Annotated in this window: 54 protein-coding genes and 1 tRNA gene (1 of these 55 only partly in view); 34 read left to right on the top strand and 21 right to left on the bottom strand. The window is 73.0% G+C overall.

All coding sequences use genetic code 11. From position 1 onward, the window contains the following. Positions 1-1,857: the 5' portion of a penicillin-binding protein gene (locus tag ABD268_RS04285; protein ID WP_344148121.1), read on the bottom strand. It extends 540 nt beyond the left edge of the window; the window shows 1,857 of its 2,397 coding nt (coding positions 1-1,857); the start codon lies at positions 1,855-1,857; the stop codon falls past the left edge of the window. Between the two features lie 195 nt (positions 1,858-2,052). On the opposite strand from ABD268_RS04285, the gene ABD268_RS04280 reads away from it, so the two are divergent. Then, positions 2,053-2,349, top strand: a complete 297-nt coding sequence (locus ABD268_RS04280) for a WhiB family transcriptional regulator (RefSeq protein WP_344148118.1) — start codon at positions 2,053-2,055, stop codon at positions 2,347-2,349. A gap of 15 nt (positions 2,350-2,364) precedes the next feature. Here ABD268_RS04280 and bagB read toward each other — a convergent pair whose 3' ends face one another. Beyond that, positions 2,365-3,555 carry an ArsA family ATPase gene (gene bagB, locus ABD268_RS04275; RefSeq protein WP_344148115.1) on the bottom strand — a complete coding sequence of 397 codons (1,191 nt, stop codon included), beginning with the start codon at positions 3,553-3,555 and terminating at the stop codon, positions 2,365-2,367. After that, a complete protein-coding gene (gene bagA / locus ABD268_RS04270) occupies positions 3,552-4,562 on the bottom strand; it encodes an ATPase BagA (RefSeq protein WP_344148112.1) in 1,011 nt (336 codons plus the stop codon). The genes bagB and bagA overlap by 4 nt, the downstream gene beginning before the upstream one ends. A gap of 189 nt (positions 4,563-4,751) precedes the next feature. On the opposite strand from bagA, the gene ABD268_RS04265 reads away from it, so the two are divergent. The 10 genes from ABD268_RS04265 (at position 4,752) to ABD268_RS04220 (ending at position 13,582) form a co-directional block, all read left to right on the top strand. Continuing rightward, positions 4,752-5,531 carry a CoA transferase subunit A gene (locus ABD268_RS04265; protein ID WP_344148110.1) on the top strand — a complete coding sequence of 260 codons (780 nt, stop codon included), beginning with the start codon at positions 4,752-4,754 and terminating at the stop codon, positions 5,529-5,531. Position 5,532: 1 nt separating this feature from the next. After that, the gene (locus ABD268_RS04260; protein ID WP_344148107.1) at positions 5,533-6,165 is read left to right on the top strand and encodes a CoA transferase subunit B; all 633 of its coding nucleotides are present in this window, start codon (positions 5,533-5,535) and stop codon (positions 6,163-6,165) included. 188 nt (positions 6,166-6,353) lie between these two features. Beyond that, a complete protein-coding gene (locus ABD268_RS04255) occupies positions 6,354-8,042 on the top strand; it encodes a BCCT family transporter (protein ID WP_344148104.1) in 1,689 nt (562 codons plus the stop codon). A 127-nt stretch (positions 8,043-8,169) separates the two neighbouring features. Next, the gene (locus ABD268_RS04250; protein ID WP_344148101.1) at positions 8,170-8,775 is read left to right on the top strand and encodes a dihydrofolate reductase family protein; all 606 of its coding nucleotides are present in this window, start codon (positions 8,170-8,172) and stop codon (positions 8,773-8,775) included. 76 nt (positions 8,776-8,851) lie between these two features. Beyond that, on the top strand, positions 8,852-10,147 hold the full coding sequence (locus ABD268_RS04245) for an Nramp family divalent metal transporter (protein ID WP_344148098.1): 1,296 nt from the start codon (positions 8,852-8,854) through the stop codon (positions 10,145-10,147). 27 nt (positions 10,148-10,174) lie between these two features. Next, positions 10,175-10,333 carry a Sp36 family protein gene (sp36, locus tag ABD268_RS04240; RefSeq protein WP_180935256.1) on the top strand — a complete coding sequence of 53 codons (159 nt, stop codon included), beginning with the start codon at positions 10,175-10,177 and terminating at the stop codon, positions 10,331-10,333. 1 nt (position 10,334) lies between these two features. Beyond that, the gene (locus ABD268_RS04235; RefSeq protein WP_344148091.1) at positions 10,335-10,793 is read left to right on the top strand and encodes a RidA family protein; all 459 of its coding nucleotides are present in this window, start codon (positions 10,335-10,337) and stop codon (positions 10,791-10,793) included. A 5-nt stretch (positions 10,794-10,798) separates the two neighbouring features. Beyond that, the gene (locus ABD268_RS04230; protein ID WP_344148088.1) at positions 10,799-11,680 is read left to right on the top strand and encodes an NUDIX hydrolase; all 882 of its coding nucleotides are present in this window, start codon (positions 10,799-10,801) and stop codon (positions 11,678-11,680) included. After that, on the top strand, positions 11,677-12,513 hold the full coding sequence (locus tag ABD268_RS04225; RefSeq protein ID WP_344148085.1) for an MBL fold metallo-hydrolase: 837 nt from the start codon (positions 11,677-11,679) through the stop codon (positions 12,511-12,513). The genes ABD268_RS04230 and ABD268_RS04225 overlap by 4 nt, the downstream gene beginning before the upstream one ends. Before the next feature lie 166 nt (positions 12,514-12,679). Beyond that, entirely contained in the window at positions 12,680-13,582 is a 903-nt protein-coding gene (locus ABD268_RS04220) for a DUF559 domain-containing protein (RefSeq protein WP_344148083.1), read from the top strand. Between the two features lie 96 nt (positions 13,583-13,678). On the opposite strand, the gene ABD268_RS04215 is transcribed toward ABD268_RS04220, so the two are convergent. The 3 genes from ABD268_RS04215 to ABD268_RS04205 all read right to left on the bottom strand — a co-directional run bounded on the left by ABD268_RS04215 (position 13,679) and on the right by ABD268_RS04205 (position 16,238). Then, positions 13,679-15,001: a hypothetical protein gene (locus tag ABD268_RS04215; protein WP_344148080.1), complete on the bottom strand. Its 1,323-nt coding sequence runs from the start codon at positions 14,999-15,001 to the stop codon at positions 13,679-13,681. Continuing rightward, the gene (locus tag ABD268_RS04210; RefSeq protein WP_344148077.1) at positions 14,998-15,492 is read right to left on the bottom strand and encodes a SigE family RNA polymerase sigma factor; all 495 of its coding nucleotides are present in this window, start codon (positions 15,490-15,492) and stop codon (positions 14,998-15,000) included. The genes ABD268_RS04215 and ABD268_RS04210 overlap by 4 nt, the downstream gene beginning before the upstream one ends. Before the next feature lie 68 nt (positions 15,493-15,560). Next, positions 15,561-16,238 carry a Crp/Fnr family transcriptional regulator gene (locus ABD268_RS04205; RefSeq protein WP_344148074.1) on the bottom strand — a complete coding sequence of 226 codons (678 nt, stop codon included), beginning with the start codon at positions 16,236-16,238 and terminating at the stop codon, positions 15,561-15,563. 136 nt (positions 16,239-16,374) lie between these two features. On the opposite strand from ABD268_RS04205, the gene nth reads away from it, so the two are divergent. The 4 genes from nth to ABD268_RS04185 are packed head-to-tail and all read left to right on the top strand — an operon-like array spanning position 16,375 to position 19,560. Next, positions 16,375-17,079, top strand: coding sequence for an endonuclease III (nth, locus tag ABD268_RS04200; RefSeq protein WP_344148071.1), 705 nt, complete (start codon positions 16,375-16,377; stop codon positions 17,077-17,079). Next, positions 17,076-17,681 carry a TlpA family protein disulfide reductase gene (locus tag ABD268_RS04195; RefSeq protein ID WP_344148068.1) on the top strand — a complete coding sequence of 202 codons (606 nt, stop codon included), beginning with the start codon at positions 17,076-17,078 and terminating at the stop codon, positions 17,679-17,681. Before nth ends, ABD268_RS04195 begins: the two co-directional genes overlap by 4 nt. Further along, complete coding sequence (locus ABD268_RS04190) at positions 17,678-18,388, top strand: NUDIX hydrolase (RefSeq protein WP_344148065.1); 711 nt, start codon at positions 17,678-17,680, stop codon at positions 18,386-18,388. Before ABD268_RS04195 ends, ABD268_RS04190 begins: the two co-directional genes overlap by 4 nt. Positions 18,389-18,390: 2 nt before the next feature. Beyond that, entirely contained in the window at positions 18,391-19,560 is a 1,170-nt protein-coding gene (locus tag ABD268_RS04185) for a MarP family serine protease (protein ID WP_344149178.1), read from the top strand. Positions 19,561-19,705: 145 nt separating this feature from the next. Here ABD268_RS04185 and ABD268_RS04180 read toward each other — a convergent pair whose 3' ends face one another. The 4 genes from ABD268_RS04180 to ABD268_RS04165 form a co-directional block, all read right to left on the bottom strand. Beyond that, the gene (locus ABD268_RS04180; protein ID WP_344148062.1) at positions 19,706-20,125 is read right to left on the bottom strand and encodes a phage holin family protein; all 420 of its coding nucleotides are present in this window, start codon (positions 20,123-20,125) and stop codon (positions 19,706-19,708) included. Between the two features lie 80 nt (positions 20,126-20,205). After that, positions 20,206-21,540: a Na+/H+ antiporter NhaA gene (gene nhaA, locus ABD268_RS04175; RefSeq protein WP_344148059.1), complete on the bottom strand. Its 1,335-nt coding sequence runs from the start codon at positions 21,538-21,540 to the stop codon at positions 20,206-20,208. A gap of 167 nt (positions 21,541-21,707) precedes the next feature. Beyond that, positions 21,708-23,702 (bottom strand): acetate--CoA ligase, encoded by a 1,995-nt coding sequence (acs, locus tag ABD268_RS04170; protein WP_344148056.1) that lies wholly within the window; start codon positions 23,700-23,702, stop codon positions 21,708-21,710. 154 nt (positions 23,703-23,856) lie between these two features. Further along, positions 23,857-24,744 carry a class I SAM-dependent methyltransferase gene (locus ABD268_RS04165; RefSeq protein WP_344148053.1) on the bottom strand — a complete coding sequence of 296 codons (888 nt, stop codon included), beginning with the start codon at positions 24,742-24,744 and terminating at the stop codon, positions 23,857-23,859. 69 nt (positions 24,745-24,813) lie between these two features. Between ABD268_RS04165 and ABD268_RS04160 the strand changes: the two genes are divergently transcribed. Then, positions 24,814-25,542, top strand: coding sequence for a Fic family protein (locus ABD268_RS04160; RefSeq protein ID WP_344148050.1), 729 nt, complete (start codon positions 24,814-24,816; stop codon positions 25,540-25,542). 266 nt (positions 25,543-25,808) lie between these two features. Here the strand turns inward: ABD268_RS04160 and ABD268_RS04155 are convergent, their stop codons facing one another. Then, a complete protein-coding gene (locus ABD268_RS04155) occupies positions 25,809-26,609 on the bottom strand; it encodes an HAD family hydrolase (RefSeq protein WP_344148047.1) in 801 nt (266 codons plus the stop codon). A gap of 140 nt (positions 26,610-26,749) precedes the next feature. Here ABD268_RS04155 and ssd point away from each other — a divergent pair, with 140 nt between their 5' ends. From ssd to ABD268_RS04120, 7 genes are all read left to right on the top strand, one after another. Then, positions 26,750-27,796, top strand: coding sequence for a septum site-determining protein Ssd (gene ssd / locus ABD268_RS04150; protein WP_344148045.1), 1,047 nt, complete (start codon positions 26,750-26,752; stop codon positions 27,794-27,796). After that, complete coding sequence (locus ABD268_RS04145; RefSeq protein WP_344148042.1) at positions 27,793-28,977, top strand: TadA family conjugal transfer-associated ATPase; 1,185 nt, start codon at positions 27,793-27,795, stop codon at positions 28,975-28,977. The genes ssd and ABD268_RS04145 overlap by 4 nt, the downstream gene beginning before the upstream one ends. Then, entirely contained in the window at positions 28,974-29,768 is a 795-nt protein-coding gene (locus tag ABD268_RS04140) for a type II secretion system F family protein (RefSeq protein WP_344148038.1), read from the top strand. Before ABD268_RS04145 ends, ABD268_RS04140 begins: the two co-directional genes overlap by 4 nt. Further along, positions 29,765-30,478 (top strand): type II secretion system F family protein, encoded by a 714-nt coding sequence (locus ABD268_RS04135; protein ID WP_344148034.1) that lies wholly within the window; start codon positions 29,765-29,767, stop codon positions 30,476-30,478. Before ABD268_RS04140 ends, ABD268_RS04135 begins: the two co-directional genes overlap by 4 nt. Before the next feature lie 148 nt (positions 30,479-30,626). Further along, entirely contained in the window at positions 30,627-30,839 is a 213-nt protein-coding gene (locus ABD268_RS04130) for a DUF4244 domain-containing protein (protein ID WP_344148031.1), read from the top strand. Next, complete coding sequence (locus ABD268_RS04125) at positions 30,836-31,198, top strand: TadE family type IV pilus minor pilin (protein WP_344148028.1); 363 nt, start codon at positions 30,836-30,838, stop codon at positions 31,196-31,198. Before ABD268_RS04130 ends, ABD268_RS04125 begins: the two co-directional genes overlap by 4 nt. Next, positions 31,195-31,536 (top strand): Rv3654c family TadE-like protein, encoded by a 342-nt coding sequence (locus tag ABD268_RS04120; protein ID WP_344148025.1) that lies wholly within the window; start codon positions 31,195-31,197, stop codon positions 31,534-31,536. Before ABD268_RS04125 ends, ABD268_RS04120 begins: the two co-directional genes overlap by 4 nt. Positions 31,537-31,557: 21 nt before the next feature. Here the strand turns inward: ABD268_RS04120 and ABD268_RS04115 are convergent, their stop codons facing one another. Next, positions 31,558-33,891 (bottom strand): DEAD/DEAH box helicase, encoded by a 2,334-nt coding sequence (locus ABD268_RS04115; protein ID WP_425573675.1) that lies wholly within the window; start codon positions 33,889-33,891, stop codon positions 31,558-31,560. Between the two features lie 168 nt (positions 33,892-34,059). Here ABD268_RS04115 and ABD268_RS04110 point away from each other — a divergent pair, with 168 nt between their 5' ends. The 3 genes from ABD268_RS04110 to ABD268_RS04100 all read left to right on the top strand — a co-directional run bounded on the left by ABD268_RS04110 (position 34,060) and on the right by ABD268_RS04100 (position 38,731). After that, complete coding sequence (locus ABD268_RS04110; protein WP_344148022.1) at positions 34,060-34,398, top strand: anti-sigma factor antagonist; 339 nt, start codon at positions 34,060-34,062, stop codon at positions 34,396-34,398. Between the two features lie 280 nt (positions 34,399-34,678). After that, positions 34,679-37,093, top strand: a complete 2,415-nt coding sequence (locus ABD268_RS04105; RefSeq protein ID WP_344148019.1) for a sodium-translocating pyrophosphatase — start codon at positions 34,679-34,681, stop codon at positions 37,091-37,093. Positions 37,094-37,255: 162 nt separating this feature from the next. After that, the gene (locus tag ABD268_RS04100) at positions 37,256-38,731 is read left to right on the top strand and encodes a DUF7059 domain-containing protein (RefSeq protein ID WP_344148016.1); all 1,476 of its coding nucleotides are present in this window, start codon (positions 37,256-37,258) and stop codon (positions 38,729-38,731) included. 6 nt (positions 38,732-38,737) lie between these two features. On the opposite strand, the gene ABD268_RS04095 is transcribed toward ABD268_RS04100, so the two are convergent. After that, on the bottom strand, positions 38,738-39,529 hold the full coding sequence (locus ABD268_RS04095; protein WP_344148013.1) for a hypothetical protein: 792 nt from the start codon (positions 39,527-39,529) through the stop codon (positions 38,738-38,740). A 192-nt stretch (positions 39,530-39,721) separates the two neighbouring features. On the opposite strand from ABD268_RS04095, the gene topA reads away from it, so the two are divergent. The 4 genes from topA to ABD268_RS04075 all read left to right on the top strand — a co-directional run bounded on the left by topA (position 39,722) and on the right by ABD268_RS04075 (position 46,035). Next, complete coding sequence (gene topA / locus ABD268_RS04090; RefSeq protein ID WP_344148010.1) at positions 39,722-42,448, top strand: type I DNA topoisomerase; 2,727 nt, start codon at positions 39,722-39,724, stop codon at positions 42,446-42,448. Positions 42,449-42,671: 223 nt separating this feature from the next. Beyond that, the gene (tmk, locus tag ABD268_RS04085) at positions 42,672-43,337 is read left to right on the top strand and encodes a dTMP kinase (RefSeq protein WP_344148007.1); all 666 of its coding nucleotides are present in this window, start codon (positions 42,672-42,674) and stop codon (positions 43,335-43,337) included. After that, the gene (locus tag ABD268_RS04080; RefSeq protein WP_344148004.1) at positions 43,334-44,482 is read left to right on the top strand and encodes a DNA polymerase III subunit delta'; all 1,149 of its coding nucleotides are present in this window, start codon (positions 43,334-43,336) and stop codon (positions 44,480-44,482) included. The genes tmk and ABD268_RS04080 overlap by 4 nt, the downstream gene beginning before the upstream one ends. Then, complete coding sequence (locus ABD268_RS04075; RefSeq protein WP_344148001.1) at positions 44,479-46,035, top strand: alpha/beta hydrolase; 1,557 nt, start codon at positions 44,479-44,481, stop codon at positions 46,033-46,035. Before ABD268_RS04080 ends, ABD268_RS04075 begins: the two co-directional genes overlap by 4 nt. On the opposite strand, the gene ABD268_RS04070 is transcribed toward ABD268_RS04075, so the two are convergent. Next, complete coding sequence (locus ABD268_RS04070) at positions 46,036-46,962, bottom strand: LysR family transcriptional regulator (RefSeq protein ID WP_344147999.1); 927 nt, start codon at positions 46,960-46,962, stop codon at positions 46,036-46,038. It lies immediately after the preceding gene. A gap of 106 nt (positions 46,963-47,068) precedes the next feature. Here ABD268_RS04070 and ABD268_RS04065 point away from each other — a divergent pair, with 106 nt between their 5' ends. Further along, positions 47,069-47,251 carry a hypothetical protein gene (locus ABD268_RS04065; RefSeq protein ID WP_344147997.1) on the top strand — a complete coding sequence of 61 codons (183 nt, stop codon included), beginning with the start codon at positions 47,069-47,071 and terminating at the stop codon, positions 47,249-47,251. Positions 47,252-47,357: 106 nt separating this feature from the next. Continuing rightward, positions 47,358-47,433, top strand: a tRNA-Thr gene (locus tag ABD268_RS04060). A gap of 387 nt (positions 47,434-47,820) precedes the next feature. On the opposite strand, the gene ABD268_RS04055 is transcribed toward ABD268_RS04060, so the two are convergent. The 4 genes from ABD268_RS04055 to ABD268_RS04040 form a co-directional block, all read right to left on the bottom strand. Next, positions 47,821-48,525 (bottom strand): hypothetical protein, encoded by a 705-nt coding sequence (locus ABD268_RS04055; protein WP_344147994.1) that lies wholly within the window; start codon positions 48,523-48,525, stop codon positions 47,821-47,823. A gap of 75 nt (positions 48,526-48,600) precedes the next feature. After that, positions 48,601-48,804 (bottom strand): three-helix bundle dimerization domain-containing protein, encoded by a 204-nt coding sequence (locus tag ABD268_RS04050; RefSeq protein ID WP_344147991.1) that lies wholly within the window; start codon positions 48,802-48,804, stop codon positions 48,601-48,603. Between the two features lie 68 nt (positions 48,805-48,872). Continuing rightward, a complete protein-coding gene (locus ABD268_RS04045) occupies positions 48,873-49,535 on the bottom strand; it encodes a hypothetical protein (RefSeq protein WP_344147988.1) in 663 nt (220 codons plus the stop codon). 69 nt (positions 49,536-49,604) lie between these two features. After that, positions 49,605-50,303, bottom strand: a complete 699-nt coding sequence (locus ABD268_RS04040; protein ID WP_344147985.1) for a hypothetical protein — start codon at positions 50,301-50,303, stop codon at positions 49,605-49,607. Positions 50,304-50,434: 131 nt separating this feature from the next. Here ABD268_RS04040 and ABD268_RS04035 point away from each other — a divergent pair, with 131 nt between their 5' ends. Then, a complete protein-coding gene (locus tag ABD268_RS04035; RefSeq protein ID WP_344147982.1) occupies positions 50,435-51,475 on the top strand; it encodes an acyltransferase family protein in 1,041 nt (346 codons plus the stop codon). On the opposite strand, the gene ABD268_RS04030 is transcribed toward ABD268_RS04035, so the two are convergent. The 3 genes from ABD268_RS04030 to ABD268_RS04020 all read right to left on the bottom strand — a co-directional run bounded on the left by ABD268_RS04030 (position 51,443) and on the right by ABD268_RS04020 (position 55,609). Beyond that, positions 51,443-52,708, bottom strand: a complete 1,266-nt coding sequence (locus ABD268_RS04030) for an MFS transporter (RefSeq protein WP_344147979.1) — start codon at positions 52,706-52,708, stop codon at positions 51,443-51,445. The two genes, ABD268_RS04035 and ABD268_RS04030, sit on opposite strands and share 33 nt — an antisense overlap. A 97-nt stretch (positions 52,709-52,805) precedes the next feature. Further along, positions 52,806-53,336: a DUF421 domain-containing protein gene (locus ABD268_RS04025; RefSeq protein ID WP_344147976.1), complete on the bottom strand. Its 531-nt coding sequence runs from the start codon at positions 53,334-53,336 to the stop codon at positions 52,806-52,808. 17 nt (positions 53,337-53,353) lie between these two features. Next, entirely contained in the window at positions 53,354-55,609 is a 2,256-nt protein-coding gene (locus tag ABD268_RS04020) for a SpoIIE family protein phosphatase (RefSeq protein ID WP_344147973.1), read from the bottom strand. A gap of 124 nt (positions 55,610-55,733) precedes the next feature. On the opposite strand from ABD268_RS04020, the gene ABD268_RS04015 reads away from it, so the two are divergent. Continuing rightward, positions 55,734-56,078, top strand: coding sequence for an STAS domain-containing protein (locus ABD268_RS04015; protein WP_344147970.1), 345 nt, complete (start codon positions 55,734-55,736; stop codon positions 56,076-56,078). Positions 56,079-56,277 lie beyond the last annotated feature (199 nt).

The following is a 56,277-nucleotide window of genomic DNA, read 5'->3' as shown; positions in this document are numbered from 1 at the left end:
CACCGCCATGTTGTTGTCGATGGTGCCGGTCTTGCCCGCCGAGGGCTGTGCGAGGGAGATGCCGGCGTCGTAGCCGAAGCCGCCGGGCTCCTGCACGCCCCTCAGGACGTCGTTGACGGCGTCGGCGACGGGGCCGGGCAGCACCTGCTGGCACTGGGAGGGGTACTCCTTGAGCGTGTTGCCGTTGGCGTCCTCGACCGCGGCCACCGGGCGGGCGTCGCAGTGCAGGCCGCGGCCGGCGAAGGTGGCGTACGCCTCGGCCATCTCCAGCGGGCTGGTGCTCGGCACGCCGAGGGTGAAGGACGGCACCCGCTCGTGGTCCGGGTCGTCGAGCTCGACCCCCATCTCCTTGGCCAGCCGGTAGGGCTCGCACAGGCCGGTGCGCTGCTCGAGCTGGGCGAAGAAGGTGTTCACCGAGAGCTGCGTGCCGGTGTAGAGGTTGAAGGTGCCGTCGTCGGTGGAGTTCTGCGGAGCCCACACCTGGGTGCTCGGGTAGTGCCCGTCGCAGTCGGGGAACGTGCTCATGTTCAGGAAGACCTGGTGCGGGGCGTTGATCTGGGTGCTCAGCGGGATGTTCTGCTTGATCGCGGCGGCCAGGACGAACGCCTTGAACGTCGAGCCTGCCTGGAAGCCGTTGGAGTGGCCGAGCTCCTGGGGGACGACGTAGTTCAGGTAGGTCTGGCCGCGGGCCTTGTCGGTGCCCATCGGCCGCGACTGGGCCAGCGCCTTCACGTCGCCGGTCCGCGGCTCGACCATGGCGAGCGCGCCGATCGCCTGGTCGGTGGGGTCGACGTGCGCGGCCACCGACTTGTCCGCGGCGGCCTGGTCACGCAGGTCGAGGGTGGTCCGGATGGTCAGGCCTCCGGAGTAGAGGAGCTTCCTGCGCGCCTCCGGCGTCTTGCCCAGTGCCGGGTCCCGCATCAGCGTGGCGATCGCGTAGTCGCAGAAGAAGGGTGCCCGCGAGTCCACGCAGCCGTTGCTCGACGCCACCGGGTGCAGGTGCAGCGGCTCCTTCTTGAGCTTGTCCGCCCGCGCGGGGTTGATGACGTTCAGCTCGGCCATCCGGTCCAGCACGGTGTCCCGGCGCTCGCGGGACCGATCCGGGAAGTTGGTGGGGTCGTAGCCGGTGGGGTTCTTCACCAGCCCGGCCAGCGTCGCCGACTCGAGCAGGTCGAGGTCCTTGGCGTTCTTGTTGAAGTAGTGCCGGGCGGCCGACTGGATGCCGTACGCGCCGTCGCCGAAGTAGGCGATGTTGAGGTAGCGCTCGAGGATCCAGTCCTTGGAGTAGTTCTGCTCGAAGGCGATGGCGTACCGCAGCTCGCGGAGCTTGCGGGCGTAGGTGTCGTCGGTCGCGGCCTCGCGCTCGGCCTTGGTGCGGGCCTGGCTCAGCAGGGTCAGCTTGACCATCTGCTGGGTGATCGACGAGCCACCCTGGGTGACGCCGCCGTTGGCCTGGTTGGTGACCAGGGCGCGCAGCGTGCCCTTCAGGTCCAGGGCGCCGTGCTGGTAGAAGCGGTAGTCCTCGATCGCGACGATGGCCTTGACCATGGTGCGCGAGATCTGGCTCAGCGGGACGGTGACCCGGTTCTCGTCGTACAGCGTCGCGACGGTGTCGCCGCGGCTGTCCACGATGGTGGTCTTCTGCGGCAGCGCCTCGGTCTTGAGCTCCTCCGGGAGGCTGTCCATCGTCCGGGCGACGTCGCGTGCGCCCAGGCCGACGACGCCCGCGAACGGGATCGCGAGACCGGCGACGACGACTCCCATGACGGCGGCGACGGCCACCATCACGCCGAGGTGCGACGCGATGCGGCGGGCCGTGAGCGGCTCGTCGGGCGGGGTGGGCCGAGGGCTGGGCATGCGCCCAATGTACGGGAGGGAGCGATCCCCAACCCATTCATGACCCAAATTGACTAGTCACTTCGGACTAGGACATTTGGGTAAAAGAGATCTGCCGCAGCGCGGCCGATGGCCTTAACTTTTCTACCCTGAGGGGACTTCCCGGGTAGGCGTCATGGGGACGCCGCCTATCTCGGACGATGTGGGGACATCACTATGTGGGTTGAGGACTGGACGTCTGCGGCAGCTTGTCGGCAGGCACAACCGGACCAGCTGTTCGTGCGCGGTGCGGAGCAGAACAAGGCCAAGCAGCTCTGCTCGGGCTGCCCGGTGCGGACCGAGTGCCTCGCCGAGGCCCTCGACAACCAGATCGAGTGGGGCGTCTGGGGCGGCATGACCGAGCGCGAGCGCCGGGCACTGCTGCGCCGCAAGCCGACCGCCTCGTGGCGGGCGGTCCTCGAGGCGGCCCGCGACCAGGGTGGCAACCCGGTGAAGGTCACCGCGACCGCCTGAGACGCGGCGCCGGCGTCACTCGACGGCGAGCAGCTCGCCCACCCGGCGCAGGCCGTCGAGGTCGTGCACGTCGCCGGCGAGCGCCGGGACCACCGCGGTCGGCACCTCCGGGTGCGCCGCGGCGAAGCGCTCACGCAGCCGCGCCTCCCGCTCGACCATCCGTGACTGGTCGGCGTGCAGCCGCAGCAGGCCCGCGGTGAGCGACTCCGGGTCCAGCTTGCGCAGGCGGGTCGCCGCGGCCATCGCCTCGTCGGCCGACAGCGTGCCCAGCGGCGCCGGGCTGGCCCGGTTGACGATCAGGCCGGCGAGGGGCATGTCGTCCTCGCTGAGCCGCTCCACGAAGTACGCCGCCTCGCGCAGCGCGTCCGGCTCCGGCGCGGCGACGACGAGGAACGCCGTACCGTCGGCCTGGAGCAGCTCGAAGGTCTTCTGGGCGCGCTGGCGGAATCCGCCGAACAGCGTGTCGAAGGCCGCCACGAAGGTCTGCATGTCGCGCAGCACCTGGGCCCCCAGGATCTTGGTCAGTGCGTTGGTGATCAGCCCGAACCCGGCCGACATCATCCGGGCCGGTCCCTTGGCCGGCGCGAGCAGCAGGCGGATGAACCGTCCGTCGAGGAAGCTGGAGAGCCGCTCGGGGGCGTCGAGGAAGTCCAGCGCCGACCGCGACGGCGGGGTGTCGACCACGATCAGGTCGTAGCCGCCGTCTCGCTGCGCGTCGTGGTGGATCTGGCCCAGCTTCTCCATCGCCATGTACTCCTGGGTGCCGGCGAAGGAGCTCGACAGGGCCACGTAGAACGGGTTCTCCAGGATCTGGCGGGCCTTCTCGGGGGTGGCCTGGCTCTCCACCACCTCGTCGAAGGTGCGCTTCATGTCCAGCATCATCGCGTCGAGCGAGCCGCCGGCGGCGGGGTCGACCCCGACGACCGGGCGCGGGGTGTTGTCGAGCGCCTCGATGCCCATCGACTGGGCCAGCCGGCGGGCCGGGTCGATGGTCAGCACCACCACGGTGCGTCCGCGCTCGGCGGCGCGCAGCGCGAGCGCGGCCGAGGTCGTGGTCTTGCCGACGCCCCCCGAGCCGCAGCACACGATGATCCCGGTGTGCGGGTCGTCCAGCAGCGCGTCGACGTCGAGGGCGGGCGCGGGGGCCTCGGCCAGCGGGCCCACCCGGGACCGGCTGCGTGCGTGAGTGCTCGCGGTGCTGCTCATGCCATCCCCTGTTCCCTGAGCACGGCGGCGAGCTCGTAGAGCCCGCCGAGGTCGACGCCGCCTGCCAGGCGGGGCAGCTCGTACGTCGGCACGTCCAGCTCGCCGACCAGCGCCCGCTGGTCGTCCTCGAGGGCGCGCCGCTCCGCGTGGTCGCGGGCCTCCTCGACCAGCCCGTCGACCAGGCCGTTGCCGTCCTCGACCCGGGCCTCCTTGAGGTCCGAGCGGATCGCCGCGCGGTCCAGCTCGTCCGCCCGCGCGGCCTCGAGGTCCGCAGCGTCGAGGTCGCGGGGCCGGACGAGGTTCACGACCACGCCGCCCACGGGAAGGTTGGCGCGGTGCAGCTCGGCGATGCCGTCGGCGGTCTCCTGGACCGGCATCTCCTCCAGCACCGTCGTCAGGTGCACCGCGGTGCGCGGCGAGCGGAACAGGGTCATCACCGTGTCGGCCTGGCTCTTGATGGGGCCCATCCGCGCCAGCCCGGCGAGCTCGTTGTTGACGTTGAGGAACTGGGCGATCCGGCCGGTGGGCGGGGCGTCGAGGACCACGGCGTCGTAGCGGATCGCCAACTTGTTGCGGCTGTTGCGCTGCACGGCCTCGAAGACCTTGCCGGTGAGCAGCACGTCGCGGACGCCCGGGGCGATCGTGGTCGCGAACTCGACCACGCCGAAGCGGTCCAGGGCCCGGCCGGCGCGGCCGAGCTTGTAGTACATCGAGAGGTACTCCAGCAGGGCCGACTCCGGGTCGATGTGGAGTGCGTGGACGTGCCCGGGGGACCCGTCGGGCCCGGGCAGCCCGGTGGCGATCCGGCGTTCCTCGTAGGGGAGCGGGTCGACGTCGAACATGCGGGCGATCCCCTGGCGCCCCTCGACCTCGCAGAGCAGGACGTTCCTGCCGTGGGAGGCCAGCGCGAGCGCCAGGGCCGCGGCGACGGTCGACTTGCCGGTGCCGCCCTTGCCGGTGACGACGTGGAGCCGGACCCGTGGCCAGTCGTGCTTCTGCTCGGACACGTAGTGCAGCGTATGACGTGCCTCCTGACGCGGCCCGGGCATGTCCGGCCCGGCCACCCGGCGCGGGGCATCGTGTGCCGCACGGCCATACGGCTGTGACGGCCGTCATGACTAGGATCGCCGGCAGGCGAGGCCGGCTCTTTCCGGTCCGGACCAGAGCGCCCGGGGACGGGCAAGGGAGGACGAGGCGTGGACAAGGTCGTGGCGAGTGCTGCCGAGGCCGTGGCGGACATCCCCAGCGGAGCGACGCTGGCGGTGGGCGGCTTCGGGTTGTGCGGGATCCCGTCGGTGCTGATCGAGGCGGTCCTGGAGGCCGGGGTCGAGGAGCTCGAGGCGGTGTCGAACAACTGCGGGGTCGACGACTGGGGCCTGGGCCGGCTGCTGATGGCCAAGCGGCTGCGGCGGATGATCTCCTCCTACGTCGGGGAGAACAAGGAGTTCGCGCGGCAGTACCTGCACGGTGAGCTCGAGGTCGAGCTGACCCCGCAGGGCACGCTCGCGGAGCGGATGCGCGCCGGCGGGTCCGGCATCCCGGCGTTCTTCACCGCGACCGGTGTCGGCACCCAGGTGGCCGAGGGTGGCCTGCCGTGGAAGTACGACGCCGAGGGCAACGTGGTGGTGTCCTCGCCCCCGAAGCAGACCCAGCGGTTCGAGACCGCCGAGGGCGAGAAGGAGTTCGTGCTCGAGCACGCGATCGTGGCGGACTTCGGCCTGGTCCGGGCCTGGAAGGGCGACCGGCACGGCAACCTCGTCTACCGCGACTCCGCGCGCAACTTCAACCCGCTCGCCGCGATGTGCGGCCGGGTCACCGTCGCCGAGGTCGAGGAGCTGGTCGAGCCCGGCGAGCTGGACCCCAACGACGTGCACACCCCGGGGGTGTTCGTGCAGCGCGTGGTCGCGCTGACCCCGGAGCAGGCAGCCGACAAGCGCATCGAGAAGCGGACCGTGCGTCCGAAGGAGGGCAACTGACATGGGGTGGACGCGTGAGGAGATGGCGGCCCGGGCCGCCTCGGAGCTGCACGACGGCTCCTACGTCAACCTCGGGATCGGGCTGCCGACGCTCGTGCCCAACTACGTCGACGACGACGTGGAGCTGGTGCTGCAGTCGGAGAACGGCATCCTCGGCGTCGGGGCCTACCCCGTCGAGGGTGAGGAGGACGCCGACCTGATCAACGCCGGCAAGGAGACCGTCACGCTGCGCCGCGGGGCGTCGTTCTTCGACTCCGCCACCTCGTTCGGGATGATCCGTGGCGGCAAGATCGACGCCGCGATCCTGGGCGCGATGCAGGTCTCGGCCACCGGTGACATCGCCAACTGGATGATCCCCGGGAAGATGGTCAAGGGCATGGGCGGCGCGATGGACCTGGTCCACGGCGCCAAGCGCGTGATCGTGCTGATGGAGCACGTCGCCAAGGACGGCTCCTACAAGATCGTCGAGGAGTGCTCGCTGCCCTACACCGGCAAGGGCGTGGTCCAGCGGATCATCACCGATCTGTGCGTCATCGACGTGACCCCCGACGGGCTGAGGCTCGTCGAGCTGGCGCCCGGGATCACCGAGGACGAGGTCCGGGAGAAGACGGAGCCGGAGATCCACGTGGCCTGAGTGGAGGCGGTGTGACCGGAAGTCGTGCCGAGTGGGAAGGCTGCTGGTTTGCGCGATGTGCGTCATCGCGCCGGGATCGATAACGTGGATGGCCGTTTCGGGACCCGGTTCAGCGCCGGTCGGTCCCGCGCGATCCTGACCCGACAGGTCAGTCCGATCACCACGAGTGACCCGACCGAAAGGCACGAATGTCACAGAGTCCGCCGCTCGATCGCCCAGCCAGTCCTGACGGCCCGTCCGACGCGGGTGGCCACCCGGCCGGCGACCCCGGAGGAGCAGCGACTCCGCCCTCGGGGCACAAGCTGATCGCCGCGCCCCGGGTCTTCCTCCCGTCGGCCGGGCTGCTCGTCCTGTTCGTGGCGATCGCCGCCATCTGGCCGTCCCAGCTCGGCGACGTGCTGGCCAAGGCGAACACCACCGTCGTCCAGGACATCGGCTGGTGGTACGTCGCCATCGTCACCGGCTTCGTCGCGTTCTCCGTCTGGGTCGCCGTCTCGCCGATGGGCGACATCGTCCTCGGCAAGGACGACGAGGAGCCGGAGTTCGGCCTCAAGTCCTGGTTCTCGATGCTCTTCGCCGCCGGCATGGGCATCGGCCTCGTCTTCTGGGGCGTGGCCGAGCCGCTCAACCACATGGCCTCGCCGCCCCCGGGCACCGACACCTCGGGCGGCGCCGGGGATGTGGCCCGCTCCGCCATGGACACCACCTTCCTCCACTGGGGCCTGCACGCGTGGGCCATCTACGTCGTGGTCGGCCTGGCCATCGCCTACGCCGTGCACCGCAAGGGCCGGCCGATCTCGCTGCGCTGGGCACTCGAGCCGCTGCTGGGCGACCGGGTCCTCGGCTTCTGGGGCGACCTCATCGACGTCGTCGCGATCGTCGGCACCCTGTTCGGCGTCGCCACCTCGCTCGGCTTCGGCGTGACCCAGGTCGGCGCGGGGCTGGAGTACCTCGGCGTCGTGGGCGAAGCGACGAACACGCTGCTGGTCCTGCTGATCGCCGGGATCACCGCGATCGCGCTGACCTCGGTCGTCAGCGGGGTCGACAAGGGCATCAAGCTCCTGTCCAACATCAACATGGTCGTGGCTGCCGGGCTCCTGGCGCTCGTCCTGGTGCTCGGCCCCACCGTGTTCCTGCTCAGCGACTTCGTCACGCAGATCGGGTCGTACCTCGAGAACTTCCTGAAGATGTCGTTCAACGTGCGGCCCTTCCAGGAGGGCGGCGCGTCGTGGCTGTCCGGCTGGACGACCTACTACTGGGGCTGGTGGATGAGCTGGGCGCCGTTCGTGGGCGTCTTCATCGCCCGCATCTCGAAGGGCCGCACGGTCCGGCAGTTCGTGGCGGGAGTGCTGCTCGTGCCGACGCTCGTGACGTTCCTGTGGTTCTCGGTCCTCGGCGGCTCCGCGCTCTACCGTGAGGTCTTCGGCAACGGCGGCCTGATCGCGAAGGACGGCTCCGTCTCGACCAACACGGCGCTGTTCCAGCTGCTCGACGGGCTCCCGATGTCGACCGTGCTCAGCGTGATCGCCCTGGTGCTCATCGTGGTCTTCTTCGTGACCAGCTCGGACTCGGGCTCGTTCGTGGTCGACATGCTGGCGGAGGGCGGCAACCTGAACCCGCCCGTCTGGAGCCGGGTCTTCTGGGCCTCCATGGAGGGCATCGTCGCAGCGGTGCTGCTGGTCGCCGGTGGCCTGGCCGCGCTGCAGACGACGGCGATCCTGGTCGCGGCGCCGTTCAGCATCGTGATGGTGCTGATGGTCGTGGCCACGGCCAAGGCCCTGATGCAGGAGAACCGGATCATCCAGCGTCGCCGTCGCACCTGGCTGGCCCGGGAGATCGCCGAAGAGGTCCAGGCCGGCAGCCCGCCGAAGTCCTGAGATCCATCCGCACCGCCACGAGAGCCCCCGGCACCGCCGGGGGCTCTCCGCGTCTGCGCCGATGAGTGTCGGCTCCGGTCCCGGTCTGCATGTTCGACACCGGAGCGCGGCGAGCGCAGGAGGAGCCATGGGCACGGTCATCGCGAGCATCACCACCTCGGTCGACGGCTACGTCACCGGGCCGCAGGACGGGCCGGAGCGCGGTCTGGGCATCGGGGGTGAGCGCCTCCACTACTGGGTCATGGGCGGACCATGGACATATGCGGACGACGGCCGGGACGCCGGGGGGATGCACGGGCCCGACAAGGAGTTCTTCGACGAGCTCACCGAGGGCATGGGATCCGGGATCGTCGGCCGGAACATGTACGACGCGGCCGGCGCCTGGGGCGGGTCCAACCCGTTCCCGGGCCCCCTGGTCGTGCTCACCCACCGCACCGAGGACCAGCCCGGCCCCGATGCCGGCTTCCACTTCGTCGACGGGTTCGACGCCGCGCTCCTCCGGGCGCGCGAGCTCGCCGGGGACGGCGTCGTGGCGCTGGGCGGGGGTGCCGACCTGATCCGGCAGGGGCTGGCCGCCGGCGTCGTCGACGAGCTGGCGATCTCGACCGCGCCCGTAGTCCTCGGCGGCGGCAAGCGGCTGTTCGACGGCTTCGACCAGGACGTCGACCTGGAGATCCGGTCGGTCCACCACTCGCCGTACGCCACGCACGTGAGGTACGCCGTCGTCCGCTGACCGGGCCCCGCGGGCTGCGCTCCCGGTGCCCGGGGGCCATGATGGGCCGACGACTCATCTCATCTCGGGAGGCTCGATGACACTGGACGCGCGTCAGGAAACCCAGTCGACCCCACGTTGGCAGGTGGTCGGGCCCGGGCTGGTGGTCGCGGCGACCGGTGTCGGGGCCGCGGACCTGGTGGCCACGCTGGTGGCGGGTTCGAAGTTCGGCTACACCTTGCTGTGGGTGGCGGTGCTGGGTGCCGTCATCAAGGTCGTGCTGGTCGAGGGGGCGGGGCGCTACTCGCTGGCGTCGGGGCGCACGATCTTCGAGGGCTGGCGCAGCCTGGGCCGCTGGACCACGTGGTACTTCGCGCCGTACATCGCCATCTGGGGCCTGGTGTACGGCGCCACCGCGATGTCGTCGTCGGCCCTGCCCCTGATCGCGCTGTTCCCGGACCTGTCGCTGAGGTGGACGGCGGTCGTGTCCGGGCTCGTCGGCCTGGCGCTGGTCTGGCTCGGCTCCTACGGGCTCTTCGAGAAGGTCATCACGGTCTTCGTCGGGCTCATGTTCGTCGCGGTGGTCGGTGCGGCGATCCTGACGTTGCCCAACCTCGGCGAGGTGCTGCTGGGGCTGCGTCCGATCTTCCCCGGCGGCTCGGTCATCAACGTGCTGGCGATCGCCGGCGGTGTCGGGGGCACGATCACGCTGGCCGCCTACGGCTACTGGCTGCGGGAGAAGGGCTGGTCGACCCCGCGCTTCATGCGGGTGATGCGCATCGACAACGGCGTGGCGTACGCGGTGACCGGGGTCTTCGTGGTGTCCATGCTGATCGTGGGCGCCGAGCTGCTCTACTCCGCCAACATCGCGATCGACACCGGCGACCAGGGCCTGGTCCAGCTCTCCGACGTGCTCCAGGACCGGTACGGCGAGGGGTTCGGCCTGGTCTTCCTCATCGGGTTCTGGGCCTCGTCGTTCTCCTCGCTGATCGGCGTCTGGAGCGGCGTGAGCCTGATGTTCGCCGACTTCTGGGGGAACCTGCGGCGCCTCGAGCCCGGCCACCCCGACACCCGCACGGGCGGCCGCTACTTCAGGGCGTACATGCTCTGGCTGACGTTCCCGCCGATGCTGCTCCTGCTGCTCGACAAGCCGGTGGGGCTGATCCTCGCCTACGGCACCCTGGGCGCGCTGTTCATGCCGTTCCTCGCGATCACGCTGCTGCTCCTGCTGAACCGGCGCCGCGCCGCGCACCCGGACAGTGCGGACGTGCCGGAGCGGTGGCGCAACGGCTGGCTGTCGAACTCGCTGATGGGGCTGTGCGCCCTGCTGTTCTTGGTGCTGGCCGCCAACGAGCTGCGCGAGGTGCTCTCGCCGTACGTCTCGTTCCTGTGACCGGAGGCGGTGAGTAGGGTGCCGACCATGACCAAGTGGGAGTACCTGACCGCGCCGATCCTGACGCACGCCGCCAAGCAGATCCTCGACAACTTCGGGGCCGACGGATGGGAGCTGGTGCAGATCGCGCCGGGGATGAACCCCGAGAACCTCGTCGGCTACTTCAAGCGCCCCCTGGAGGGCTGAGATGAGCACTCCCGAGGAGCGACTGGCCGAGCTCGGCCTCTCCGTGCCCGAGGTGGCCAAGCCGGTGGCGGTGTACATCCCGGCCGTGCGCAGCGGCAACCACGTCTTCACCTCCGGCCAGCTGCCCATGCGCTCGGGCGAGCTGATGCTCACCGGCAAGGTCGGTGGCGAGGTCAGCCAGGAGGAGGCCGTGGAGTGCGCCCAGCAGTGCGCGCTCAACGCGATCGCGGCGGTCAAGGCGGAGATCGGCGACCTCTCGCTGGTCAAGCGGATCGTCAAGGTCGTCGCGTTCGTGGCGTCCACCCCCGACTTCACCGGCCAGCCGCTGGTCGCCAACGGCGCCTCCGAGCTGTTCGGCAAGGCCTTCGGCGACGCCGGAGTCCACGCCCGCTCGGCCGTCGGCGTGCCCGTGCTGCCGCTGGACTCGCCGGTCGAGGTCGAGCTCATCGTCGAGGTCTGAGCCCGGTGCTCCGGATCCCGCTGCCGCCGCAGCTGGTCGAGCAGGCCCGCGAGTACGCCGCGGGCAGGCTCACGCCGGCCGAGCCGCGCAACGCCGCGACGGTCGTGCTGCTGCGTCCCTCGGCACAGGGCTCGTCGGCCGGCGGACCCTCGGTCTACCTGCTGCGCCGGCAGACGTCCATGGCGTTCGCGGGGGGCATGTGCGTCTTCCCCGGCGGCGGCGTGGACCCACGGGACTTCGAGGCGCACGTGGACTGGGAGGGACCGACGCCGGCGGAGTGGGCGGTGCGGCTCGGCACCGACGAGGAGACCGCGCTGGCGCTGGTGTGCGCCGCGGTCCGCGAGACCTTCGAGGAGTCCGGCGTGCTGCTGGCGGGCACGTCGCCGCACACCGTGGTCGCCGACACCACCGGCGAGGACTGGGAGGTCGACCGGGTCGCCCTGGAGAAGCGGGACCTGGCGTTCACCGAGTTCCTGGCCCGGCGCGGCCTGGTGCTGCGCGCGGACCTGCTCGGCGTGTGGTCGGGCTGGCTGACGCCGGTCTTCGAGCCGCGTCGCTACCGCACCTGGTTCTTCGTCGCCGAGATGCCCGAGGGGCAGCGCACCCGCGACGTGTCGAGCGAGTCGTCGTCGGTGGCCTGGCTGCCGGCGAGGTCCGCCGTCGAGGCGGTCGACGCCGCCGAGATGCTCATGCTCCCACCGACCTACCTGACCTGCCTCGAGATCGCGCAGCACGACACTCCCGAGCACGTCCTCGCCGCCGCCGAGGGGCGCCGGGTGGAGATGTTCACCCCGCAGGTCGTGGGCGAGGGTGAGGACGCCACGCTGTCCATGCCGGAGTCGCTGCGGGCGCTGGTGGAGGCTCGTCTCGGGGGCGCGGACGGATGAGCTGGTCCGGGGGAGCGTTCGGGGAGCGGGGGCGCTGCGTGCTGGCCCCGAACGCGAACATCATGACCCTCGACGGCACCAACACCTGGGTGCTGCGCGAGCCCGGTGCCCGGCGCTCGGTGGTCATCGACCCCGGGCCGTCGATCCTGGCGCACCTCGATGCCGTGGCAGCTGAGGCCGGCGAGGTGGCCGCCGTGCTGCTGACCCACCACCACGCCGACCACTCCGAGGCGGCCCGCGAGTTCGCCGGGCGGGTGGGGTGCGGCGTACGCGCGCTGGACCCGGCGTACCGGCTGGGGGCCGAGGGGCTCGGCGACGGCGACGTGGTCTCGGTCGACGGTCTCGAGATCCGGGTGGTCGGCACGCCCGGCCACACCTCGGACTCGCTGTCCTTCCTACTGCCCGCGGAGGGGGCGGTCCTGACCGGCGACACGGTGCTGGGCCGCGGCACCACGGTGGTGGCGCACCCCGACGGCCAGCTGGGGGCCTACCTCGGCTCGCTGGACCGGCTGCACGCCCTCGCCGCCGAGCACGAGCTGCGCGCGATCTGGCCGGGCCACGGCCCGGTCATCGACGACGCCCTGGGCGCCCTCGACTTCTACATCGCGCACCGGCGCGAGCGGCTGGCGCAGGTCGAGGATGCCGTCCTCACGCTGTCGGGGGAGCTCACCCTCGCCCGGGCGCTGCCGCACGTCGACCTGGAGGCCGGGACCGGCTCCTCGCTGACCCCGCGCGCCGTGGTCGAGCACGTGTACGCCGACGTCGACCCGGTGCTGTGGGGTGCCGCCGAGCTCTCGGTCCGGGCGCAGCTGGCCTACCTTTCCACACGTTGAGTTGGGCCGGATTCGGCCGCGACTTGGGCGTGATTCGGCCCGTCTCCATCCGGACCTCCGGGGCTGACCGGCCGCGGACCGTCCACAGGGGGTCGTCCCTGCCGCCTTCTGCACAGGTGCGGCGTCCGGCCGCCTCGACTCGTCCGAGCCATCGCACCGTGGCCGCATGCTGGTATCGACCGAGTTCCCCTCGACACCGTTCACCTGGGCGCAGGTGGCCAAGCTCGGCGTACGACGCTGGAAGCTCGACGCCGCCGTGCGGCAGCGAGTGCTGATCCGGCTCTTCACCAGTGTCTACGTCCGGGCAGACGTCGAGCTCACGCCCCTGCTGCGGGCGCAGGCGGCCCTGCTGGTCATCAGCACGCACTCGGTGCTCTGCGACCGCAGCGCGGCCTGGTTGCACGGCATCGACGTGCACCCCTTCCGCGAACGTGACGTCGTGCCGAGGCTCGAGTCCTACGTCCTGCGCGGTCATGACCCCACGGATCGCCCGGAGTGCGCGGGCGGCACCCGGGACCTGGTGGCGACCGACTGGATGACCCTCGGTGGCGTCCGCGTGACGACGCCCTTGCGCACCGCCATGGACCTCGGCTGCAAGCTCTCTCGACGCGAGGCGCTCGCGGCCATGGATGCGCTCGTGCGGGTCCACGGGTTCACGCTGGCCGACATGTTGAAGCTTCTGCCGCGTTACTTCCGTCGGCGCGGCGTGATCCAGCTGCGCGAGCTGATTCCCCTCGTGGACGGCGCCTCCGAGTCACCGGGTGAGTCGTGGACCCGGTTGGAGATCCTCGATCGGGGTCTGCCGCCGCCCAAGCTCCAGCACTGGGTCTACGTCGACGGCGTGCCGACGTACCGACTCGACCTGGCCTACCCACACGCTCGGGTGGCCATCGAGTACGACGGCGAGGAGTTCCACAGCAGCTCGGCGGACCGGGAGGCAGACCGACTCCGGCGGAAGTGGCTCCGAGATCATGGCTGGACGGTGATCGTGGTGACCAAGCACGACTTCACCGCCGCGGCGACGGATCGGTGGATCCGCGAGATCCGTGAGGCCCTCGGCCTGCGGTGAGCAGGGAAGCTGCGGCTGCCGATGGACGCCAGGCCGCAACTGATCACGCCCAACCCAACCGAATCAGGCCCAACTCGACGTCGAATCCGGCCCAACTCAACGGGGCATGAGACGCCGTCGCAGGAGCAGGCGGGCGGCCACGAGCAGGGCCAGCGCCCCGGCCACGCCGAGCCCGATGGTCAGCGCGAGCCGCTCGTCGGACCACGGCCAGTCCGGTTCGGGGCGACTGACGGTGGGGTGCTGCGCCGTGACCAGGTCGCTCGCCACGGCCAACGTCCAGGGCACGGAGGCATCCAGGTGCCCGACGACCCGAGGGGCGTGGCCAGGTCCGACCAGCTCCAGCGTGCCGTCCTCCGGTCCCACGGATGACCCCTCGAGGGGGGCGACCGCCACGAGCACGTCCGGACCCACCCAGGCAAGCGCGGTGGTGAACGCCTCGGCGGCCGTGGACGGGTAGGCCCGGGCCCCGCCGGCGACCGGGTCCACCTCGACCGCGGCGGTCCCCGGACCCGGTTGTGCCACGGGTCCGTTCCCGCCGACGCCGGTGGCGAGCAGGCCCGAGGCCGGGTCGAGGACGACCGGTCCGGCCACCCGGCCCGCTGCGACAGGGGTGCGCGAGACGTGCCGACCCCCGAGGGTGGTCAGGTGTCCCTGGTCCAGCACCTGCACCCGACCCCGGTCGTCCGCCCCGATGACGGTGGGGTCCGGCCAGCGGCCCCCGGCTCGCAGCACCTCGGGCACATCGGTGCCGATGTCGAGCCTGCCGACGGCAATCCGGTCGGCCCGGCTGCCGTGCTCGTCCCAGTACGTCAGGACCGCGCCCGACCAGCCCAGCCAGCGGCCGCCGGGGGCGAATGCCAGCTGGAGCACCGACACGCCCTCGCCCTCGTCGAGGGCCGCGGTCGTCAGCCGGCCGGTGCGCAGGTCGAGGACCCGGATGCCCGTCTGCCGGGCGCTCTCGTCGCCGAAGGCCCACGCAAGGTGGTAGCCGTCCGGCGACAGTGCCAGCGCGGGCTCGTCGAGGATCGGGACCTCGTTCATCCCCGGCAGGTCCACCACGTGGTAGGCGCCGTCGACGGCCCCCACCAGGACCGCCCGGCGGTGGAGGGGGTCGATCCAGGCCGCGACGGTCCGACCCGCGGCCAGGTCGTCCGCCGGCCGCGCGCTGTCCGGCACGGCGTACAGGTGGTCGGGGAGACCGGGCGCGGAGGAGCCGGCGACAGGAGTCGAGCCGGGGCGCGGTAGCACGCCCGTGACACCGCCGAGGGCCAGCAGCAAGACCGCGACCGCCGCGCCCGCGAGCACCCGACCCCGCCGCCTGGCCCGCCGGGCACGCGCCCAGGTGTCGTCGGGCACGTCGGCGACCGGCGCGGACTCGCCGATCCGGTGCAGCTCCTCGCGGAGGCTCTCGGTCCTCATGCGGGGTCCCCGATCAGCTCGGCGAGCTCGGGGGCCAGGGTCCGCAGCCGGCCGAGCGCCTGCCGGGTGATCGACTTGACCGTCCCGGAGCCGATCCCGAGGACGTGCGCGGCCTGCACCTCGGTGAGGTCCTCGAAGAACCGGAGCACCAGCACCGTCCGCTGTCGCGGGGTCAACCGGCCGAGGGCCTCCTCGAGGGTCAGCCGCAGGTCGGTGTCCGCCGATGCCGCCGGGGCGTCGTACGAGCCGAGCGCGGTCTCCTTGACCCGGCGGGCCCGCCACCAGGACACGTTCTGGGTGTAGAGGATCCGCCGGACGTAGGCCTCGGGCGACCCCTGGATGCGACCCCAGCTCCGTGCCGCCTTGAACAGTGCCGTCTGCACGAGGTCCTCCGCGAGGTGGGCGTCCCCGGTCAGGAGGTACGCCGTGCGCGACAGGGCAGGCGTGCGCGCCACGACGAACGCGTGGAAGTCGTCCTCAGCAGTCGGCACCCGAGCCCCCTTTCACCTCTACGACGCACGCAGGGGTGGGTTCGGGGGTCACCCGGCCGAGAGATTCCTCAGCGGGCGCGGCGGGAGAGCCGCTCGACGTCCATGATCACGACCGAGCGGGGCTCGAGGCGCAGCCAGCCGCGCGAGGCGAAGTCGGCCAGCGCCTTGTTGACGGTCTCGCGGGAGGCGCCGACCAGCTGGGCGAGCTCCTCCTGGGTGAGGTCGTGGTGGACGTGCACGCCGTCGTCGGCGGTGCGGCCGAAGCGGTCGGCGAGGTCGAGCAGCGCCTTGGCGACCCGGCCCGGCACGTCGGAGAAGACCAGGTCGGCAACGACGTCGTTGGCCTTGCGGAGCCGGCCGGCGAGCTGGGCGAGCAGGCCGCGGGCGACGACCGGGCGGCCCTCGAGCCAGCGCAGCAGGTCCTCGTGCGAGAGCGAGGCGAACGACGCGTCGGTGACGGCGGTGACTGTGGCCGAGCGCGGGCCCGGGTCGAAGAGCGAGAGCTCGCCGAACATCTGGCCGGGGCCGAGGATCGCGAGCAGGTTCTCGCGGCCGTCCGAGGAGGTGCGGCCGAGCTTCACCTTGCCGTCGAGGACGATGTAGAGCTTGTCGCCTGAGTCGCCCTCGTGGAACAGCACGTCGCCCCGCCGCAGCCGGCTCTCGGCCATCGAGGCGCGCAGCGCGGTGGCTGCCTCGTCGTCGAGCGCGCTGAACAGCGGCGCCTGACGCAGTACGTCGTTGTCCACGAAACCTCCTGGTGACCTCACCCGCCCCAGACGGGCGGCCGCGATGATCCTAGCCAGTGGAATTGGTCACAGGAACAACCGGCTCCGGTTGGTCGCCCTCCGCGGGCCGTCGGCGGGGCGCCGTACGCTGGGCGTCGTGCTCGATGCGGAAACCCCCACCGGCCTGGTCAGGCGTGCCCGGAAGATCGACCGGGTCCTCGCCGAAACCTACCCCGACGCCCGCTGCGAGCTCGACTTCGACAACCCCTTCGAGCTGCTCGTCGTCACGGTGCTGTCCGCGCAGACGACCGACAAGCGGGTCAACGCGGTGCGGCCGACCCTGTTCGCGGCGTACCCCGACGCCCCCGCGATGGCGGCCGCCGAGCGCGACAAGCTCGAGCAGATCGTGGGCCCGCTGGGCTTCTTCCGGGCCAAGACCGAGTCCCTGCTCAAGCTCAGCCAGGCTCTCGTCGAGCGGTACGACGGGCAGGTGCCGGCCCGGCTCGAGGACCTGGTCACGCTGCCGGGCGTCGGCCGCAAGACCGCCAACGTCGTCCTCGGCAACGCCTTCGGCATCCCCGGCATCACCGTCGACACCCACTTCGGCCGGCTCGCCCGCCGCTTCGGCTGGACCGACGAGACCGACCCGGTCAAGGTCGAGCACGCCATCGGTGCGCTGTTCCCCAAGCGGGACTGGACGATGCTCAGCCACCACCTGATCTGGCACGGCCGCCGGATCTGCCACTCCCGCAACCCGGCGTGCGGGGCGTGCCCGGTCGCCCACTGGTGCCCGGCGTACGGCGAGGGCCCCACCGACCCGGAGGCCGCCGCCAGGCTGGTCAAGACCGAGGGCAGAGCGTGAGGCCCTCCCTCGTGGCCGCGCTGGCCGCGGCGGTGCTGGCGCTGGGCGCCTGCGGCACCGACTCCGTGCCCACCCCCGGACCGGCGAAGATCGACGTCGACACCCCGCAGCTGCGCCAGCTCAAGCAGGAGGCCGGGGTCGAGGCCTGCCGTCCGGGCGACGGCGAGCCCGTCGACGGCGGCCTGCCCGACGTGACGCTCCCGTGCTTCGGCGGCGGGCGCGACGTCGCCCTGTCGAGCCTGCGCGGGCCGCTGGTGGTCAACCTGTGGGCGTCCTGGTGCGGGCCGTGCCGCAAGGAGATGCCGGTGCTCGAGGAGTTCCACCGCAGGTACGGCGACCGGGTCGGCGTCGTCGGCGTCGACTTCGAGGACCCGCAGACCCTCAGCGCGATGGACCTGGTCCGCACGAGCGGGGTGACCTACCCGCTGCTGGCCGACCCGCAGGGCGAGCTCCAGGGCAACGCCCCGTTCCCGGCACGGATGGGGCTGCCGCTGTTCGCGTTCGTCGACGAGGACGGCACCGTCGAGCTCGCGGCGGGGGGCGTCGACTCCGTCGACGAGATGGTGGCCCTCGTCGACGAGCACCTGGGAGTGGACCTGTGACCGATCCCAGCGAGCTGCCCGAGTGGCTGCGGCCGGTGGCGGAGGGGGCGCAGTCCATCACCGTCCACGACCTCACCCGGTTCATGCCCCCGGAGGACTCCGACGCCCGGCTCGGCGCGGTGCTGATGCTCTTCGGCGACGGCCCCGGCGGCCCCGACCTGCTGCTGACCGAGCGCGCCCACCACATGCGCTCCCACCCGGGGCAGGTGTCCTTCCCCGGCGGCTCGATCGACCCCGGCGAGACGCCCGTGGAGGCGGCACTGCGGGAGGCCCTGGAGGAGACCGGGCTCGACCCCGGCGGGGTGACCGTCTTCGCGGAGCTGCCCGAGCTCTGGCTGCCGCCCAGCAACTTCGCCGTGACCCCGGTCCTGGGCTGGTGGCACGAGCCCACCGAGGTCGCGGTCGTCGACCCCGACGAGGTCCACGAGGTCTACCGGGTCCCGATCCGGGAGCTGGTCGACCCGGCGCACCGGATCGCCGTACGCCACCCCTCCGGCTGGGTCGGCCCGGGCTTCCTGATCGGCGAGGACAAGGACGTCATCCTGTGGGGCTTCACCGCCGGCATCATCGCCCGGCTCTTCGACTTCCTGGGGTGGACGGCCGAGGTGGACGACCCGCCGATGCGTGACCTGCCGGACTACATGCTGCAGGGTGAACCCGTCCCACGCGACGTCCAGCCCAACACCAGATTCGAGGAACGCCGGTGAACATGCTCGACTGGCTGCTGGTGGTGCTGGTCCTGGCCTATGCCCTCTCGGGGTACTGGCAGGGCTTCATCACCGGCGCGTTCGCCACTGCTGGACTGCTGCTCGGCGGCCTGTTCGGCGTGTGGCTCGCCCCGGTCGCCCTCGGCGACGCCACGCCCTCGCTGCTGGTGTCGCTCGGGGCGCTGTTCATCGTGATCCTGTCCGCGTCGCTGGGGCAGGCGATGCTCCAGTTCGCCGGCGCCAAGATCCGCGACCGGATCACCTGGCAGCCGATCCGAGCCCTCGACGCGGTCGGCGGCGCGGCGCTGAGCGCGGCGGCCGTGCTGCTGGTCGCCTGGGCGCTCGGCGTGGCGATCTCCGGCACCCGCATCGGCGGGATCACCCCGATGGTGCGCAGCTCGACGGTGCTCGGCGAGGTCGACGGGGTGCTGCCCACCTCGGCCGGCGGAGTCCTGCAGGCGTTCAACAACGTGGTCGGGACCAGCTTCTTCCCGCGCTACCTCGAGCCGTTCGCACCCGAGCGGATCGTCGAGGTCGGGCCGGGACCGCAGCGGCTGCTGAAGGACCCCGACGTCACCGCCGCCGCCACCAGCGTGCTCAAGGTGCGCGGAACCAACGACTGCGGTCGCGGCGTCGAGGGCTCCGGCTTCGTCTACGCCCCCGACCGGGTGATGACCAACGCCCACGTCGTCGCGGGCGTGGACGACCCCGAGCTCATCGTCGGTGACTCCTCGGTGCCCGCCGAGGTCGTCTACTACAACCCCGACATCGACGTGGCCGTCCTCGCGGCCGACACCGGCTCGGCGCCGGCGCTCGACTTCGACCAGGAGGGCGCCGCCCGGGAGGGCGTCGCGGTCCTCGGCTACCCCGAGGACGGGCCGTACGACGTGCAGCCGGGCCGCATCCGTGCCGAGCAGCGGCTGCGCTCGCCGAACATCTACGGCGACGGCGCGGTGATCCGGCAGGTGTTCTCGCTGCGTGGCCTGGTCCGGCCCGGCAACTCCGGCGGCCCGATCGTCTCCTCCGCCGGCGACGTGGTCGGCGTGGTGTTCGCGGCGTCGGTCACCGACCAGGAGACCGGCTACGCCCTGACGGCCGAGCAGGTCTCCCGGAGCGCCGAGCTGGGCCGGTCCAGCGACGGGGCCGTCTCGACCGGCGACTGCGCGGGCTGAGCGGAGACGCGCCAGCGGATCCGCTGGTGGTGGTCGAGCGAGCCGCGCGACTGAGGGACGAAGTCGCGGCCGGCGTGTCGCGGCCGACGAGGTCGGGTCAGGCGGGCCGGGGCGGCGCGGACGTGCGCGCCCGTGGCCGGCTCCGTCAGGCCTGACCCTTGAGCGCGTTCGGGATCTGCTTGCCCTGCCGGATGGCTCCCTCGGGCGCCCGGACCTGCTTGACCTTGCGGACGCCGATCCACACGAGCAGCCCGGCGAGCAGCAGGTAGAACCCGAACACGATGAGGAACGCCCACTGCAGGGCAAGGCCGTTGCCGTTCCAGTTGATCAGGTAGGCGATCGCGACCGAGAGCATGATGATCGCGAGCACCGCCAGGAAGCCGGCAGCGGCGAACAGGCCGATCCCGGTGCCACCGGCCTTGAAGCTGACCTTGAGCTCGGACTTCGCGAGCTGGATCTCCTTGGAGATCAGCGTGGAGATGTCGCGGCTGGCGTCCGTGACCAGACGACCGATGGTGGGGTCGCCCTCCGAAACGGGCGCTGCCTTGACCGGTTCGGTTGCCATGCGGTGTTCCCCTTGGTGGTGATGTGGCTCGTGGGCGGGCTTGTGCTGACCCTACAGAAGACGCCCGGGGCGCCGAGGCCTCAGGCCGTCCCGGGCCGTCCCTCGCCGTCGTGCTCGTAGACGTCGGGCACCCCGTCCGCGTCGCTGTCGACCTCCTCGAGCTCGCAGATCCGGCGGTAGACCCGGTTGCGGGCGCGGAGCACGACGGCCGCGAGCAGCGTGGCGAGGAGGGAGCCGACGAGCACCCCGACCTTCACGTGGTCCTCGCGGGCGCTCCCGGCGCCGAAGGCCAGCTCGCCGATGAGCAGGGACACGGTGAACCCGATCCCGGCCAGCATCGCCATCCCGATCACGTCCACCCACGACAGCTCGTCGTCGAGGTCGGCCCGCGTGAACCGTGCCAGCAGCCACGTCGAGCCGGCGATGCCGAGGGTCTTGCCGACCACGAGACCCAGGACGATGCCGAGCGCGACCCGGTCCTCCAGGGAGGTCACGAGACCGTCGAGGCCGCCGACCGTGACCCCCGCCGCGAAGAACGCGAAGACCGGCACCGCCACCGCCGCGGAGACCGGCCGCACCAGGTGCTCGAGGTGCTCGGCCAGGCCGGCACCCTCCTGCCCGTCCTGGCGGCGTACCGGCACCGTGAAGGCGAGGGCGACCCCGGCCACGGTGGCGTGCACGCCGGACTCGTGGACCAGCGCCCAGGCCACGACGGCCAGCGGGATGAGCAGCCAGCCGCGGTGCACCCGACGCTGCACCAGGAAGCCGAAGAGCGCGATCGGCAGCACCGCGAGCGCGAGGAAGTCGAGGTGGAGCTCGGAGGTGTAGAAGAGCGCGATGATCGTGATCGCGAGGAGGTCGTCGACGACGGCGAGGGTCAGCAGGAAGGTCCGCAGCCCGGCCGGCAGGTGGGTGCTGATCACGGCGAGGATCGCGACCGCGAACGCGATGTCGGTGGCGGTCGGGATCGCCCAGCCGCCCAGGCCGCCGTGCCCGCCGAGGTTGACCGCCACGTAGACGAGCGCGGGGAGCGCCATCCCGCCCACCGCGGCCACGACGGGCAGCGCGGCCCGCCGGGGGTCGCGGAGGTCTCCCGCCACGAACTCGCGCTTGAGCTCCAGCCCGGCCACGAAGAAGAAGATCGCCAGCAGCCCGTCCGCCGCCCAGGTGCCCAGGCTCAGGTGCAGGTCGAGGGCCTCGGGACCGACCGTGTAGTCCCTCAGGCCGGTGTAGGCGTCCACCCACGGGGTGTTCGCCCAGACGATCGCGATGACGGCGCCGGTGATGAGCAGCATGCCGCCGGTCGTCTCGGCGCGCAGGATCCCGGCGACCCGGGAGCTCTCGAGGAACGACCCGCGGGCGAACAGCCGGGGCGAGCTGCGGTGGCGCTGCGGACGGGGTGCGGGCTGGGACACGGTGCTCCTGGGGTCGACGACATCGTGCCGACCAGACTTCCCGGCGCTCCTGCCCCAACCCTACCCAACGCCGAGTCGGCGCAGCTTGCCCCCTGAGACGGGCCGAGTCGGCGCAGTTTGACCCTCGCTCGGGGTGAAACTGCGCCGACTCGGCGTGGGTGCTGGGGTCAGTCCTCCGACTTGCCGGAGGCGAGCCCGCTGGAGATCAGGTCCATGACCGAGGAGTCGGCCAGGGTGGTGACGTCGCCGACCTCGCGGTTCTCCGCGACGTCGCGCAGCAGCCGCCGCATGATCTTGCCCGAGCGCGTCTTCGGCAGCTCGGCGACGATCATGATCTGGCGGGGCTTGGCGATCGCGCCGATCTCCTTGCGGACGTGGTTGCGCAGCTCCTCGACGATGTCGTCGCCGCCGTCGCCGGCCTCCTCGCGCAGGATCACGAACGCGCACACGGCCTGCCCGGTGTCCTCGTCCTTGGCGCCGACCACCGCCGCCTCGGCGACCTTCGGGTGGGAGACCAGCGCCGACTCGATCTCGGTGGTGGAGAGCCGGTGGCCGGAGACGTTCATGACGTCGTCGACGCGGCCGAGCACCCAGATGTCGCCGTCCTCGTCCTTCTTCGCGCCGTCGCCGGCGAAGTAGTACCCCTGCTTGTTGAAGCGCGACCAGTAGGTCTCCTTGAACCGCTCGTCGTCGCCCCACAGCGTGCGCAGCATCGACGGCCACGGCTCGGTCAGCACCAGGTAGCCGCCGGAGCCGTTCGGCACCGGCTCGCCCTCGTCGTTGACCACCTCGGCGGCGACGCCCGGGATCGGCGTCATCGCCGAGCCCGGCTTGCCGGCGGTCACGCCCGGCAGCGGGCTGATCATGATCGAGCCGGTCTCGGTCTGCCACCAGGTGTCGACGACCGGGGTGCGGTCGCCACCGACGACCGAGCGGTACCAGACGTAGGCCTCGGGGTTGATCGGTTCGCCGACCGACCCGAGCAGTCGCAGCGACGACATGTCATGGCGGTCCGGGATCTCCCGGCCCTGCTTCATGAACGAGCGGATCGCGGTGGGCGCGGTGTAGAAGATGGTGACGCCGTACTCCTCGATGATCTTCCACCAGCGGCCGCGCTCGGGGGAGTCCGGCGTGCCCTCGTAGAGCACCTGCGTGGCGCCGTTCGCCATCGGCCCGTACACGATGTAGGAGTGCCCGGTGACCCAGCCGATGTCGGCGGTGCACCAGAAGACGTCGGTCTCGGGCTTGAGGTCGAAGACCGCCCAGTGCGTGTACGCCGAGCCGACGAGGTAGCCGGCCGTCGTGTGCAGGATGCCCTTGGGCTTGCCGGTCGTGCCCGAGGTGTACATGACGTAGAGCGGGTGCTCGGCGTCGAAGAACTCGCACGCGTGCTCGGTGGACGCGGAGTCGACGGCGTCGTGCCACCAGACGTCCACGGAGTCGTCCCAGTCGACCTCCTGGCCGGTGCGCCGGACCACGAGGACCTTCTCCACGCTGAACCCGTTCTCGGCGGTCTTGGCGCGGGCCTCGTCGACCGCCGGCTTCAGCGCCGACGGGGCGCCGCGCCGGTAGCCGCCGTCGGAGGTGACGACGACCTTGGCCTGGCAGTCGGTGAGCCGGGAGGCCAGCGCGTCGGAGGAGAAACCGCCGAAGACCACTGTGTGCGGGGCGCCGATGCGGGCACAGGCCAGCATCGCCACGACCGCCTCGGGAATCATCGGCAGGTAGATCGCGACCCGGTCCCCGGTCTTCACACCGAGCTCGGTGAGGGCGTTGGCGGCCTTGCAGACCTCGTCCTTCATCTGCGCGTAGGTCAGGGTGCGGGTGTCGTCCGCGGGCTCGCCGACCCAGTGGAACGCGACCTTGTCGCCGTTGCCGGCCTCGACGTGCCGGTCCACGCAGTTGTACGCCGCGTTCAGCTTGCCGCCGGCGAACCACTTCGCGAACGGCGGGTCGTCCCAGTCGAGGACCCGGTCCCACTTCTGGTCCCAGGCGAGGCGCTCGGCCTGCTCGGCCCAGAAGGCCTCCCGGTCGGACGCGGCGCGGTCGTAGGCCTCGGCCCTGAGGTTCGCGTGCTCGGCGAGCTCGGCCGGCGGCTCGAAGCGGCGCTCCTCGCGGGACAGGTTGGCCAGGGTCTGGTCAGAGGGGGTCTCTTCGCTCACGGTCTCTCCCGAATCTCGCTCGATGTGGCTCTCGCCACCCTAGGACGTGGTCCCCGGACGTGGGTATGTGCCGAGGTCCAGCGTGCACCGGGCGGGTTGGCGGCCGGTTGCCCCGGCGTACGTCGACCCGCCGGGCGCGACGGTCAGCGCCGGGTCAGCGGAAGTCGATGAGCAGCATGTCGGTGTCGGTGCCGTCCGAGATCTCCTCGGTGGCCGGAGGAGCGCTCTCCCGCGGGGCCGCGTCGGGCTCTGCCTCGGACTCCTCCTCGTCGGCGGCGTGCGGCGGCTCCACCACGACGGCACGGAAGCAGCTGGCCGCGTAGGGCAGCTGCATGCCGTCCATGCCGCGCCCGTAGTCGTCGTAGAACGCCAGCACCTCGTCGAGCTTGGCGGCCCGGGCCTCGGCGTCGAGCACGGCGACGTTGGAGCGGGACAGCACCAGGTCCTGGATCGACACGCGGTCCACGGTCTGCCAGAAGCGGAAGGTGGCGTCCTCGACGAAGCCGAACAGCGCCGACTGGACCAACGGGTCGGCCGGCTCGCGGAGCTGGTCCTGGGTGCCGATCAGCCGGCCGAGGCGGCGCACCCACGGGATCCGCTCGTCGCGCTGGTTCCAGACCAGCGCCAGCCGCCCGCCGGTCTTGAGGACCCGGGCGATCTCGGGCAGCGCCCGGTCGAGGTCGAACCAGTGGAACGCCTGGGCGCACACCACGACGTCCACCGACCGGTCGGGCGCGGGGATCTCCTCGGCGGCCGCGACCGTCGTACGGACCTCGGGCAGGCGCCCGCGCAGGACCTCGAGCATCGCGGCGTCCGGGTCGGTGGCGTGCACGTCGTGGCCGAGCGCCACGAGCTGCTCGGTGAGCTTGCCGGTGCCGGCGCCCAGCTCGAGCACGGTCACCGGGTCGTCGCCGCACAGCCACGCCGCCGCCTCGCGGGGGTACGTCGGGCGGCCGCGGTCGTAGGCCTCGGCGACCGACCCGAAGGAGTGGGCCCAGTCGGGCGTCCCGCCGGACGAGGGGAACTGCCGTGCATCACTCATCGGCCGCAACGTTACCGGCTGGTGACCTCTGGATCGGGCTGCCGGTGCCGGGACCTAGCCTTTCGTCCCATGAGTGCGGATCCGCTGGCCTGGTTGACGACCCTGGAGGGCGTGCCCTCGGCGTACGCCGCGACCCGCGACGGGATCGACGTGATGCTGCGCGACCGCGGGCTGCGTCGTACCTCCCCGGAGACCACGGCCGAGTCGCTGCTGCGCGGGGCGCACGCCACTGCGGTCCTCGAGGGGTCCGCGTCGACGTTGGCCGAGGTCCGCGAGGGTGCGGGCGACCAGGTCGCCCAGGACGCCGTCCGGGTGTCCACCGAGCTGCTCTCGCTCACCCCGCTGCTCGCCCGCTCACCCCTGCAGGCGCTGGCGCGGATCCACGCGCTGGCGGCCGCGGGCTCGCTGCCCGACGAGCAGCTCGGCCGGCCCCGGGACGCCGTGTCCGCGGACCGGCTGCGCGGGCTCGCGGAGCTGTTGACGATGCCGACGTCGGCGCCGGCGCTCCTGGTCGCGGCCGTCGTGCACGCCGACCTGGCCACCGCGGCGCCGTTCGCCTCGCACAACGGCATGGTCGCGCGGGCGACCGAGCGCCTGCTGCTGGTGGGGCGCGGCGTCGACGAGAAGTCGCTGGTGGTGCCGGAGGCCGGGCACCTCGCGCTGCGCGCGGCGTACGAGTCCAACCTGCGGGGCTACGCCGACGGCGCGGCCGCCGGTGTCCACGCGTGGGTGCTCTACGCGGCGGAGGCCTACGCGGCGGGGGCCGAGGCGAGCCCGTTGCGCCGCCCGGCCGAGTAGGACCCGGGCTCCCGGGTCCGGACGTGCGAGCGGCACCCGACTCGAAAGATTCGGATGCCGCCGCTGACACGTGAGTCCATGGCTACCAGGCGTGCATCGTCAACTGCTGCCCCGGGAGTATCCCGGTCTGCAAGCGCCCTGTAGGAAGGGTAGATCGCCGCGTGGGTACCCGGATCACGTGCGGTTCGTGTGGAGTTCTGATGCCGTTTCTACGCCCCATCACCGGAGTGTTCAAGGGTTGACATTCGGCGCGCGGGCGCGACAGATCAGGCGCCGAGCCGACGCCTCCGGGCGTTGGCCCACATCACCCCGCCGAACGCGACCACGCCGCCGACCGCCAGCGCCGCCAGGGTCGGCCGGGCCGGCGGCAGCGGGACCCGGCTCCGCAGCGCGACCGGCTTGGTGAAGACCAGGACCGGCCAGCCGTTGGACGCGGCGATCCGGCGCAGCTCGCGATCGGGGTTGACCGCGTGGGGGTGCCCGACCGCCTCGAGCATGTGCACGTCGGTGACCGAGTCGCTGTAGGCGTAGCTGTGCTCGAGGTCGTAGCCGACGAGGTCCGCGAGCTCGCGGATCGCGCGGGCCTTCTCCTCGGCGTACGCGTAGTACTCGATCTCGCCGGTGTACTTGCCGTCCGCGATCTCCATCCGGGTCGCGACCACGCGGTCGGCCCCGAGCATCTCGCCGATCGGACCGACCACCTCGGTCCCGGAGGTGGAGACGATCACGACGTCTCGCCCGGCGAGGCGGTGCTCCTCGATGAGCGAGACGGCCTCGTCGAAGACCAGCGGGTCGACGATGTTGTGCAGCGTCTCGGCGACGATCTCGCGGACCGTCGCGACGTCCCAGCCGGCGCACAGCTGCGACATGAACTGCCGCATCTTCTCCATCTGGTCGTGGTCGGCCCCGCCGACGAGGTAGACGAACTGGGCGTACGCCGAACGCAGCACCGCGCGCCGGGAGATCAGCCCACCGGCCTGGAACGGGCGGCTGAAGGCCAGGGTGCTCGACTTGGCGATGATCGTCTTGTCGAGGTCGAAGAAGGCCGCGGTGGGGCGGGGCGCCATGGGCTCATCGTAGGTGGATGGTGGTCCGGCCCGCCGGAGGCGGCCCGGTTGTCGTCCCCAGCGCGGGTTCCGGCGGGCGTTGTCCACAGGCGGGTGCCGACGGGCCCGGTCGGCCGGCGGTCGCGGGCAGCCTCTCCGCCATGACCTCGCCACTGTTCATCACCCGCGACGAGTCCCTGCTCGACGAGCTGCTGCGCCTCGCGGCCGCGGCCGGGGTCACCCCGGACGTGGCCCACGACGAGGCCGCGGCGCTGCGGGGCTGGGCCGCCGCCCCGCTGGTGCTGCTCGGCGCCGACCTGGTCGCCGAGGTGGCGGGCACCGCACCCGCCCGGCGGGAGGGCGTGCACGTGGTGGCCTGGGGCGAGGCGACCGAGGGCCTGTACCGCCACGCCGTGGCGGTCGGCGCGGAGAGCGTGAACGGGCTGCCCACCAGCTGCGACTGGCTGACCGAGCGGCTCACCGACCTCGGTGACAGCGACCGACCCCGGGGCCTGCTCGTCGGGGTGGTCGGCGGCTCCGGGGGCGCCGGCGCCACGACCTTCGCCTGCGCGCTGGCCCAGCTGGCCGCGTCCACCGGTCCCGCGGTCGTCGTCGACGCCGACCCGCTCGGGCCGGGCGCCGACCGGGTGCTCGGGCTGGAGGGCCACGACGGCGTCCGGTGGGACGCGCTGTGCCAGACCACCGGGCGGCTCAGCGCCCGCGCGCTGCGCGAGGCGCTGCCGAGGCGCAACGGGCTCGGCGTCCTGACGTGGTACGCCGGGGCGACGGCGGGCCTGCAGGCGTTCGCGGTGCGCGAGGCGCTCTCCGCGGCCCAACGCGGCCACGACACCGTCGTGGTCGACCTGCCCCGCACCGCGGACCCCCTGGTCGAGGAGGTCGTGTCGCGCTGCGACCGGGTGCTGGTCCTGGTGGTGCCCACGGTCTCCGGCGTCGCGGCCGCCGGGCGGCTGTGCGCGCGCTCCGCGGATCCCGCGCGCCTCCGGCTGGTGGTCCGCGGGAGCGGCATCGAGCCCGAGGAGATCGCCCGCGCCACCGGCGTCCCCGTGCTGGCGCGGATGGCCGACCAGCGCGGGCTGGCCGAGTCCCTCGACCTCGGGCTGGGCCCGGTCCGGTCCCGGCGCGGGCCGCTCGGGCGAGCGGCCACGGAGGTGCTCGGCCAGCTGATCGCGACGAGGGCCGCCGCGTGACGGTCGGGCTCGCGGGGGAGCCGGCGCGGCCGCCGGCGGAGCCGGGTGACCTGGAGGCGGTCCGGGACCGGCTGGCCCGGGAGCCGGGGGAGCTGACGCCGCACCGGGTGGCCCGGGCACTGCGGGAGAGCGGTCGGCCGGTGGGCGACGCCGCGGTGCTGGCCGTCTACGAGGCGCTGCGCCGCGACGTGGTCGGCGCGGGTCCGCTCGAGCCGTTGCTGCGTACGCCGGGGGTGACCGACGTGCTCGTCAACGGCGCGGACCGGGTCTACCTCGACCGCGGCGCCGGCCTGGAGCCGACCGGGGTCCGGTTCCCCGACGAGGAGGCGGTGCGACGGCTGGCCCAGCGCCTTGCCGCCGTCGGGGGACGCCGGCTCGACGACGCCACGCCCCACGCCGACCTGCGCCTGCCCGACGGGACCCGCTTCCACGCCGTGCTGGCGCCGGTCGCCCGGCCCGGGACCCTGATCTCGCTCCGGGTGCTGCGGCCCCGCGGCTTCACCCTCGAGGAGCTGGAGGCCGCCGGCACGCTGGGCCCGGACGCGGCCGAGCTGCTCCGCGCGATCGTGGCCACCCGCCTGGCCTTCCTGGTCAGCGGGGGCACGGGCACCGGCAAGACCACGCTGCTCGCGGCGCTGCTGTCGCTGGTGGCGCCCGCTGAGCGGATCGTGCTGGTGGAGGACGCGGGGGAGCTGCGGCCGCGGCACCCGCACGTCGTGGGTCTCGAGAGCCGTCCGGCCAACATCGAGGGGGCGGGCGAGATCGGCCTGCGCACCCTGGTCCGCCAGGCCCTCCGGATGCGCCCCGACCGGCTGGTGGTCGGCGAGGTGCGCGGCGGCGAGGTCGTGGACCTGCTGGCGGCGCTGAACACCGGCCACGAGGGCGGGTGCGGCACCCTCCACGCCAACTCGGCCGTGGACGTGCCCGCCCGGGTGGAGGCTCTGGCCCTGGCCGCCGGGCTGGCCCGCGCCGCGGCCCACAGCCAGCTCGCCTCGGCGGTCGACGTGGTCCTGCACCTGGCCCGCGACCGCGATGGTCGGCGCCGGCTCGCCCAGGTGGCGGTCCCGGAGCGGGGCTCCGACGGTCTGGTCACGATGGCCGTGGCCCTGGGCCTCGGACCCGACGGCACGATCACCCCCGGGCCGGCAGCGGGCCGGCTGGCCTCTCGGCTGGGCTCGTGACCCTCCTGGCCGTGGTGGCCGCGGCCCTCGCCGCCCTGCTGCTTCTGCCCGGACGACCCGGCCGTCCAGGCGGGCTCGGCGGGCCGTTGAGACCGCCACCAGCCGGGGTGTCGGCCGGGGTGGTGGTGCTGTGCTGGGTGCTGGGTGGGGCGCTGCTGGTGCTCCTCCAACCCGGCGCCGCCGCGCTGGTGGCCGTGGCCGTCGGCGCCGCGCTCGGGGGCTCGCTGCTGTGGAGGGCCAGGCGGCGACGGCGCGAGGCCCGGGTGGTGGCCGGCCGGGTCCTCGAGACCTGCGAGCTGCTGGCCGCCGAGCTGGGTGCGGGGCAGCCGCCCGGTCACGCCCTCGAGCGGGCCGCCCGTGCCTGGCCGCCGCTGGCGCCGGCCGCCGAGGCGTTCCGGGTCGGCGCCGACGTGCCCACCTCGCTGCGCCAGCTCTCCGGCTCGGCGGGCGCGGCGGACCTCAGGCTCGTGGCGGCCGCGTGGCAGGTGGCGCACCGCACCGGCCAGGGGCTCGCCGAGGCGGTCGACGGGGTGGCGGCGGACCTGCGCGCCGCGGAGGCCAGCCGGCGGGTGGTCGAGGGCGAGCTCGCCTCGGCGCGCGCCACCGCGCGGCTGGTCGCGGGCCTGCCGGTGCTGGCGCTCGCGATGGGGTCCGGGGCCGGTGGTGACCCGTGGGGCTTCCTGCTCGGGCACCCGGTGGGCCTGGCCTGCCTCGCCGGCGGGGTGGCGTTCGGCCTGGCCGGGCTGGGCTGGATCGAGGCGATCGCCCGGGACGTGGACCGGTCCCCGTGAGCGCGTGGCTGGCGGTCCTGTGTGCCGGCGCGGCCGCCGGGCTCGCCGTACCCCTGCGGGCGCGGGCGCCGGTGGAGGCACCCGCGCGGACGCAGCCGGCGGCGGCCGGAGGGCTGCGCCGGTTGCGGCTGCTGTGGTCCCTGCTCGCGGGGGCGGGCGCGTGGCTGTTCGTCGACGGGACGGCCGGCGCGGTGGCCGGTGCCGTGGTGGCGACCGGCGCCTGGGTGGTCGTCGGCCGCGCCGAGACGCCGGAGGCGCGGCGCACCCGCGAGCAGATCCGCCGCGACCTGCCGCACCTGGTCACCCTGTTCGCGGCGACGCTGCGCGCGGGCGCCGCCCCGGGCGACGGTGTCGCCCTCGTGTGCACGGCGCTGCCCGGTGCCGCCTCCGAGCGGCTCTCGGGGGTGGCGGCGCGGCTCGCGCTCGGCGTGGACCCGGTGCAGGTGTGGGAGTCGCTGGCCGACGACGCGGACCTCGCCCCGCTGGGACGGACGCTGGCCCGGTCCCAGGCCACCGGGGCCGCGGTGGTGCCGGCGGTGGAGCGGCTGGCGGCCGACCTCGCGCGTCGGACCCGGGCCGAGGTCGAGGACCGGGCCCGAGCCGTGGGCGTCAAGGCCGCCCTGCCCCTGGGGCTGTGCCTGCTGCCGGCGTTCGTGCTCGTGGGCATCGTGCCGCTCGTCGCCGGCCTGCTCGAGAGCCTGGCGCTGTGACCTGCGGGCGGCCACGAACCGTCCACCGCCGCAGCCGCGGCAGGGTCGTCCACAGTCCGGGTCGCTCCCGGTCGCTGCGGCCGGCTCGATCCCCGAGGGTCGGTGCAGGCGGCCGCAACCGGTGGCCGCGAGGACCGAGGAGAAGCCCATGTCCCTGACCGATCAGCCCCGCCGGCCCGCCACCGGACGCCCCCGCAGCGCCGGCGCCGAGGACGGCATCACCACCGCGGAGTACGCCGTCGGCACCGCCGCCGGGGCAGGCCTGGCCGGCCTGCTCTACAAGCTGCTGACCGGCGGCTTCGGCGACCAGCTGCTGCACACGCTCTTCGACCACGTGCTCGGTCTGCTGGGGATCGGGTGAGGTCCTCCCGGGACGACTCCGGCGCGGCGACCGCCGAGCTGGCCATGGCCCTGCCGCTGCTGCTGGCGGTGACGGTCGGGCTGGTGTGGCTGCTCTCGGTCGCCGCGGCCCAGCTCCGCGTCGTCGACGCGGCGCGGGAGTCGGCCCGGGCGGCGGCCCGTGGCGACGGCACGCAGGAGGCGGTGGCGCGCGGTCTGGAGGTGGCGCCGCCGGGCAGCAGCATCACCCTGACGACTGCCGGCGGCCGGGTGACGGCAGCCGCCGCGGGCAGCGTCTCCGGTCCGGGCGGGCTCTTCGGCTTCCTGCCCGCGGTGACGCTGCACGCGGAGGCGGTCGCCGCCGCCGAGCCGGTGTCGTGAACCGCTCCGAGCGGGGGTCGGTCAGCCTCGTCGTGGTGGCCTGCGTGGGGGTCCTGCTCCTGCTCGGTGCCGCGCTCGGCGTGGTGGGTGCGATGGTCCGCGCCCACCGCGCCGCGCAGGCCGCCGCCGACCTGGCGGCGCTCGCGGTCGCGTCCGCGGCGGGTGGCGCCGGCGACCCGTGCGCCGCCGGCGCCGGGATCGCCGCGGCCAACGGCGCCCGGCTGCTGTCCTGCGACCTCGAGGGGCGCACGGCGACGGTGCGGGTCGAGGTCCCCGGGCCGCACTGGCTGGGCCAGGACGCCGACCTGGGGGCCGAGGCGCGGGCCGGACCGGCGTGAGACCGAGGGGTGAGACGCGGTCTAGACCGCCGGCGCCCCGAGCAGGACGTCGAGGAGTCGCGCGGCCCCCGGCTTGTCGAGCGGGTTGTTCTGGTTGCCGCACTTGGGGGACTGGATGCACGAAGGGCAGCCGTCGACGCAGGCGCACGCCTCGATGGCGTCCCGGGTGGCGGTCAGCCACTCGCGGGCGGCGCGGAAGCCGCGCTCGGCGAAGCCGGCCCCGCCGGGGTGGCCGTCGTACACGAACACGGTGAGCTGCCCGGTGTCGGGATGCAGTGCGGTGGAGACGCCGCCGATGTCCCAGCGGTCGCAGGTCGCGAACAGCGGCAGCAGCCCGATCGAGCAGTGCTCGGCGGCGTGGGCCGCCCCCGGCAGGTCCTGCTCGGCCAACCCGGCCTCGGCCAGCACGTGCTCGGGCACCGTCCACCAGACCGCGCAGGTCCGCAGCGAGCGCTCGGGCAGGTCGAGCGGCTCCTCACCGATCACGTCGCCTCCCGGCTGGCGACGCTTGAGGAACGAGACGACCTGGTGGGAGACGTCGACGTCGCCGAAGGACAGCCGGCAGCCGGCCCAGTCGCGGTGCTCCCGCTCGGCCACGATCGTGATGTCGGTGATCTCGCGCGCCGAGGTGGAGTAGTCGGGGTCGGCGCGCTCGATCACCGCGACGTGCTCCTCGAGGTCCAGCGACGTCACCAGCCAGGTCTCGCCACGGTGGACGTAGACCGCGCCCTCGTGGGCGGTGCCGTGCGCGCTCGCGGCGTCGACCGTGCCCACGACCCGCCCGGTCTCCCCCTCGACCAGCTGGACCGGCGACCCGCCGGTCGAGCGGATGTCCGCGAGGTCGCAGGCGCGGCGCCGGTCGGTCCAGAACCAGCCCCGGGGCCGGCGCCGGAGCAGCCCCGCCTCGGTCAGGGCGTCGAGGACGTCGCGGGCCGTCGACCCGAACAGCGGCAGGTCGGCCTCGGTGAGCGGCCGCTCCTGCGCGGCGGCGCACAGGTGCGGCCCGAGCACGTGCGGGTTCGTCGGGTCGAAGACCGTCGACTCCACCGGCCGGCCGAGCAGCGCCTCGGGGTGCGTGACCAGGTAGGTGTCCAGCGGGTCGTCCCGGGCGACCAGGATGCCGAGCGCGTCCTGCGCGCCGCGACCGGCCCGGCCGACCTGCTGCCACAGGGCCGCCCGGGTGCCGGGGAAGCCGGCCATCAGCACCGCGTCGAGACCGCTGATGTCGATGCCGAGCTCGAGGGCGTTGGTGGCGGCGAGCCCCGTGAGGTCGCCGCCGCGCAGCGCCTGCTCGATGGCCCGGCGCTCCTCGGGCAGGTAGCCGCCGCGGTAGGACGCGACCTGGCCGGGCAGCGACGGGTCGACCTCGGCCAGCAGGTCGGCGGCGGTCATCGCGACCTGCTCGGCGCCGCGGCGGGACCGTACGAAGGCGAGGGTGCGGACCCCCTCGGCGACCAGGTCGGCCAGCAGGTCCGCGGTCTCCGACGAGGCGGCCCTGCGCACCGGGGCGCCGTTCTCCCCGGAGCCGGAGCTGAACGGCGGCTCCCACAGCGCCAGCGCGACCTCGCCGCGCGGAGAGGTGTCCTCGGTGACGGCCAGGACGTCGGCGCCGATCAGCCGGTGCGCCGCGACCTCGGGCTCGGCGACGGTCGCCGAGGCCAGCACGAACGTCGGGTCGGCGCCGTACGCCGCGCAGATCCGCCGCAGCCGGCGCAGCACGTGGGAGACGTGGGCGCCGAAGACCCCCCGGTAGTGGTGGCACTCGTCGACCACGACGTAGGTGAGCGAGCCGAGGAACGACGACCAGCGGGCGTGCGCGGGCAGCAGCGACCGGTGCAGCATGTCGGGGTTGGTGAGGACGTACTCCGCGTGGTCGCGGGCCCAGTCGCGCTGGTCGCGGCCGCTGTCGCCGTCGTGGGTGGTGACCCGGACGTCGAGGCCCAGGGAGCCGAGGCCGGCCAGCTGGTCCTGGGCGAGCGCCTTGGTGGGCGCGATGTAGAGCACGGTCGCGCCGCGCTGGCCCCGCGGGCCGCGGCCCGAGCGGATCGCCGTGAGGGCCGGCAGCTGGTAGGCCAGCGACTTGCCCGAGGCGGTGCCGGTCGCCAGCACGACGTGCCGCCCGGCGTGGGCGGCGTCCGCGGCGAGGACCTGGTGGCGCCACGGCCGGTCGACGCCCCGGGCGGTGAAGGCGTCGACGACGTCAGCGGCCGCCCACGCGGGCCACTCCTCGGTCGCCGCGACGCGCCGGGGGAGCAGCTCGAGGTGGGTCAGGCGCCCCTCGCGACCGGGGACGGCGGCCAGGCGGTCGACGAGCTGACCCATCCGTCGGGGCAGCAGATCGAGCGTGGATTCCACCTCCACAGTCTCGCAAATGGCTCCGACACTGGACGGGGCGCATGAACAGAGTCTTTACTTCTTTGTGCGGTTCGGGGGCGCTCGTGGTTACATTGTGCTGGCCGATTCTCGGAGCTGTGTGCCTCGACGATTCGGCTTCTGACAAACCAGTGCCTTCAGGGAGATGACGTGGACCTGACTCTTGCGACGCGCGACGTCGATGGGAAGACCATCGTTGCGGTCGGTGGGGAGATCGACGTCTACACCGCCCCGAAGCTTCGCGACAAGATCACCGAGCTCGTCGCCGCCGGCGTCTACGACATCGTGATCGACATGGAAGCCGTCGAGTTCCTCGACTCGACCGGGCTCGGCGTGCTGGTCGGTGGCCTGAAGAAGGTCCGCGCCCACGACGGGTCGCTGCAGCTGGTGTGCAACCAGGACCGGCTGCTCAAGATCTTCCGGATCACCGGCCTCGCGAAGGTCTTCGTGATCCACGAGTCGGCCGACGCCGCGCTCGCGGGCAACTGACCCAGCCGCTCTGACGCAGACTCGCTGACCCGGCCTCGCTGACGGCGAGGCTCCGCGGCCGTCCCCTGCTGGTCTGCCGCTGCGGCCTGCCCCGTCCCGGGCCCCTTCGCGCTGATCGCCGCCCTCCCCGGGCGGCCGCGTCCGCCTGCCCGCGCGCGCCGATGCGCGACGCGCCGTGTGGCGCGCGTCACACCTTCGTGCTCTGGAGCGGTCCTGCCTGCGTAGACTCCCCGACGATGTGAGACCTGAATCACTCCCTTGAGCTGGCAGGAGGAAACACATGACGGGGATCGATCCCTTCGTCGTGGACGTCTCCGGCGGAAACCTCGTCCTGGTCATCGTCGTCGCACTGATCGCGCTGGGCGCGCTCGCGATGGCGGCGATGTTCCGTCAGGAGGTCATGTCCGCCGGTGAGGGCACCGACAACATGAAGAACATCGCCCAGGCGGTGCAGGAGGGCGCGAGCGCCTACCTGACGCGGCAGTTCCGGACCCTCGCCATCTTCGCCGGCGTGGCGTTCTTCGCACTGCTCGCGCTGCCCGCCGACGACGCCACGGTCCGGATCTTCCGGTCGGTGTTCTTCCTGATCGGCGCCGGCTTCTCCGGCACGGTCGGCTACCTCGGGATGTCGCTCGCCGTCCGTGCCAACCTCCGGGTGGCCGCGGCGGCCAACGAGTCCGGTCGTGACCCGGCGATGAACATCGGCTTCCGGACCGGCGCGATGGTCGGCATGCTCACCGTCGGCCTGGGCCTGCTCGGCGCCAGCATCGTGGTCCTGCTCTTCCAGGACGAGGCGCCGAAGGTGCTCGAGGGCTTCGGCTTCGGTGCCGCGCTGCTCGCGATGTTCATGCGAGTCGGCGGCGGCATCTTCACCAAGGCCGCCGACGTGGGGGCCGACCTGGTCGGCAAGGTCGAGCAGAACATCCCCGAGGACGACCCGCGCAACGCCGCGACCATCGCCGACAACGTCGGCGACAACGTCGGCGACTGCGCCGGCATGGCGGCCGACCTCTTCGAGTCGTACGCCGTGACGCTGGTCGCCGCGCTGATCCTCGGGTCGCAGGCATTCGGCGACAAGGGCCTGGTGTTCCCGCTGCTGATCCCCGCGATCGGCGCGCTGACCGCGGTTGCGGGTGTCTACCTGTGCAAGCCCAGGCCGGGCGAGAACGGGCTGCGGACGATCAACCGCGCGTTCTACATCTCGGCCGGCATCGCCGCGGTGGCGTCCGTGCTGCTCTCGTTCGTCTACCTGCCCGGCAGCTTCGCCGACCTCGACAACACCAGCAGCATCGCCGGTGCCGACGGGGACCCGCGGGTGATCGCGGCGCTCGCCGTGGTCATCGGCATCGTGATGGCCGCCGGCATCCTCGCGCTGACCGGGTACTACACCGGCACCGAGCACCGTCCGGTCAAGGACGTCGGCAAGACCTCGCTGACCGGCGCGGCCACCGTGATCCTCTCCGGCCTCGCGGTCGGCTTCGAGTCGGCGGTCTACACCACCCTGGTCATCGGTGCCGCCGTGTTCGGTGCCTACCTGCTGGGTGGCGCGACGCTGACCGTCTCGCTGTTCGCGGTGGCCCTCGCGGGCACCGGTCTGCTGACCACCGTCGGCGTCATCGTCGCGATGGACACCTTCGGGCCGGTCTCGGACAACGCCCAGGGCATCGCCGAGATGTCCGGCGACGTCAGCCCCGCGGGCGCCCAGATCCTGACCGAGCTGGACGCGGTGGGCAACACCACCAAGGCGATCACCAAGGGGATCGCGATCGCGACCGCCGTGCTGGCCGCCACCGCGCTCTTCGGGTCCTACTCCACCTCGGTGTTCGAGGCGCTCGACAAGGCGAACCCGACGGCGGACGAGTTCTCGGCGGCCGACTTCTTCGTCTTCAACCCTGCGGTCCTGGTCGGGGTGCTGCTCGGCGCGGCGGTGGTCTTCATGTTCTCCGGTCTCGCCATCAACGCCGTCGGTCGCGCGGCCGGCGCCGTGGTGTACGAGGTGCGCCGCCAGTTCCGGGAGATCCCCGGGATCATGGAGGGCACCGGCCGGCCCGAGTACGGCAAGGTCGTCGACATCGTCACCAAGGACTCGCTGCGCGAGCTGGTGACGCCCGGCATCCTGGCCGTCCTCGCCCCGGTGGCGGTCGGCTTCGGCCTGGGCGTCACCGCGCTCGCGGGCTTCCTGGCCGGCGCGATCGGCGCCGGCACGCTGATGGCGGTCTTCCTGGCCAACTCCGGTGGCGCCTGGGACAACGCGAAGAAGCTCGTCGAGGACGGCCACCACGGCGGCAAGGGCTCCGAGGCGCACGCGGCCACGGTCATCGGTGACACCGTCGGCGACCCGTTCAAGGACACCGCCGGGCCGGCCATCAACCCGCTGATCAAGGTGATGAACCTGGTCTCGCTGCTGATCGCGAGTGCGGTCGTGTCGATGGGCGTGGGCAAGGACCAGAACGACCCCCTGCGCATCACCATCGCCCTCGTGGCGGTCGCGATCATCGCCGGCGCGGTCTACGTGTCCAAGCAGCGCGAGGTCGCGATCGGATCCGACTCCGGGACGCCCCCGCCGCCGCCCCCGCCCCCGACGGGCGCGGCCGACCAGGCCGGCACCACCCAGCCCCGGGCCTACGTGCCGGACACGCCGCCGCCCGCGGCGGACCCGGCGCCGACCCAGCGCTTCGAGCCGCCGGCGCAGTAGCCCACCACGCCGACCCGTCCGAGTCACTCGGGCGGGTCGGCGTCATTTCGGCCACCCTGGTCCGTCACGCCTCGTCCGGCACGTCGAGACGCCCGTCACATCGCCCGCCGGGCACACCCGCGGGTGGTGTGTCCGCGGCCGCGCGCCCCTACTGTCGAGCGGGTGACCAGCGATCTCCCCCAGCGGCTGCGCGCCGCTCTCGCCCTGGCCGGATTCACCTACGACGCCGTGGCCGAGACCCTCGGCCCCCTCGCCCACGACGCCCTGGGTCGCAACGAGACCACCCCGGGCCTGCGGGCCACCGGCGGGGGATCGCCCCTGGAGACGCTGATCCGGCTGTTCCTGCTGCAGGCCCCCGTGGAGCTGGCCGCGGCCGAGGCCGCGCTGCCCGGGCTGCTGGAGCGGATGGCCGCCGAGGGACTGGTCGAGCAGACGGTCGGCGAGGTCGCCGCCCGCATGGACGTTCGCCCCTATGCGACCGACGAGCTCGCCGGTGACCGTGACCTGTGGGTCGTCAGCGACCTCACCCCGGGGCTCGACGGCCAGCATGTCCGGGTCGGTGCCGACCACGTGCTCGGGATCAGCTCGGCGTCCACCTCGCTCGCGCAGCTGACCCTGCGCGACCCGGTGGGCACCGCGCTGGACCTCGGGACCGGCTGCGGCGTGCAGGCGCTGCACCTCGCGCGGCACAGCGACCGGGTGGTCGCGACCGACGTCAACGCGCGGGCGCTGTGGACCGCGCGCTTCAACGCCGCGCTCAACGGGGTCGAGGACCGGGTCGAGGTGCGGGACGGCTCGCTGTTCGAGCCGGTGCGGCACGAGGCCTTCGACCTGATCGCCACCAACCCACCGTTCGTGATCTCGCCGGCGACCGGCGAGCGCCTGGTCTACCGGGACTCGGGGTTGCCGGGAGACCGGGTCGTCGAGGACATCGTGCGGTTCGCGCCCCGGCACCTCACCGACGGCGGCTGGTGCCAGGTGCTCGCCAACTGGGTGATCTCCCGCGACCGGCCGTGGGACGACCGGCTGGCCACCTGGCTCACCGACGAGACCGACGCCTACGTGGTGCAGCGCGAGGTGCTCGACCCCGCGGCGTACGTCGAGCTCTGGCTCAAGGACGCCGGGCTGCACGGTGCCGTCGACTACCTGGTCCGCTACGACACGTGGCTGTCGTGGTTCGACGAGCAGGGCGTCGAGGGGATCGGCTTCGGCTGGCTGAACCTGCGCAAGCGCGGCTCCGGGCAGGCCGGCGCACCGGTGCGCGAGCTCCTCGAGTGGCCGTACGACGTGGAGCAGCCCATCGCGCCCGCGATCCGCGACTGGGCGGCGGCCTCGGGTGCCGAGGTCGGACCGGACTCGCGGCTGCTGGTCCGCCCGGACGTGCAGCAGGAGACGCTGGGCGCCCCGGGGGCCGAGGACCCGGAGGCCGTCGTGCTGCGCCAGCAGCGCGGGCTGCGCCGGGCCCGGCGCGTGGACACCGTCGAGGCGGCGCTGGTGGGTGCCTGCGACGGCGACCTGACCGTGGGGCAGATCCTCGACGCCCTGGCCCAGCTGCTCGACCTCGACCCGGCGGCCACCCGCACGACGTACCTGCCCACGGTGCGCGAGCTCGTCGCGGAGGGCTTCCTCGAGGCCTGACGCCGGTCAGGCGGCGTCGTCGGCCGCCTCCCGGGCCGCCACCGCCCGTCCGCGGAGCCGGACCAGCCGCTCCCGGGTCGGCGAGCTGAGCAGCTCGGGCCGGCCGAGCGGCTCGAGGTTGGGGATGCCCTCGGGACGCCACCACCGGGGGTTGTCGAGGTCGCGGAACCCGACCAGCGCCCGCCGGACGGTGCTGCCGTAGCCGGAGATCGCCGACGACAGGGCCAGCGCCTCCTGGACGCGGCCCATCCGCACGTCGCCCTGGGGGCGGTAGCTGCCGTTGGCCTTGCCGACCGCCCAGCAGATGCCGCCCGCCAGGTGCGCGGCGGTGCGGGCGTGGCGCACGACCTCGGGCTCCTCGGCCCACAGGCGCAGCAGCGCCCGCCGGAAGGCGGTCGCCATCTCGGGGTCGAAGCAGCGGGCGGCGACCGCGTCCAGCAGCTCGGCGGTGGCCTCGAGCCGGCTGCGGGAGGCCGCGTCGGGGGTCTCGGTCGGCAGGTCGCAGCCGTCGTCGGTCAGCGGCTCGACGGTCAGCGCCGCGACCGCCCCGGCACCGCCGCAGACGGACGCCAGCCAGTCGAGCACCCGCTGCCACGGGGGCGGCGGGGGCGGGCTCGGCTCCGGGCGGGCGAGCTCGCGGTCGAACCGGTCGGCGTGCACCTGCCAGCGGGTGCCGGTCACGGGCTCGGACCAGGTGTCGACGAGGCGCCCGTCGACGAGCACCAGGTGGGTCAGCCGGTCCAGGCCCGGGGCCTCGACGGGGTAGCCGGGGTCCCCCAGCCAGGGATGGTCGTACATGCGCTCCTCCGGGCGGTCGATGCGGTGTGGTGGCCCACGCTGGCACGTCCCGTGGACGCCCCGCAGAGCTCCTCCACAGGGGTGTCGTGGACGGTGGAGGGAATGCGATCTGTGCAGGACGCGCTACCGTGAGCGGCCGTGGGCCCCGCAACGGGGTCCGTGCAGCTGGTGAAGCAGGAGAAGGAAGCACACGTGGCACACAAGTTGGTGATCGTCGAGTCCCCGGCGAAGGCCCGCACGATCGGCGGGTACCTCGGGACGGGGTATGTCGTCGAGTCCTCCATCGGCCACATCCGTGACCTGCCGAACAACGCCGCGGACACCCCGGCCAAGATCAAGGACAAGCCGTGGGGGCGGCTCGCGGTCGACGTCGAGAACGGCTTCGAGCCCTACTACGTGGTCCCGCGCGACAAGAAGGCCCACATCACCAAGCTCAAGTCGCTGCTGAAGGACGCCGACGAGCTCTACCTCGCCACCGATGAGGACCGCGAGGGCGAGGCGATCGCCTGGCACCTCCTCGACGAGCTCAAGCCCAAGAACATCCCCGTGCACCGGATGGTGTTCCACGAGATCACCAAGCCGGCGATCCAGGCGGCGGTCGAGAACCCCCGCCAGATCAACGACGACCTCGTCGAGGCCCAGGAGGCGCGCCGGATCCTCGACCGGCTCTACGGCTACGAGGTCTCCCCGGTGCTGTGGAAGAAGGTCATGTCCGGCCTCTCGGCGGGCCGCGTGCAGTCGGTCGCGACCCGGCTGGTCGTCGACCGGGAGCGCGAGCGGATGCGGTTCCGGGTCGCGTCGTACTGGGACCTCGAGGGCACCTTCGACGCCGGCTCGAAGCACGAGCAGCGGATGTTCCCCGCCAAGCTGCACTCGGTCGACGGCGCCCGGGTCGCCCGCGGCTCCGACTTCGGCCCCGACGGCCTGCTCAAGGTCTCGACAAGCTCGACCAACGGGAAGAGCGTCGTCCACCTCGACCGGCCCCGCGCCGAGGGGCTGGCCGCGGCGCTCGAGGACACGACGTACGACGTCCGGTCGGTGGAGTCCAAGCCGTACCGGCGCTCGCCGTACGCGCCGTTCCGCACCACCACCCTCCAGCAGGAGGCGAGCCGCAAGCTCGGGATGGGCGCCTCGGTGACCATGTCGGTCGCCCAGCGGCTCTACGAGAACGGCTTCATCACCTACATGCGTACCGACTCCACGACCCTGTCCGACGCCGCCGTCGGCGCGGCCCGGTCGCAGGTGCGCGAGCTGTACGGCGCGGAGTACCTGCCCGACAGCCCCCGGACGTACGCCTCGAAGGTGAAGAACGCCCAGGAGGCGCACGAGGCGATCCGCCCCGCCGGCGACTCGTTCCGCACCCCCGCCCAGACCGGGCTCAAGGGGGAGCAGTTCCGGCTCTACGAGCTGATCTGGATGCGCACCGTCGCCTCGCAGATGAAGGACGCCGTCGGCCAGTCCGTGACGATCCGCCTCGGCGGTGCCGCGGCGACCGGTGAGGACGTGGTGTTCTCCGCCAGCGGTCGGGTCATCACCTTCCACGGCTTCCTGAAGGCCTACGTCGAGGGCACCGACGACGCCTCGGCGGCCAAGGACGACCAGGAGACCCGGCTGCCCGCCCTCGAGCAGGGCGACGCGGTGTCCGCGGCCTCGGTCTCGGCGTCCGGCCACGAGACCAAGCCCCCGGCCCGCTACACCGAGGCGACGCTGATCAAGGAGCTCGAGGACCGGGAGATCGGCCGGCCCTCGACGTACGCCTCGATCATCGGCACGATCCTCAACCGCGGCTACGTCTACAAGAAGGGCACTGCGCTGGTCCCGGCGTGGCTGGCGTTCTCGGTGACCCGGCTGCTCGAGGAGCACTTCCCGCGCCAGGTCTCCTACGAGTTCACCGCCAGCATGGAGGACGTGCTCGACGAGATCGCGGCGGGCCGCAAGGACCGAAACACCGAGCTCGGCGAGTTCTACTACGGCACCGGCGACATCGCGGGGCTCCACACCCTGGTCAACGAGCTGGGCGAGATCGACGCCCGCGAGCTGGCGACGTTCCCCGTCGGTGGCGAGGGCTCCGGGATCCAGCTCCGGGTCGGGCGCTACGGCCCCTACCTCGAGGGCCCGGACGAGGACGGTACGCCGTTCGGTCGCCGCGCCAACGTGCCCGACGACCTGCCGCCGGACGAGCTGACGGTCGAGAAGGCGAAGGAGCTGCTGGCCAACCCGGCCGGCGAGGAGATCGAGCTCGGCAGCCACCCCGAGACCGGCCTGCGGGTGGTGGCGAAGAACGGCCGCTTCGGCCCGTACGTCACCGAGGAGCTGCCGGAGGACGCGCCGAAGTCTGCGAAGCCGCGCACCGGCTCGCTCTTCAAGTCGATGTCGCTGGACACGATCACCCTCGACGACGCGGTCAAGCTGCTGTCCCTGCCCCGCGTGGTCGGGGCCGACGAGGCGGGCGAGGAGATCACCGCCCAGAACGGCCGCTACGGGCCGTACCTGAAGAAGGGCACCGACTCCCGGTCGCTGACCTCGGAGGAGCAGCTGCTCACGATCACCCTCGACGAGGCGCTCAAGATCTATGCCCAGCCCAAGCAGCGCGGCCGTGCCGCCGCGACGGCGCCGCTGAAGGAGCTCGGCAACGACCCGGTCTCCGGGCAGCCGGTGGTGGTCAAGGCGGGTCGTTTCGGCGAGTACGTCACCGACGGCGAGTACAACGCCACCCTCCGCAAGGAGGACACTGTCGAGGCGATCACGATCGAGCGGGCGGCCGAGCTGCTCGCCGAGCGGCGCGCCAAGGGCCCGGCGAAGAAGTCGGCCAAGAAGGGCGCGAAGAAGGCTCCGGCGAAGAAGACCGCCAAGAAGTCCACCGCGAAGAAGACGACTGCGAAGAAGTCGACGAAGAAGGCCGCGGCCAAGAAGTCCTGAGGCCGCCGTGGCGGCCAGGCGGCAGGGCGGTTCGGGCGGGAACGGCCGTTCCTGAGCGCGCGGGCCGGCGCGGGATCGGCGAACTGCCCGGGCCAATGGCCGGCTTCGGCGCCCGGCATCGCATACTTCGGCACGTGCACCGCCGAGGTCCGGCGCGAGCCCCACAGCGAGTGCTGGACCCACAACTGAGCCGGCGTCGGTCCTGCCGCCTAGGGTGTACGCCGTGAGCATCGGCCCCGGCGTCTACGCACCCACCGGCGTCTTCGTGTGCTTCGAGGGGGGTGAGGGGTCCGGCAAGTCGACCCAGTCCCGGCTGTTGCGCGAGTGGCTCGAGGCCGAGGGGTACGCCGTGGTGCTGACCTTCGAGCCCGGTGACACCGAGGTCGGCCGCCAGCTGCGGCGGATCGTGCTCAGCCCGGAGACCGGCGAGCTGTCCGACCGCACCGAGGCGCTGCTCTACGCCGCCGACAAGGCCGAGCACGTCGACACCGTCGTGCAGCCGGCCCTGGACCGGGGCGAGGTGGTGCTGACCGATCGCTACGTCGACTCCACGCTGGCCTACCAGGGGGCCGGACGGTCCCTGGCCGTCGCCGAGGTCGAGCAGGTGGCGCGCTGGGCCACCCACGACCTGCGGCCGCACCTGACCGTCGTGCTCGACCTCGCGCCCGAGCACGGGCTGGGCCGGTTCGAGGAGCGGGACCGGATCGAGGGCGAGTCGGTGGAGTTCCACGAGCGGGTGCGGGCGGCGTTCCTCGCGATGGCCGCCGCCGACCCCGAGCACTACCTGGTCCTCGACGCGCGCCTGCCGGTGGAGGAGATCGCCGCCGAGATCCGCGCCGAGCTGACGCCGCTGCTCGAGCGCGCGGTGCGCGGGGTGAGCCAGCCGTGACGGTCTGGGACGGGCTGGTCGGTCAGCGCGCCGCCATCGAGGCGCTGCGCGGCGCGGCCGGCGGCCACGGGATGAGCCACTCCTGGCTGTTCACCGGCCCGCCCGGCTCCGGGCGCTCCAACGCCGCCATCGCCTTCGCCGCCGCCCTGCAGTGCGAGCGGGCCGGCTGCGGGGAGTGCCACGAGTGCCACACCGCGCTCGCCGGCTCCCACGCCGACGTCTCGCTGATCCGCACCGAGAAGCTCTCCATCGGCGTCGACGAGGTCCGTGACCTGGTCCGCCGGGCCGCGCTGGCCCCGGTCGGACGCCGCTGGCAGATCCTGATCGTGGAGGACGCCGACCGGCTCACCGACCAGGCCTGCAACGCGCTGCTCAAGGCCATCGAGGAGCCCACCGACCGGACCGTGTGGATGCTGTGCGCCCCGACGGTCGACGACGTGCTGCCGACGATCCGGTCCCGCTGCCGGCTGGTCACGCTCACCACGCCGACCGCCGACGACGTCGCCGCGTTCCTGACCCGCGACGACGGGGTGCCCGACGCGCTCGCGTCGTACGCCGCCCGCGCCAGCCAGGGCCACATCGGTCGCGCCCGGGCGCTGGCCCGCGACGAGGCCACCCGCAACCGGCGCCGCGAGGTCGTGTCGATCCCGGCGCGGCTGCACTCGCTGCGCGACTGCATGACGGCCGCGGCCAACCTCAACGAGGTGACAAAGGAGGAGGCGGACCTGATCACCGGCGAGCTCGACGCCCGGGAGCGGGCCGACCTCGACGCCTCGTACGGCGTGGTCGAGCGCGGGCGCCGCCCCCGCGAGTACGCCCCCGCCCTCTCCGTCCTGGAGAAGGGGCAGAAGACCCGTGCCAAGCGGCGCCACCTCGACGTGGTCGACCGGGGGCTGATGGACCTGGTCTCGGTCTACCGCGACGCGATCGCGCTGGCCTCGGGGGCGCCCGGGCGGCTGGTCAACGAGGAGATCCGCGGCGACATCGACCAGCTCGTGCGCACCTCCACCCCCGAGCTGAACCTGCGCCGGATCTCGTGGATCTTCGAGGCCCGCGAGCAGATGCTCGAGTTCAACGTCCCCGTCGCGCTTGCGCTGGAGTCGATGATGGTGGCACTCAAGGTCCCGGAGGGGAGTGGCAGGTGAAGCAGGTCCTGGTCGCCGTCGTGGTGATCGCGTTGGTGGCCACCGGCCTGGGTGCCGTCGCCCTCGCGGTGCTCGCCGGCCAGGACGACACCCCCGCCTCGACGCCTCCGGTCGCCCCCACCACCACGCCGGAGCCGTCCGCGACCGTGCCACCGAGCCGCGGCCTGGCGCGGTACTACTCCCAGTCGCTGGACTGGTCGTCGTGCCAGGGTGACTTCCTCTGCGCGAAGCTGACCGTGCCGCTGGACTACCGGCACCCGGGTGGCGAGACGATCGACCTGGCGCTGCTCAAGGTGCCGGCAGGCGACCCCGGCGCCCGGATCGGCTCGCTGGTGGTCAACCCCGGCGGTCCCGGCGCCCCCGGCACGCAGTACGCCGCACAGGCGGCGCAGGTGTTCGGCCAGCCGCTCCTCGACCGGTACGACGTCGTAGGGTTCGACCCGCGGGGCACCGGTGCCAGCGACCCGGTGGACTGCCTGAGCGACGCCCAGCTCGACGACTACATCGCCATGGACCCCGATCCCGACACCGCCGCCGAGCGCAGCAGCTACATGGGCTGGGTCGGTACCCTGGGTCGCGGCTGCGCCGACCGCTCCGGCGACCTCGCGGCCCACGTCACCACCGTCGAGGCGGCGCGCGACATGGACGTGCTGCGGGCGGCGCTCGGTGAGTCGACGATGACCTACTTCGGCGCGTCGTACGGCACCAAGCTCGGCGCGACGTACGCCGACCTGTTCCCCGACGAGGTCGGCCGGATGGTGCTCGACGGCGCGGTGGACCTGTCGATCGGCCCCCGGGAGCTGGCCCTGGAGCAGGCGGGTGGGTTCGAGACCGCGCTGCGCGCCTATGTCCAGAACTGCCTCGACGAGACCGACAGCTGCTTCCTCGGCGACACCGTGGACGAGGGGCTGCAGACCATCTCGACGTTCCTCGCCGGGGTGGACGCCAAGCCCCTCCCGACCAGCCTGGACCGCGACCTGGAGGTCGGCAACGCCTTCTACGGCATCGTGGCGCCGCTCTACAACCGTGACTACTGGTACATCCTCTCCGCCGCCCTCAAGCAGGGCCTGGCCGGCGACGGGTCCACGCTGCTGCAGCTCTCGGACCTCTACAGCTCGCGGGGCGAGAACGGGTACACCGACAACAGCGCCGAGGCGCTCTACGCCATCAGCTGCCTGGACGACCCGTACGCGATCGCCGCCTCCCAGGTCGCCGCCAACCTGCCCGACTTCGAGCGCGCCTCACCGACGTTCGGCGCCGTCTTCGCCTGGGGGCTCACCGGCTGCGGCGGGGTGCGGGCGACGTCGACTGTCCAGCCCCGCGACGTCCGCGCGAAGGGCGCCGCGCCGATCGTGGTGATCGGCACCACCCGCGACCCGGCCACGCCGATGAAGTGGGCCGAGGACCTGGCCGACCAGCTCGACTCCGGGGTCCTGGTCCGCCGCGACGGCGACGGGCACACCGGCTACCACGCCGGCAACGAGTGCGTGGACCGGGCGGTCGAGGGCTACCTGGTCGACGGCGCCGTGCCGGAGGACGGCCTGTCCTGCTGATCAGCGCGGGTTCACGGGCTCGGCGATCGCCTGGATCCGGGCGGTGGCGAGCTCGATCATCAGCCGGGCAGCAGGGGAGAGCGTGGCGCCGGCCCGGTGCACGATCGCGAAGGTGTCGTACTGCCGTGGCCGCAGGGAGACCCAGCCGGCCTCCGGGGCGAGCCGCGGGAGCAGCTGGAGCGCTGCCCCCTTGGGGATCACCGAGTCGGCGTACCCCATGCCGACGAGCTCGACCGCGGTCTCGATGTCCTCGACCTCGATCCGGGTCTGGGGGTTGCGCCCGGTCTCGTGGAGCATCTGGCGCAGCGTCTGGCGGGTGGAGTCCTCGGCGCGGTAGGTCGTCTCCGGCATCACCAGCGAGGCCTGGGACAGGCGATGCGCGGTGACCGGTGACGACAGTCGCGTCCGGTCGGTGCTGATGTAGACGAGCTCCTCGCGTGCCACCGGGGTGACGACCATGCCCTCGCTGGCCACGGTGGAGACCGCCAGCATGGCCGCTTCCAGCCGGCCGCGGCGCAGGTCCTCGGCCACCTCGGTGGAGTTCTGTCCGACCAGCTCCACCCGTACGCCGGGGTGGCGGGCCAGCACGTCGCCGATGAGCCCCGCGCCGGCGTACAGCCGGGCGATGCCGAACATCCCGAACCGGATCGTGCCGGTCTCCAGGGCCACCACGCTCTGCACCGCGCGCCGCGCCTCCTCGGCCGCCGCGACGGTCCGCTCGGCGTGCGGACGCAGCGAGTCGGCCACCGTGGTGGCCACGACACCGCGCCCGACCCGGCGGAAGAGGGTCGTCCCGAGCGACTTCTCCAGGGCCCGGATCTGCTCGGAGACCGACGGCTGCGCGTAGCCGAGCTCCTCGGCGGCCGCCGTGATCGAGCCGTGCTCGTAGATCGCGAGGAACAGCCGCAGCTGATGCAGGGAAAGCATCGGGAACTCCTTGAGTAACTATCGGAAAGAGAGGCTACCCCTATGCCTTGCGATCGCACACCATGGTGGTGCACCCGTCTGCCGTCCCACCGAGAGGGAGGTCATCATGTTCGACCACCACTGCACCGCCTGCGACAAGCGCCAGCTGATCTTCCCCAGCCAGATCACGGCGATGACCAACACCGAGCAGGGGATCGTCGTGTCCTTCACCTGCTGGTGCGGGAACGCGCAGACGATGGTCACCGGCCGCGCCGCTGCGCGGTCCGAGAAGGTCACCCTGGCGGCCTGACCGCCACCCCTCCGGGCGACGTGGGCGCCGGTTTCGCGACCGGGCGGAGACGTCCGTATACTTCCCCGGGTTGCCCGGACAGGCCTCGCGCCGAGCCGGGCAGCGCGCCGCCTTAGCTCAGTCGGTAGAGCGATTCACTCGTAATGAATAGGTCGTCGGTTCGATTCCGACAGGCGGCTCCACGAAAGGCGTGGGGCGTCACCACCAGTCCGAGCGTTACGGCCCGGCGGTCCCCAGCACTCGGCGAAGACTCTGGGCGCGGACGCGCAGCCTCTCGGCGTGCCGACGCCACTCGGCTGAGACCTTGCCTTCGGTCAAGGCCGCCAAGGAGTCCGCAAGGCCCGACGCCTCCGCCCACAGGTCCGCCGCACGGCACACCACCGGCCGAGGAGCCCGAACCTCCGTCCCGAGTCCCCGCCTCAATGCCGCGTCGATGAAGTCCTGGAGCCTCCCGCACTCGGCGGCCTCCTGCTCGCGACCACCGTGTGCGAACACCCACGAGGCAAGCCCGGCCGCAGTCAGCGATGGCCCCACGACCTGAGGGGGCAGCACGATGGCCGGGTCGACCGTCACGGCTGGCCGGCCCGCCAGGGGCCGCGGACGTAGTCGACGTAGCGGGACTCGGCGGCCGTGATCCGGACGGGTCGGGCGCTGTGGTTGAGCAGCATGGTGGTGGCGCCGGCGCGCGCGGCGGCCCTCAGGCGACGCAGGGCAGCCTTCGTGCCGCCGATGTTGGTCAACGTCTTCACGTTGACCTCGATGCCGGCCTCGGCTGCGGCGGCGAGAACCCCGCGGTAGGTGGCAGGCCGCTCGAACGCCGTGCCGCCCTTGACCTCCCACTCAATGCCCGGCACCCCGATCCGGGCGGCCTCTCGCACCATCTCCTCCATCGTCGAGATCCGGTAGGGAACCGGATCGGTCGACCGGAGCCGCCGCACCTCGGGCAGGGTCAGGTCGGCGAAGGCCGCGTCGGGGTCGATCCGGCCCGCCGGGTCGGTGAAGTGGTCGGCTCCGATGTGCGGCCAGTGGGTGGCGAGCGGGATGCGGTGACGCCGAGCGGTGTCCCAGCAGTAGTTGGAGTCGATGTCGATCCAGGTGCCGGCCCGGGCCGCCAACCGCAGCCCCCGGAACGAGTTCTGGAGTCGGTAGGGCTGGTTCTCGTGGAAGGCGCCTCGCGACGGGGCAACCTGCGTCCGGACGGATGTGCCCCCCGGCTCGTGGGCCGCCAGGCCGACGTCGCACCCGGTGAGAGCACCGGCGAGCAGGAGAGACACGGCGAGAAGTCGCACGTGGTCATTCATACCGTGCTCCGGCCGACGCCTCGGCCTCGCGGACCGCAGGCACGCCGCTCAGTACCGGTCCTGCGCCTCCAGCCACTCCCGGGCCTGCTTCTCGACCAGGAGCGGCACGAAGTCACGGATGGTGGCCGCGGCCAGCTGGGCCGCGCTCTCGGTGACGGCGTGCGTGATGACGTCGGCCGGCAGGTGCTGGAAACGGGCCCCGAGACGCCGGGTGACCTGATCGAGCTGCTCGCGCTCGCCATTGGCGTCCATGGTCCACGGTCGCGTCGTCGCCGATGGCCTGCCAAGGGACCGTTCTACTCAGTGCGGCAGTCCGATGGTCACTCGGAGCCGACCGAGTCGAACACCTCGATCCGCCCCGCGTGCCGCACCCGGACCGACCCGGCGTACCCGTCGACCAGGCCGACCACGACGTCGTACCCCTCCCCGGAGGTGGTGCGCAGCCGGAGCCGCCACGAGCCGGTCGCGAGGTGGTGCTCCTCGGTGCTGAGCGACAGCGCGTCCGCGTCCAGGGCGTACGCCGTCGCAGTGGCGGTGCGGGCCCGCTGGACCGCCGCGTCCCGGGAGGCGGGCACCGGGCCGGGCCGGCCGACCAGCTCGAGCAGGTCCCGGAAGGCCTGGACCACGCCGTCGAGCGGCGCCTCCGAGGTGGCGGCCGTCGGGGTCCCCGTGGTGACCAGGAGCCCGATCTCCAGCGCCCCCGGGCTCGGGCCCCAGCTCGTGTGCCACCGGTGCTCGTGGATCGAGTAGTGCCGCGGGGTCTCGGCGCCGGCGTACACCACGGGTTCGAGGGCGGCGAGCGCGCGCGCCTCGTCGAAGGCGCCCTGGGCGACCAGCCCCGGCACCGGGACGTCGAGCAGGAACTGCTGGTACGCCGGGCCGTCGGGGCGGGCGCGGTAGCCGACCTGCACCCGCAGCCGGTGCACCCGCCCGAGCGTGAGCAACGGGCGGGTGGTCGGCTCGTCGACCGCGTCGGTGGCCATGCACCCAGCGTTGGACCCACGGGGTGACCGGTCAAGGGCCCGGCGTCACTGCGGCAGTCACTGGGGCAGTCACTGGGGCAGGATGTTGATCACCCGGGAGAGCACCAGCCCGATCACGGAGACCGAGATCAGCGCCTGGACCGCCATCAGTGCCTTGGCACGATGGGTCAGCGGCATGGCGTCGGTGGGGCTGAAGGCCATGACGTTGGTGAACGCGACGTACAGGTGGTCGGGGAACCGTGGTTGCCAGCCCGGCGGTGCCAAGCCGTCGGTGCCGGTCTGCGGGAACTGGAAGTCGGGGTGGGGCCGGTCCGCAGCGAGGCGACCGTCGGGTCCGCCGCCGTCGATCTGCCAGTAGAACAGCCCGAAGGTGACGATGTTCGTCGCGAGCACGATGCCTGCGCCGATGAGCAGCTGGGTGACGGTGGCGGGCTCCTGGTCGGCAGGGGTGCTGCGCAGGATCACCACGAGCAGCCGCACCGCCGCGGCCGTGTTCGCCGCGATGAGGACGGCGCTCAGGCTCAGCACCAGCGGCCGGGCCGCGCGCGGGACCGGGCCGCGCCGCGCGGCCACCGCCAGCAGCACGACGGCGACGGAGGCCTCGATCACGGGCACGAGCAGCGGTGGTCCCTCCCGCATGCTCGCCGGCACCAGGACCTGCGGGAGGATCACCAGGACCAGCGCCACCAGCGGCCAGGCGTAGCTCTCCGGGGCTCGCGCTGCCGGCTGGTCGCCGGCCGGGGCGCCGGCGCCGGTCTCCTGGTCCATGCCCCATGATCCGTCAGATGCCCGGCCTCGGATAGATTCCGGCCCGGCGCCCGCGTGCGCGCCGTCCCCCGAACCGATCCTCGAGGTGAGTCTTGCCTGCCCCGGCACCTGCCCGCCCGGACGGGCGCCTGGTGTGGCCCGACCTCGCCAAGGGCCTCTGCATCCTGCTGGTGGTGCTGCACCACGCGACCACCAAGCACTACGCCGGCCTCGTGCCCGCCGAGCTGGCGGTCGTCGGTGACGCGTGGGTGGGTTTCAGCCACCTGGTCAAGCCGATCCGGATGCCGCTCTTCTTCCTCATCAGCGGCCTCTTCGCCTCCGGCGCCCTGCACCGCCCCTGGCGTCGGGTGGTGCGCCGCGTGGCCGGCCCGTACTACCTCTACGTCGTGTGGCTGCTGCTGCTGGGCGTGGCCTTCTCGGTCGAGCGCTCGCTGCCGATGAACCGGACCCAGGACCTGGGCGAGCTCGCGCTCGACCTGGTGTTCGCCTCGACCGGGTTGTGGTTCCTGTACGCGCTGGCGGTCTACTTCGTGCTCGCCAAGCTGCTGGTCCGGGTCCGCACCACCACGGTGCTGGCGGGCGCGGCCGCCGGGTCCGCACTGGCGCTCGCGGTCCCGCCGGAGGAGGTGAACCGGATGTCGGTGCTGGTGAACTTCGTGTTCTTCCTCGCCGGCAGCCGACGCCCCGACCTGCTCCGGGCCTCGGCCGGGTTCGACCGGCGCCGGCTGCTGCCGGCGCTCGGGGTGGCGTACGCCGTGCTGGCGGCGCTGCTGGCCGCCACCGGCGCCCCGCGCCCCTGGGACCTGCTGCTCAGCGCCGTCGGCGTGCCCGCGGCCGTCCTCGGCTCGGTGGCGCTGTCCCGCCGGCCCGCGGTGGCCGGGCCGCTGGCCTGGCTGGGCCGGCGCACCCTCCCGGTCTACGTCCTGCACATGCCGGTGCTGGCGCTGGTCCACCACACCGTCACCACGCTCGACGCCGAGACCGTTCCGGGACTGCTGATGGCGGTCGCGGGCTACCCGTTGCTGGTGACGGCGCTGGTGGCCGCGGCCTGCCTGGGCCTGCACGCGGTGCTGCTGCGGGCCCGGATGGGGTTCCTCTTCGAGCTGCCGCACCGCCCCCGGGTCGAGGCGGCGGGTGGGTCAGCGAGCGGCCGCGACGTCGTACACGTCTGAGCCCGCGGCCGGCACGATGGGCGACACCTGCGCGGCGGTCGCCGCGTCGAGGCGCCGCTGCTGGGTGGCCGCCAGGAGGACGGCCAGGCCCGTCACCGTCACGGTGAACCCGAACGCCGCGGTGTGGCCGTGCGCGTCCGCGAGCCGGCCGGCGATGCTCGAGCCGAGGGCGTACCCGACCCCGGTCGCGCTGGCCAGCACGGTCATGGCCGCGCCGGTGCGCGCGGGCGGCACGATCCGCTCGCCGAGGCTGAAGACGCCGATCATGTACGGCGCGACGGCGAGGCCGAGCACGAGGACCGTGACCGTGAGGAAGGCCAGGGAGTCGGCGAGCAGCAGCGGCCACGAGAAGGCGAACAGGGCGACCGCGGCCACCAGGATCCGTCGCTGCTGGCCGATCCGCTCGGGCACGAAGGCGGTCGCGAGGCCGGCCACGGCGCTGCCGACCCCCAGCACGGCGTGGACCAGGCCGGCGGCGCCGGGCTGGCCGACCGCGGTGGCCAGGGCGGTCGCCCCGGTCTGGGTGGCGCCGAAGAGGGATCCGATGGCCAGCTGGGCGAGCAGCAGCACGGCGAAGGCCGCGGTGAGCAGTCGCCCGCCGGTCGTCGCGCCGCCGGGCGTGGGCACGTGGCGCCCGGACGGGTGGAGCGCGAACGCGCTGCCGAAGACGGCCAGCAGCACCGCCGCGGTCACCAGTCCGCCCGAGGGCGAGAGCGCGACCGCCGCGACGCCGACCACGGCCGGGCCGACGGCGAACGACGCCTCGTCGGCGGCGCCCTCGTAGGAGTACGCCGCGTCGACCAGCCGCCGCTGCTGGGCGCCGGTCCCGGCGGTCAGCGGCCGCCAGCGGACCCGGGCCAGCGGGCCGATCTGGGGGAGGGCGAGGCCGGCCAGCGCGGCGACCGCGACCAGGGCCGCGTCGGCGGCGTGCAGCTGGACGAGGAGCACCACGGCGGCCAGTCCGGCGGCGCCGGCCAGGGACTGGACCAGCACCACGGGCCGCTGGCCGATCCGGTCTGCGAGGGAGCCGGCGACGGGGGCGCTCACGGCGTTCGCGACGGCGAGGGCGCCGGCGGCGAGGCCGCCCACGGCGTACCGGCCGGTCGCGCTCGAGACCAGGAGCAGGGTGCCGAGCTGGCTCATCGCCAGCGGCAGCCGGCCCACGAAGGCGGTGAGGACGTACGCCGGGCCGGCGAGCTCGAGCAGGCGGCGGTACGAGGTGAGGGGTGACACGGAAAGTGCCTTTCGGGTGCGTCTGTACGACGCGCCGAACCCACCTCCAAGACGCGTGAAACCCTCTACGCGGCCAGAATACCGCGCGAGCGGACGGCTACGCGCCCTCCGGAGCGGTGGGCGGCACCTGCAGGTCGACGAGCAGCTCGGGTGCCGGCGGCTCGCGCAGCACGCTGATCTCGCCGTTGCGCTCGAGGATGACGCAGGCAACCTGCTCGGTCGCGGTGACGCCGGCGAGCCGCAGCTGCTGGCGCATCTCGCCGGGACTGACCCGCGCGCGTCGCATGGCGTCGGGCAGCAGCTCCCCCTGCCAGGCCAGGACGACGGGCGCGCGCCCGAGCCACCGGCCGAACGGCGTGCGGTGCTGCAGCGCCGTGACCGTGCGATGGGTCAGCAGCAGGGTCACCAGGCCGAGCAGCCCCGTCGCCAGGGACGGCACGGCGAGCAGCGCCGTACGGCCGACCAGCGCGCCGACGGCCATCACCGAGGCCAGGTCGACGATCGACAGGGTGGCCACGGTGCGCTGGCCCAGCAGCCGGAGCAGCAGCACGAAGGCCAGGTAGACCACGACCGTCGCGATGACGACCTGGAAGGCGGTGGAGGGCGTCGTGGTCAGCTCGTCGAACATCCCGGCTGTGTCGTCCCTCAGTGCACCGTGATGGCGACGACGGTGCGGTCGTCGTCACCCGGCTCGGGCAGCTGCGAGAGCAGGCGGTCCACCCACAGCTCGAGGCCGAGGTCGAGTGGCCCGTTGCCGGCGGTCCGGGCCAGCAGGTCCAGGCTCTCGAACAGGTCGGTCCCGCGACGCTCGACCAGGCCGTCGGTGAACAGCAGCAGCGTGGTGCCCGCCGGCACCTCGACCGCGGTGGCCACGGCGGTCCCGGACCCGAGGCCCAGCACGGGTCGGGCGACCAGCCGCAGCGGGACCTCCGGGTCCGGAGGCAGCAGCAGCGGGGCCGGGTGCCCGGCGCTCGCCACCTCGACCACGCGGGTACGTCGGTCCACCACCGCGATCAGGGCTGAGGCGATCTGGTCACCGAGCAGCTCCGACATGAACCGGTCGAGCTGGTCGAGGCTGGTGCCCACCTCGTGGCCGGCGAAGAGGTAGGCGCGCAGCGCGGCCCGGACCTGGGTCATGGCCGCCACGGCGGACACACCGTGCCCGGCGACGTCCCCGATCACGAACGCCACCCGGTGCTCGTCGAGCTCGAGCCAGTCCCACCAGTCGCCCCCGAGCGGGTAGGTCGCCGCGGAGCTGTAGCGCACGGCGATCTCGAGGCCGTCCAGCTGGGGCGGGCCGTCGGCGAGGACGCTGCGCTGGAGCGACTCGGCCACCTCGATCTGGTCCCGCGAACCCTTCAGCAGCAGGCCATTGATGCGGCTGCGCAGCTCGCGCGCCGCCTCCACGTCCTCCTCGTCCCACGGGCGGCTCCGGCCCCGGACCGTCTCGCGCCACTTGTCGAACGACTTGCGCGGCGAGAGCCGGATGGAGCCGTCCTCGGAGGCCGCGAGCTGCTTGTTGTGCGGGTCGCCGCCCCAGTCGACGGACTGCTCCAGCTCGGAGCGGAACCACACCAGCCAGCGGTCGGGGAGCGTGCCGATCGCGAGGGCGCCCGCCGGCAGGCCGGCGCGGTCCGTCAGCGCCGGGTCCAGCTCGGCGAGCCGGTCGGTGTGCCCCACCGACCCGTCCTCCGGGCCGAGCAGGCGCTGGGCGACGAGCGCCTGCACCGCGGGGTCCGGCACGTCGCCCAGCGAACGCTGCGTGCCGTCGTACGACAGCGCGACACCGGAGGCGGCCATCAGCGTCAGCAGCTCGGGGTCCTCGAGGAGCGAGTCCAGGAGCGGCCGGTGCGTGGCGGCGGCCCGGCCCGCGATCCGGCCCAGCGTCGCCGACCGCTGCAGGGCACGCTCCCGGGCGTCACCGCGGGCGCGGTCGGCGATCTGCTGGGAGGCGACCTGGCCGAGGAACTCCGCCGCGGCACGGGCGTCCTGGCTGGGTCGGTGCGGGCCCGAGTAGTGGTGGCAGGCGATGAGGCCCCACAGCTCGCCGTCGATCACGAGCGAGATCGACATCGACGCCGTGACGCCCATGTTCTGGAGGTACTCCAGATGGATCGGCGAGACGCTGCGCAGGGTCGAGAACGACAGGTCCAGCGGCGCCCCGGTGCCCGGGTCGAGCACCGGCTCCAGCGGCACCGGCGCGTAGTCGACGTCCGCGATCAGCCTTGTCCAGTTGACGGTGTAGAGGCGGCGCGCCTGCGCGGGGATGTCCGAGGCGGGGTAGTGCAGCCCGAGGAACGGGTTCAGGTCCGGGCGACGCTCCTCGGCGATGACCTCGCCGTTCCAGTCGCGGTCGAAGCGGTAGACCATCACCCGGTCGAAGCCGGTCATCTCACCGACCTCGCGGGCCAGCTGCTCGGCGAGGTCGGACACCGACGTCTGGGCGGAGAGCCGGCCCATCGCGGCGCGGGCGGACTGGTAGCTGAGCAGCACCGAGCGCGGCCGCCCCAGGGACTCGATCTCGACCACGAGCCGGGCGCCGGACCGGTGCAGGCTCACGTCCACCTCGACGCCGGCGAGGGAGCCGGCCAGCGACCCGGGCAGGAACGCGATCAGCGGCTCGTGGAATGCGCCCTCCGCCGCGCGGCGCCGGACCTGGGCCGCCAGGTCCGGGCCGAGCACCTCACCGAGGCGGGTGCCGTGGGCCCGGTCCGCGGAGATCCCCAGCAGCTCGTGGCAGTTGGCGGAGGCGATGGCGATGGCGAGGCTGTCCGGGTCCACGGCGAGGAGCACGCCGTGCGGCTGGATGGCCCCGGGCACGTGGATCGGCTCAGCCTCGCAGTTGGTGAGGTCGACCGGCCCGTAGGCGGGCGTGTGCCCTGCATGCGATGGTGCCGTCATGACCCTCCTGTGAGCAGCCGGCGCACTGCCGGTCCAACATCCCAGCCTATGGCCCCCGCCGCGCGGTGCGCTCACCTTTCGGGGTGGTGGGCGGCCCCGCGTCCCTCCAGCCTAGGCTGGAGGGATGCTTGACCGGACCTTCCAGGCCGAGTTCTCCGACGGGACGCTGCGTGTGCGCGGCGAGGTCGACGACTACGGCATCATCGCCCTGCGCAACCTGCTCGCCGAGCACGGCACGACCCCTGGTGGCCAGGTGGTCGTGGACCTGAGCGAGGTCGACTACCTCCCCAGCGTCGGTGTCGGCGTCCTGACCAAGGCGCTCGGTGCCGCGCACCGGGTCGGCGCGGAGATCGTGCTGGTCGCGCGCCGCGGCACCATCGCGCAGCGCGTGCTGATGGTCTGTGCGCTGCCGTTCCGCGAGTCGCTGGACGACGACGGCGGGGAGCCAGACACCGACCTGCCGGCCTGACCCGGTCGCCGGGTCAGACGCTATGGCGTGGACCGCACGTCTTCGGTGAGCGTGGGCTCCGCGTGGTTCATCCCTCGATAGTTCATGGTCAAGCCGGCGTGCGGGCCGGCGTCAACGTCGTTCATGCTCGCTGCGCTGCGCGTGCTCCACGTTGACCCCGGTCCCACCCGTCGGTTGCTGAGCATCGATCGAGGGATGA

The sequence above is a fragment of the Nocardioides koreensis genome (assembly GCF_039531775.1).
GTDB classification, from domain to species: Bacteria; Actinomycetota; Actinomycetes; order Propionibacteriales; family Nocardioidaceae; genus Nocardioides; species Nocardioides koreensis.
The sequence above is the reverse complement of the archived record's forward strand: the minus strand, read 5'-3'. Positions and strand labels throughout refer to the sequence as shown.

Bases quoted from the DNA above. Each gene is read 5' to 3' on its own strand.
- ABD268_RS04280 (WP_344148118.1), top strand. From the start codon at position 2,053: ATGTGGGTTGAGGACTGGACGTCTGCGGCAGCTTGTCGGCAGGCACAA.
- bagB (WP_344148115.1), bottom strand. From the start codon at position 3,555: ATGAGCAGCACCGCGAGCACTCACGCACGCAGCCGGTCCCGGGTGGGC.
- ABD268_RS04260 (WP_344148107.1), top strand. From the start codon at position 5,533: ATGGGGTGGACGCGTGAGGAGATGGCGGCCCGGGCCGCCTCGGAGCTG.
- ABD268_RS04255 (WP_344148104.1), top strand. From the start codon at position 6,354: ATGTCACAGAGTCCGCCGCTCGATCGCCCAGCCAGTCCTGACGGCCCG.
- ABD268_RS04250 (WP_344148101.1), top strand. From the start codon at position 8,170: ATGGGCACGGTCATCGCGAGCATCACCACCTCGGTCGACGGCTACGTC.
- ABD268_RS04245 (WP_344148098.1), top strand. From the start codon at position 8,852: ATGACACTGGACGCGCGTCAGGAAACCCAGTCGACCCCACGTTGGCAG.
- sp36 (WP_180935256.1), top strand. From the start codon at position 10,175: ATGACCAAGTGGGAGTACCTGACCGCGCCGATCCTGACGCACGCCGCC.
- ABD268_RS04235 (WP_344148091.1), top strand. From the start codon at position 10,335: ATGAGCACTCCCGAGGAGCGACTGGCCGAGCTCGGCCTCTCCGTGCCC.
- ABD268_RS04225 (WP_344148085.1), top strand. From the start codon at position 11,677: ATGAGCTGGTCCGGGGGAGCGTTCGGGGAGCGGGGGCGCTGCGTGCTG.
- ABD268_RS04220 (WP_344148083.1), top strand. From the start codon at position 12,680: ATGCTGGTATCGACCGAGTTCCCCTCGACACCGTTCACCTGGGCGCAG.
- ABD268_RS04215 (WP_344148080.1), bottom strand. From the start codon at position 15,001: ATGAGGACCGAGAGCCTCCGCGAGGAGCTGCACCGGATCGGCGAGTCC.
- ABD268_RS04185 (WP_344149178.1), top strand. From the start codon at position 18,391: ATGCTCGACTGGCTGCTGGTGGTGCTGGTCCTGGCCTATGCCCTCTCG.
- ABD268_RS04180 (WP_344148062.1), bottom strand. From the start codon at position 20,125: ATGGCAACCGAACCGGTCAAGGCAGCGCCCGTTTCGGAGGGCGACCCC.
- ABD268_RS04165 (WP_344148053.1), bottom strand. From the start codon at position 24,744: ATGAGTGATGCACGGCAGTTCCCCTCGTCCGGCGGGACGCCCGACTGG.
- ABD268_RS04160 (WP_344148050.1), top strand. From the start codon at position 24,814: ATGAGTGCGGATCCGCTGGCCTGGTTGACGACCCTGGAGGGCGTGCCC.
- ABD268_RS04155 (WP_344148047.1), bottom strand. From the start codon at position 26,609: ATGGCGCCCCGCCCCACCGCGGCCTTCTTCGACCTCGACAAGACGATC.
- ssd (WP_344148045.1), top strand. From the start codon at position 26,750: ATGACCTCGCCACTGTTCATCACCCGCGACGAGTCCCTGCTCGACGAG.
- ABD268_RS04130 (WP_344148031.1), top strand. From the start codon at position 30,627: ATGTCCCTGACCGATCAGCCCCGCCGGCCCGCCACCGGACGCCCCCGC.
- ABD268_RS04105 (WP_344148019.1), top strand. From the start codon at position 34,679: ATGACGGGGATCGATCCCTTCGTCGTGGACGTCTCCGGCGGAAACCTC.
- ABD268_RS04095 (WP_344148013.1), bottom strand. From the start codon at position 39,529: ATGTACGACCATCCCTGGCTGGGGGACCCCGGCTACCCCGTCGAGGCC.
- ABD268_RS04070 (WP_344147999.1), bottom strand. From the start codon at position 46,962: ATGCTTTCCCTGCATCAGCTGCGGCTGTTCCTCGCGATCTACGAGCAC.
- ABD268_RS04065 (WP_344147997.1), top strand. From the start codon at position 47,069: ATGTTCGACCACCACTGCACCGCCTGCGACAAGCGCCAGCTGATCTTC.
- ABD268_RS04050 (WP_344147991.1), bottom strand. From the start codon at position 48,804: ATGGACGCCAATGGCGAGCGCGAGCAGCTCGATCAGGTCACCCGGCGT.
- ABD268_RS04045 (WP_344147988.1), bottom strand. From the start codon at position 49,535: ATGGCCACCGACGCGGTCGACGAGCCGACCACCCGCCCGTTGCTCACG.
- ABD268_RS04040 (WP_344147985.1), bottom strand. From the start codon at position 50,303: ATGGACCAGGAGACCGGCGCCGGCGCCCCGGCCGGCGACCAGCCGGCA.
- ABD268_RS04025 (WP_344147976.1), bottom strand. From the start codon at position 53,336: ATGTTCGACGAGCTGACCACGACGCCCTCCACCGCCTTCCAGGTCGTC.
- ABD268_RS04020 (WP_344147973.1), bottom strand. From the start codon at position 55,609: ATGACGGCACCATCGCATGCAGGGCACACGCCCGCCTACGGGCCGGTC.
- ABD268_RS04015 (WP_344147970.1), top strand. From the start codon at position 55,734: ATGCTTGACCGGACCTTCCAGGCCGAGTTCTCCGACGGGACGCTGCGT.